The 57671-nt window shown below is 54.5% G+C and carries 52 protein-coding genes and 1 tRNA gene (1 of these 53 running past the window's edge); 25 read left to right on the top strand and 28 right to left on the bottom strand.

What is annotated here, in order from left to right; translation table 11 throughout:
* On the bottom strand, positions 1-1335 hold the 5' portion of the coding sequence (locus tag VMS83_RS09340) for a DNA-directed DNA polymerase (protein WP_325412113.1). Its footprint begins 1131 nt before the window's first position; 1335 of the gene's 2466 nt are visible here — the first part of the coding sequence; the start codon lies at positions 1333-1335; its stop codon lies beyond the left edge, outside the window.
* Between the two features lie 3 nt (positions 1336-1338).
* Positions 1339-2205 carry a malate dehydrogenase gene (locus tag VMS83_RS09335; protein WP_325412111.1) on the bottom strand — a complete coding sequence of 289 codons (867 nt, stop codon included), beginning with the start codon at positions 2203-2205 and terminating at the stop codon, positions 1339-1341.
* A gap of 117 nt (positions 2206-2322) precedes the next feature.
* On the opposite strand from VMS83_RS09335, the gene VMS83_RS09330 reads away from it, so the two are divergent.
* Together VMS83_RS09330 and VMS83_RS09325 are read left to right on the top strand one after the other, a co-directional pair.
* Positions 2323-3210: a dihydroorotate dehydrogenase gene (locus VMS83_RS09330; protein ID WP_325412109.1), complete on the top strand. Its 888-nt coding sequence runs from the start codon at positions 2323-2325 to the stop codon at positions 3208-3210.
* A complete protein-coding gene (locus VMS83_RS09325; protein ID WP_325412107.1) occupies positions 3203-3967 on the top strand; it encodes a dihydroorotate dehydrogenase electron transfer subunit in 765 nt (254 codons plus the stop codon). Before VMS83_RS09330 ends, VMS83_RS09325 begins: the two co-directional genes overlap by 8 nt.
* Positions 3968-4064: 97 nt before the next feature.
* Here the strand turns inward: VMS83_RS09325 and VMS83_RS09320 are convergent, their stop codons facing one another.
* The 6 genes from VMS83_RS09320 to VMS83_RS09295 form a co-directional block, all read right to left on the bottom strand.
* Positions 4065-5546 (bottom strand): ATP-binding protein, encoded by a 1482-nt coding sequence (locus VMS83_RS09320; RefSeq protein WP_325412106.1) that lies wholly within the window; start codon positions 5544-5546, stop codon positions 4065-4067.
* Positions 5543-6400, bottom strand: a complete 858-nt coding sequence (locus VMS83_RS09315) for a PAS domain-containing protein (RefSeq protein ID WP_325412105.1) — start codon at positions 6398-6400, stop codon at positions 5543-5545. The genes VMS83_RS09320 and VMS83_RS09315 overlap by 4 nt, the downstream gene beginning before the upstream one ends.
* A gap of 151 nt (positions 6401-6551) precedes the next feature.
* Positions 6552-7169, bottom strand: a complete 618-nt coding sequence (gene mobA / locus VMS83_RS09310; protein WP_325412103.1) for a molybdenum cofactor guanylyltransferase — start codon at positions 7167-7169, stop codon at positions 6552-6554.
* On the bottom strand, positions 7166-8095 hold the full coding sequence (locus VMS83_RS09305) for a ketopantoate reductase family protein (protein ID WP_325412101.1): 930 nt from the start codon (positions 8093-8095) through the stop codon (positions 7166-7168). The genes mobA and VMS83_RS09305 overlap by 4 nt, the downstream gene beginning before the upstream one ends.
* Before the next feature lie 86 nt (positions 8096-8181).
* Positions 8182-8631 carry an MGMT family protein gene (locus VMS83_RS09300; protein ID WP_325412099.1) on the bottom strand — a complete coding sequence of 150 codons (450 nt, stop codon included), beginning with the start codon at positions 8629-8631 and terminating at the stop codon, positions 8182-8184.
* Entirely contained in the window at positions 8622-10628 is a 2007-nt protein-coding gene (locus tag VMS83_RS09295; RefSeq protein WP_325412097.1) for an ATP-dependent DNA helicase, read from the bottom strand. Before VMS83_RS09295 ends, VMS83_RS09300 begins: the two co-directional genes overlap by 10 nt.
* 107 nt (positions 10629-10735) lie before the next feature.
* Between VMS83_RS09295 and purB the strand changes: the two genes are divergently transcribed.
* The 4 genes from purB to VMS83_RS09275 all read left to right on the top strand — a co-directional run bounded on the left by purB (position 10736) and on the right by VMS83_RS09275 (position 19481).
* Complete coding sequence (gene purB, locus VMS83_RS09290) at positions 10736-12076, top strand: adenylosuccinate lyase (RefSeq protein ID WP_325412095.1); 1341 nt, start codon at positions 10736-10738, stop codon at positions 12074-12076.
* Between the two features lie 147 nt (positions 12077-12223).
* On the top strand, positions 12224-14026 hold the full coding sequence (locus VMS83_RS09285) for a PAS domain-containing sensor histidine kinase (protein WP_325412093.1): 1803 nt from the start codon (positions 12224-12226) through the stop codon (positions 14024-14026).
* Positions 14016-14381 carry a response regulator gene (locus VMS83_RS09280; RefSeq protein ID WP_325412091.1) on the top strand — a complete coding sequence of 122 codons (366 nt, stop codon included), beginning with the start codon at positions 14016-14018 and terminating at the stop codon, positions 14379-14381. The genes VMS83_RS09285 and VMS83_RS09280 overlap by 11 nt, the downstream gene beginning before the upstream one ends.
* Positions 14382-14564: 183 nt before the next feature.
* Complete coding sequence (locus VMS83_RS09275) at positions 14565-19481, top strand: PAS domain S-box protein (RefSeq protein WP_325412089.1); 4917 nt, start codon at positions 14565-14567, stop codon at positions 19479-19481.
* A 228-nt stretch (positions 19482-19709) separates the two neighbouring features.
* Here the strand turns inward: VMS83_RS09275 and VMS83_RS09270 are convergent, their stop codons facing one another.
* The gene (locus VMS83_RS09270) at positions 19710-21554 is read right to left on the bottom strand and encodes a threonine--tRNA ligase (protein ID WP_325412087.1); all 1845 of its coding nucleotides are present in this window, start codon (positions 21552-21554) and stop codon (positions 19710-19712) included.
* Between the two features lie 60 nt (positions 21555-21614).
* Positions 21615-22214 carry a dCTP deaminase gene (gene dcd, locus VMS83_RS09265; protein WP_325412085.1) on the bottom strand — a complete coding sequence of 200 codons (600 nt, stop codon included), beginning with the start codon at positions 22212-22214 and terminating at the stop codon, positions 21615-21617.
* Positions 22215-22661: 447 nt separating this feature from the next.
* On the opposite strand from dcd, the gene VMS83_RS09260 reads away from it, so the two are divergent.
* The 7 genes from VMS83_RS09260 (at position 22662) to VMS83_RS09230 (ending at position 29597) form a co-directional block, all read left to right on the top strand.
* Positions 22662-23678, top strand: coding sequence for a DsrE family protein (locus VMS83_RS09260; protein WP_325412083.1), 1017 nt, complete (start codon positions 22662-22664; stop codon positions 23676-23678).
* A gap of 60 nt (positions 23679-23738) precedes the next feature.
* Positions 23739-24674 (top strand): MBL fold metallo-hydrolase, encoded by a 936-nt coding sequence (locus VMS83_RS09255; RefSeq protein ID WP_325412081.1) that lies wholly within the window; start codon positions 23739-23741, stop codon positions 24672-24674.
* A gap of 370 nt (positions 24675-25044) precedes the next feature.
* On the top strand, positions 25045-25308 hold the full coding sequence (locus VMS83_RS09250) for a 4Fe-4S binding protein (protein WP_325412079.1): 264 nt from the start codon (positions 25045-25047) through the stop codon (positions 25306-25308).
* A 24-nt stretch (positions 25309-25332) separates the two neighbouring features.
* Entirely contained in the window at positions 25333-25743 is a 411-nt protein-coding gene (locus VMS83_RS09245) for a molybdopterin dinucleotide binding domain-containing protein (RefSeq protein WP_325412077.1), read from the top strand.
* A gap of 6 nt (positions 25744-25749) precedes the next feature.
* Positions 25750-27075 carry a formylmethanofuran dehydrogenase subunit B gene (locus VMS83_RS09240; RefSeq protein ID WP_325412075.1) on the top strand — a complete coding sequence of 442 codons (1326 nt, stop codon included), beginning with the start codon at positions 25750-25752 and terminating at the stop codon, positions 27073-27075.
* Positions 27076-28785: a formylmethanofuran dehydrogenase subunit A gene (locus VMS83_RS09235; protein ID WP_325412073.1), complete on the top strand. Its 1710-nt coding sequence runs from the start codon at positions 27076-27078 to the stop codon at positions 28783-28785.
* Between the two features lie 11 nt (positions 28786-28796).
* Positions 28797-29597 (top strand): formylmethanofuran dehydrogenase subunit C, encoded by an 801-nt coding sequence (locus tag VMS83_RS09230; protein ID WP_325412071.1) that lies wholly within the window; start codon positions 28797-28799, stop codon positions 29595-29597.
* A gap of 77 nt (positions 29598-29674) precedes the next feature.
* Here VMS83_RS09230 and VMS83_RS09225 read toward each other — a convergent pair whose 3' ends face one another.
* Genes VMS83_RS09225 through VMS83_RS09215 form a run of 3 tightly spaced genes read right to left on the bottom strand, consistent with a single transcriptional unit; the run spans position 29675 to position 31783 of the window.
* Positions 29675-30250, bottom strand: coding sequence for a class I SAM-dependent methyltransferase (locus tag VMS83_RS09225; RefSeq protein ID WP_325412069.1), 576 nt, complete (start codon positions 30248-30250; stop codon positions 29675-29677).
* 8 nt (positions 30251-30258) lie between these two features.
* Positions 30259-30627, bottom strand: a complete 369-nt coding sequence (locus tag VMS83_RS09220; RefSeq protein WP_325412068.1) for a hypothetical protein — start codon at positions 30625-30627, stop codon at positions 30259-30261.
* Entirely contained in the window at positions 30614-31783 is a 1170-nt protein-coding gene (locus VMS83_RS09215) for an aminotransferase class V-fold PLP-dependent enzyme (RefSeq protein WP_325412066.1), read from the bottom strand. Before VMS83_RS09215 ends, VMS83_RS09220 begins: the two co-directional genes overlap by 14 nt.
* 155 nt (positions 31784-31938) lie before the next feature.
* On the opposite strand from VMS83_RS09215, the gene VMS83_RS09210 reads away from it, so the two are divergent.
* Positions 31939-32205, top strand: a complete 267-nt coding sequence (locus tag VMS83_RS09210) for a rubredoxin (protein ID WP_325412064.1) — start codon at positions 31939-31941, stop codon at positions 32203-32205.
* Positions 32206-32337: 132 nt separating this feature from the next.
* Here the strand turns inward: VMS83_RS09210 and VMS83_RS09205 are convergent, their stop codons facing one another.
* Positions 32338-32565, bottom strand: coding sequence for a KTSC domain-containing protein (locus tag VMS83_RS09205; protein ID WP_325412061.1), 228 nt, complete (start codon positions 32563-32565; stop codon positions 32338-32340).
* Positions 32566-32677: 112 nt separating this feature from the next.
* Entirely contained in the window at positions 32678-33553 is an 876-nt protein-coding gene (locus VMS83_RS09200) for a 4Fe-4S binding protein (protein ID WP_325412059.1), read from the bottom strand.
* 89 nt (positions 33554-33642) lie between these two features.
* Between VMS83_RS09200 and VMS83_RS09195 the strand changes: the two genes are divergently transcribed.
* Entirely contained in the window at positions 33643-34215 is a 573-nt protein-coding gene (locus VMS83_RS09195) for a hypothetical protein (protein WP_325412057.1), read from the top strand.
* 205 nt (positions 34216-34420) lie between these two features.
* A complete protein-coding gene (locus VMS83_RS09190) occupies positions 34421-35644 on the top strand; it encodes a DsrE family protein (RefSeq protein WP_325412055.1) in 1224 nt (407 codons plus the stop codon).
* A gap of 128 nt (positions 35645-35772) precedes the next feature.
* Here the strand turns inward: VMS83_RS09190 and VMS83_RS09185 are convergent, their stop codons facing one another.
* The 5 genes from VMS83_RS09185 to VMS83_RS09165 all read right to left on the bottom strand — a co-directional run bounded on the left by VMS83_RS09185 (position 35773) and on the right by VMS83_RS09165 (position 40076).
* Positions 35773-36522 (bottom strand): acyl-CoA dehydratase activase, encoded by a 750-nt coding sequence (locus tag VMS83_RS09185; protein ID WP_325412054.1) that lies wholly within the window; start codon positions 36520-36522, stop codon positions 35773-35775.
* Positions 36519-37799 (bottom strand): double-cubane-cluster-containing anaerobic reductase, encoded by a 1281-nt coding sequence (locus tag VMS83_RS09180; protein WP_325412052.1) that lies wholly within the window; start codon positions 37797-37799, stop codon positions 36519-36521. Before VMS83_RS09180 ends, VMS83_RS09185 begins: the two co-directional genes overlap by 4 nt.
* 24 nt (positions 37800-37823) lie before the next feature.
* A complete protein-coding gene (locus VMS83_RS09175) occupies positions 37824-38345 on the bottom strand; it encodes an OsmC family protein (protein ID WP_325412050.1) in 522 nt (173 codons plus the stop codon).
* A gap of 264 nt (positions 38346-38609) precedes the next feature.
* A complete protein-coding gene (locus VMS83_RS09170; RefSeq protein WP_325412048.1) occupies positions 38610-39383 on the bottom strand; it encodes an RNA methyltransferase in 774 nt (257 codons plus the stop codon).
* Positions 39384-39389: 6 nt separating this feature from the next.
* Complete coding sequence (locus VMS83_RS09165) at positions 39390-40076, bottom strand: phosphoglycerol geranylgeranyltransferase (protein ID WP_325412046.1); 687 nt, start codon at positions 40074-40076, stop codon at positions 39390-39392.
* A 172-nt stretch (positions 40077-40248) separates the two neighbouring features.
* Here VMS83_RS09165 and VMS83_RS09160 point away from each other — a divergent pair, with 172 nt between their 5' ends.
* A complete protein-coding gene (locus VMS83_RS09160; protein WP_325412044.1) occupies positions 40249-40614 on the top strand; it encodes a response regulator in 366 nt (121 codons plus the stop codon).
* 9 nt (positions 40615-40623) lie between these two features.
* Here VMS83_RS09160 and VMS83_RS09155 read toward each other — a convergent pair whose 3' ends face one another.
* From VMS83_RS09155 to VMS83_RS09135, 5 genes are read right to left on the bottom strand one after another with little or no spacing between them, the layout of a single operon-like run.
* Positions 40624-43452, bottom strand: a complete 2829-nt coding sequence (locus VMS83_RS09155; RefSeq protein ID WP_325412042.1) for a DNA topoisomerase I — start codon at positions 43450-43452, stop codon at positions 40624-40626.
* A 6-nt stretch (positions 43453-43458) separates the two neighbouring features.
* A complete protein-coding gene (gene gatB / locus VMS83_RS09150) occupies positions 43459-44907 on the bottom strand; it encodes an Asp-tRNA(Asn)/Glu-tRNA(Gln) amidotransferase subunit GatB (RefSeq protein ID WP_325412040.1) in 1449 nt (482 codons plus the stop codon).
* On the bottom strand, positions 44904-46208 hold the full coding sequence (gatA, locus tag VMS83_RS09145; protein WP_325412038.1) for an Asp-tRNA(Asn)/Glu-tRNA(Gln) amidotransferase subunit GatA: 1305 nt from the start codon (positions 46206-46208) through the stop codon (positions 44904-44906). Before gatA ends, gatB begins: the two co-directional genes overlap by 4 nt.
* A complete protein-coding gene (gatC, locus tag VMS83_RS09140) occupies positions 46208-46477 on the bottom strand; it encodes an Asp-tRNA(Asn)/Glu-tRNA(Gln) amidotransferase subunit GatC (RefSeq protein WP_325412037.1) in 270 nt (89 codons plus the stop codon). Before gatC ends, gatA begins: the two co-directional genes overlap by 1 nt.
* Positions 46467-47471, bottom strand: coding sequence for an asparagine synthase C-terminal domain-containing protein (locus tag VMS83_RS09135; protein ID WP_325412035.1), 1005 nt, complete (start codon positions 47469-47471; stop codon positions 46467-46469). The genes gatC and VMS83_RS09135 overlap by 11 nt, the downstream gene beginning before the upstream one ends.
* Positions 47472-47668: 197 nt before the next feature.
* On the opposite strand from VMS83_RS09135, the gene VMS83_RS09130 reads away from it, so the two are divergent.
* The 3 genes from VMS83_RS09130 to VMS83_RS09120 all read left to right on the top strand — a co-directional run bounded on the left by VMS83_RS09130 (position 47669) and on the right by VMS83_RS09120 (position 49767).
* Positions 47669-47751, top strand: a tRNA-Leu gene (locus VMS83_RS09130).
* 162 nt (positions 47752-47913) lie between these two features.
* On the top strand, positions 47914-48648 hold the full coding sequence (locus tag VMS83_RS09125) for a hypothetical protein (protein ID WP_325412034.1): 735 nt from the start codon (positions 47914-47916) through the stop codon (positions 48646-48648).
* Positions 48649-49512: 864 nt separating this feature from the next.
* On the top strand, positions 49513-49767 hold the full coding sequence (locus VMS83_RS09120; RefSeq protein WP_325412032.1) for a hypothetical protein: 255 nt from the start codon (positions 49513-49515) through the stop codon (positions 49765-49767).
* 37 nt (positions 49768-49804) lie between these two features.
* On the opposite strand, the gene VMS83_RS09115 is transcribed toward VMS83_RS09120, so the two are convergent.
* Positions 49805-50029, bottom strand: a complete 225-nt coding sequence (locus VMS83_RS09115; RefSeq protein ID WP_325412030.1) for a YwbE family protein — start codon at positions 50027-50029, stop codon at positions 49805-49807.
* A 92-nt stretch (positions 50030-50121) separates the two neighbouring features.
* Positions 50122-50862 (bottom strand): hypothetical protein, encoded by a 741-nt coding sequence (locus VMS83_RS09110; protein WP_325412028.1) that lies wholly within the window; start codon positions 50860-50862, stop codon positions 50122-50124.
* A gap of 183 nt (positions 50863-51045) precedes the next feature.
* Between VMS83_RS09110 and pyrC the strand changes: the two genes are divergently transcribed.
* The 5 genes from pyrC to VMS83_RS09085 all read left to right on the top strand — a co-directional run bounded on the left by pyrC (position 51046) and on the right by VMS83_RS09085 (position 55748).
* Entirely contained in the window at positions 51046-52311 is a 1266-nt protein-coding gene (gene pyrC, locus VMS83_RS09105) for a dihydroorotase (RefSeq protein WP_325412026.1), read from the top strand.
* A gap of 274 nt (positions 52312-52585) precedes the next feature.
* Positions 52586-52900: a DUF167 domain-containing protein gene (locus VMS83_RS09100; RefSeq protein WP_325412024.1), complete on the top strand. Its 315-nt coding sequence runs from the start codon at positions 52586-52588 to the stop codon at positions 52898-52900.
* Between the two features lie 170 nt (positions 52901-53070).
* The gene (gene dnaG / locus VMS83_RS09095; RefSeq protein ID WP_325412022.1) at positions 53071-54306 is read left to right on the top strand and encodes a DNA primase DnaG; all 1236 of its coding nucleotides are present in this window, start codon (positions 53071-53073) and stop codon (positions 54304-54306) included.
* A 63-nt stretch (positions 54307-54369) separates the two neighbouring features.
* Positions 54370-54651, top strand: a complete 282-nt coding sequence (locus VMS83_RS09090; RefSeq protein WP_325412020.1) for a UPF0058 family protein — start codon at positions 54370-54372, stop codon at positions 54649-54651.
* A gap of 161 nt (positions 54652-54812) precedes the next feature.
* Positions 54813-55748 (top strand): ornithine cyclodeaminase family protein, encoded by a 936-nt coding sequence (locus VMS83_RS09085; RefSeq protein WP_325412018.1) that lies wholly within the window; start codon positions 54813-54815, stop codon positions 55746-55748.
* 292 nt (positions 55749-56040) lie between these two features.
* On the opposite strand, the gene tes is transcribed toward VMS83_RS09085, so the two are convergent.
* The gene (tes, locus tag VMS83_RS09080; protein ID WP_325412016.1) at positions 56041-57504 is read right to left on the bottom strand and encodes a tetraether lipid synthase Tes; all 1464 of its coding nucleotides are present in this window, start codon (positions 57502-57504) and stop codon (positions 56041-56043) included.
* Positions 57505-57671: the final 167 nt, after the last annotated feature.

Genomic DNA, 57671 nt, shown 5'->3' with positions numbered 1-57671 from the left:
CATCGGGTAGAGGGACTTGAGATCCAGCACCACCACATTTTCCCGCACGCCCTTACTGGGCTCAAAGACCGTGGCCCCTTCAAACTCCTCGGCATTCGCAAAGCCTTTCGAAGGCAGGATATATTTCCCATGGGCCCTGCGCAGGATATAGACATCAATCACGCTCGATGAGTTCAGGGTCTTGTCAAGAGGACAGCCGACGTAACGTGCGATCTCCCGGTAAAAGCCGACGATCGAATCCTTCCGGTCGATCGCGACACAGAGCTCAACATCCTTGTAGTTATACTCGACCAGGAGTGCCGGCTGTTTCTTCCAGAGATCGGAGATCGTGCCGGTATACCGCACCTTGCGTTCACCGATCTCTTCCTCCGCAACGGCATCGAGACGATAGGACTCTTTGAGGGTCGAATGCATCTTCTTGTAACCGGTAAGGAGATCGAAAAGCGCTCTGCCACGAAGCGCGTTTCTCTCGGTCATGCCGGGGAGACGGGCGAGCATGACGGGCGAGAGCCCCAGTTTCTCCATCCTGCCCGTGATATAGGGCATATCGAAATCGACAAAGTTCCAGCCCGTAAGGATGTCGGGATCCCGCTCGGCAATGTATCCCCCGAATGCCCGGAGCATGGACACTTCATCCGCATAGGTGCAGATCGTATGGGTGCCCTTCCGGAAGCAGCCGTTCTTTAAACCCCCGTCCTCAACTCTGGCGGTGATCTCGGCCGGCATCGCGGTCCCCGCGTACAGGAAGGTCGTATAATCGTTATCGAACGAATCATAGCAGGTGATGCAGATAATTGCATCCCTCTGGGGATCCGGAAATCCCCTCTCGTCCTCGCATTCGATATCGATCACACAGACACGGGCCGGTGCATCGGATTCTGCGGGAGCAAGAGCCTGGTACTCCACGGTGGCTGAAGGTGCGGTGACAGCGCCGGTCAACCCGCAGTCGATCATAAATCGTGTTGCAAACGGGATGTCTGCCTCAAAATGCCGGTAGCGCTCCCGTACCTCGCGAACATCCCCCGGGCGGACCGTGTAGAGCCGTTTCAGTTTTTCGCCCCGTATCGACCGGTACAGCGTATCCGGTTCCACCGTGACCTGCGGGGCATGAGACTGTCCGACCTGCTCCTCGGGGACGTAGAAGTACGGCAGGAACCCGGTAACATCGATCCGGTGGGCTGTTCCCCCGGAATCCCTCCCGAAGACGTGGATGATTGGCCCATCGGGTGTATTGCTGTACTCCACCTGGTTTATTGCGATCGTAAGGGGACCGGCCTCTTCACCCGTATGAGGGACCGTCAGTGTTTCTGATGACCTCATGACCTGTGTCGGCATACGCTAGGCCACTCCCGACTGGCAGAGGGTCCGGACAAATTCCCCGGCCTGCATCATCCCCGCAGTTTCCCATTCATCGAGGTTCCAGGTGACGATCTCCCGGATACCTTCCCTTCTGATCCGGACAGGGACCCCCAGCGAACATCCTGAGAGATTGTACTCACCGTCCAGCACCGCAGAACAGGGAACGGTGTCCCGGGTGCCCGATAAAAGCATCCGTACAAGAGAGACGATATGGAATGCCGGGCCGTAGACGGTCCCGCCTTTTCCCTGTATCACTTCCATGCTTGCACCTTGGAGATCCCTGAGGATTTCCAAACGCAGGTTTTTCTCAACAGGTTGTGCAAGCCGGGAAAAAACCGGCACCTGGTGCTCCCCATGTTCTCCGAGAACAGTTGCAGGACCCTCCATCCTTCTCCGGCGAAGGGCAAGCGCGAAACGGGCACTGTCGAGCTGGCCGCCAAAACCGATGCACCGTTCCCGGGGAAGACCGGAAAAACGGTGCAGGAGGTAGTTATTGACATCCATGGGGTTGGTGACGGTAATGAGGAGGCCGGAAAAACCTTCAAGGAACCGGCCGCATTTCCTCGCGACGGGGAGGTTTGCCGCGAGAAGATCTGCACGGGCCCGGATCTCCGGCGAACGGGGGATCCCCGCAGCAAAGATGCAGATATCGGCCTCCTTTATGGCACGGGTATCGGTGGAGATCGTGACCGGGAGCCCGGTATGGCGGATATCAAGTACCTGGGCCGAAAGAAAAGCCTTGTTCAGATCATACAGGACGAGTTCGTCCGCAAGCCCCAGAACGGCGGCAAGAGAGGCGACCTCTCCCCCGATCCTCCCGACGCCCATCACCGCGAGCTTCGTCATGATCTTTGTCCTGTATTAGGTATGGACATCCTGAATTTAAGTGACTGCCTACCGCAGAACCAGGAGAATCTTAAAAAAAGATGTCTTTTATAAGACATCACGTCCATCTTGTGATGGATGGTCGTTCTCAGGACAGGCCCGGTGACGGTCGGCGGTGTGAGCCTCGACAACCACCTCCTTCTTGCTGCCGGGGTTCTCGGCACCACCGGCGCATCACTTTCGCGGATGCTTGCCACGGGTGCCGGTGGCGTGGTAACAAAATCGATCGGGCCCGCACCAAAGGACGGACACGCCGGTCCCTGTGTTGCCCTGCTCGATTGCGGTATCCTGAATGCCATGGGACTCCCCAACCCGTCACGCGAATTTACCGGTGAGCTTGAGACACTCAAAAACAGGCCGGTGATTGTCAGCATTTTTGGCGGAAATCCAGAGGAATTTGCCGAGGTTGCCGGCTGGTTTAAGGGCCTTGCGGCGGGGATCGAAATGAACCTCTCCTGCCCCCATGCAGAAGGGTACGGGGCAGCGATCGGGGTTGATCCTGTCCTTGTGGAAAAATGCACACGGGCGGCGAGTGCGCTCGGGATGCCCACGTGGGTGAAGCTGACCCCGAACGTGACCGACATCACGGCGATAGGAAAAGCGGCAGAACGAGGGGGGGCCACTGCAATTGTTGCCATTAACACGGTAAAAGCGATGCGCATCTCAACCGGCCTCAGGCGGCCGGTACTCGGTAACCGGTACGGCGGACTTTCCGGCGATGCAATCTTTCCGGTAGCGGTCCGGTGCGTCTATGAGCTGTACGAGGCATGTTCTCTTCCCATCATCGGGTGCGGAGGGGTGTCAACAGCCGACAATGTGATCGAGATGATGATGGCAGGTGCACAGGCAGTCGAGATTGGCAGCGCGGTACAGCGGGACATCCACATCTTCGAGTCCATAAAACGTGATCTGTATGCAAAGAAAGGCGCTGATCCCAAGGAGATCGTGGGGTGTGCCCATGGATGACCAGCTACCGGTGCCGGTCACCGTGACCGAGATCCATACCGAGACTCCTTCTGTCAGAACATTTTCCTTTGACCGCAGTTTTTCCTTTGAACCCGGCCAGTTCGTGATGGTATGGATCCCGGGCATCGATGAGATCCCCATGGCCCTCTCTTCGGCAAACAGTATCACCGTCCAGAAAGCCGGTGATGCAACCGGTGCGATGTTTGAGATTGAGGCAGGGGCATCGCTGGGGATCCGGGGGCCGTTCGGGAACGGGTTTACCCGGGGCGAGAAGATGCTTGCCATTGCCGGAGGTGTCGGAGCGGCCCCTCTCCTGCCTCTTGCCCGGTCTGACTGCGTGATGACCATGCTCCTTGGCGCACGGACCGAGAAAGAGCTGCTTTTCGTTGACCAGCTCGATGAGAGCACGGATGTCATTATCGCCACTGATGACGGGTCGCTGGGACAGCACGGATTTGTAACCGATCTCATGAAGGACATCGGCCTTGCCGCGTACGACAGGATTGCTGTATGCGGGCCGGAACCAATGATGCGGGCTGTGTTCTCCCTGGTTGACGGCCAGGGACTGGCAGCAAAGGCCGAGTTCTCGCTGCACCGGTACATGAAATGCGGTGTGGGGATCTGCGGTTCCTGCTGCATTGACCCGGATGGCCTGAGGGTCTGCCGGGACGGCCCGGTCTTTTCCGGCGAATTCCTCAAAAAAAGCGAGTTCGGGCATTATTGCCGGGACGCAAGCGGCAGAAAGAAAAATATCTGATTCGATGCCCGGTGGCACGTACAAAACATATTTTTATCGTTCGCCAGCAGAGCCCATGTCCTGACGATTGCCACCCGGGCTGGGCACGGCTCCCGCTTTACTGCCAGAGATCGTTCTTGCGGGAGTGGGAGGGAAACCGATAGCTCCCTTTCGGGACGTGGATCTCAAACCGGGCCCCTTTTCCGGGGGTGCCGGTCTCTTTGATGGAGAGGCCGGTGATACTGAGGATCTCAACGATCAAAAACAGCCCGTATCCCGTGTTGCGGAAATATTCGCGCCTGAAGATCCGTTCTTTTGAATCTTCGGGGATACCAACGCCATTATCCTCACAACAGAGGACAAGGCCGCTGTCCGTTTCATACATAGAGAACCGGATAAGGGTCACATGACCACCGTGGATCAGCGCGTTCTCGATCAGGTTGACAAATACTTTGGGGAATCCTGCATCGGCAAAAATTTCCAGATCGCTGACCTGCTGGTCGATCAGTACCTCTTTCTGTTCGACACCGGCCACTGCCTCCCCAATGACTGCACTGATATTGTGCCACCGGGGTTCGCCCGAGCCGATATTCTGGTAATCGCGGGTAAACCGGATCTGCTTCTGGATCATGTCGGTGACATCCCCGATCTTGTCAAGATAGCCGGCCACAACGGGATCCGTCTCCGTCTCCCGGATAAGGGAGAGGTACATCACGATTGCGGTGATCTGGTTGAGGATATCGTGACGGGTGATACCGGAGAGGGTGTTGATCTTGTGGTTGGCGAGGCGGATGGCGTTCTCGAACCGCTTGCGTTCCTCGATCTCGGCCGAGAGTTCCTTGTTCACGCGCAGGAGTTCCTCGGTCCGCTCGTTCACCCGCCGCTCGAGATCGTCCCGTGCCCGTTCGATCACCTGTTCAGCCAGTTTACGGGCAGTGATATCCACTGCAGAGCAGATCACAATATTGCCCGGGGTGACCGAAGCGGAGAGAAGGACCTGCCGGACCGTGCCGTCACGTGCGGTAAAGAGCAGCTCAAGGTCCCCGGACTCCCATGCGGTCTTTACCTGCCGGATAAACCGTTCGCGGTTTCCTTCGTCGGTGATGATGCGCGACAAGTCAGCACCGACAAGCTCGGGGCGGCTGTACCGGAGCATCTGCGCGCATTTCATGTTCAGTTCAGTGATGCGGAGGGTGGTTAAATCGAAGGTAAAGATACCCGCCTGCGAATTCTCGAAGATCCCCCGGTATTTCCGTTCTTCCTCACGTAATCCTTCCGCAAACGAAGAGGTTACCACACCGATGGTGACAAAGACGACAAACCACGCAGTGGAGATGGCAACATCCTGCGGGTTGAACCCGCTGTAGAAGTAGACCAGCAGGATATAGACCGTGCTGATGCCAAGAGAGAAATACACCCCCTTGCTCGGGTAGAGATAGACGAAGAGGATGATGGGAAGGAAGTAGATGAAGGGGAACGCCTCGTAAATACCGAGGGAGAGGGAATAGATTGTCGAGGTCAGCGTGATCAGGAGGGCAATGACAATCGTGATCGTCCAGAATATCTGATGTCGTTTTTCCGGAGTGAGGTGAGCGATCATGGCTCTTCCTCCTCATCCCGTTTAGGAGTGTCTTCAATCGGCCCGGACAGGAGGGTCTGTTCGAGGCGGCGGCGCTCCAGGATCTCGGTCCGCAGCTCGTCGTTTATCCGTTCGAGATGGGCAGTACGTTCCCGGACCTGGCGTTCCAGATCCTCCAGAGTCTGGCGAATCTCTTCATCGGCCACCCGTGCATCGGTCATATTGACCACCGAGCAGAGCACCATCTCCTTTGTCACATAGAGCGGGGAAACCACCACCCGGATAACCCCCCCGTTTTTCCCGCGGAAGAGTGCATCGAACGCAACACCGGTATTCCCTGCCTTTACCTCATTCATGAAGCGGTGGTGGGCGGCGGTGTCTGTCCAGACGGTACTGACAGGAGCCCCTTTGAGGTCAGTGCGGGAATACAACAGCCATTGTGCACATTTCTGGTTGACCTCGCGTATCTTCCAGCTGCCGGGATCGAAACAGAAGATCCCTTCAAGGGTATTCTCCATGATATGCCGGATCCGGGACTTTTCTTCGAGGATCCCGTTTGCATAGGAAGACGCAACCACGGCAAGGGTGATAAAGATGGCAAACCAGGCCGTGGAAATGGCGATAAGAGCCGGGTTGAACCCCCCGAGGAGATAGACCAGTCCGATGTAAACGATGCTGATGCCGAGGGTAAAAAGGACTGCCCTTTTGGGAGAGAAATAGACGACACAGATAATGGGAAGGATATAGAGGAAGGGGAAAACGACGGAGATCCCATGCATGAGGGAGAAGACAGTACCGAGAATCGCAACAACTGATGCAAATGCTATGATAAAGAGACGAAGGACAACCTCCCTCTCCAGCGTCTGCGATCCCATGTTTTTACATTCTCCCGACGCGCAGGACCGGGCAGGTCCTGCCACGGCATCCCTTATCTTACAGTTGATTTTAATGCATATAAGTTAGAGGGAGATACTCTGTTTCGTGAATGGAAAATGGAAGGCCGCAGGAGACTGCCTTTGCCCGGGTTCACGGGGACGGTTCCCCCGGCTCTTTTCCGGAACAGAGGTTGATACGATCCAGTTCTTCCAGCTTGTTGATGTTGGTAAAGGTCATTAGGCCGGGATCAATGACCCGCAATTCATTTACCGGCACATACCGGGTGTTGAGGGTCTGGATCATGGTCCGCAGTGAAAGGGAGGTGTGACTTTCAAGGTAGGCAAGGAGGGCGGTCCTCCGATAGACCGCGTGGAGTGGTTCGACCATCTGCTCGTTCCACCGGGGTATCGCTGCGTCGTATGCACCGACCGCGTTAAAGAGATATGAGACCACTTCGGGATCAATGCAGGGCATATCGCAGGCAGATACAAAGACCAGATCACCCCGGGCCGCAAGTGATCCGGCATGAAGCCCCCCGATGGGACCAAGACCCTGCCGTATATCACTGATACAGGTGACGCTTTGCAGTGTCAGAAAGCGGGCACACTGGGCAGGGCTGCGGGCAACGATGATGATCTCATCGACAACCCCGGACAACGAATCGATAAGGCGCTCGATGAACGTTTTGCCTTCGTAAGTAAAGAAATATTTTTCCTGGCCGTTCGCCCTCCTGGCCTCACCCCCGGCAAGTACCACCGCAGATCTCATGGATGTGCTCCTTTGGAGGCGAGTGCCTCCCGGAATTTTACCAGATCGCTGATGCAGGCATTCACCGGAGTGGGGATACCATGCGCAGCCCCTTTTGCCACAACGGCGCCATTCAGGAAATCGATCTCTGTGCGACGGCCCCGGGAGAGGTCCTGAAGCATGGATGAGTGATGTTGAGCCGTTGCCGGGAGCTGGACATCGTGGAGGTACTGCAGATATTCGTCCGCTGTTGCCCAGGGAAGACGGATACCTTCTGCATGGATAACAGCAAATCCCTCGCTCACAATCCGGGTGATAATCCTCCAGGCCGCGGGCCGGGCGAGTTCCCCGTATGGCACCCCCATGACTGCACCAAGCGGGTTTAAAGCACAGTTATAGAGGGTCTTCCCCCAGAGTTCGGAGCGGATCTCCGATGTTCCCTCAACACGAATCCCTGCCTGTGCCATAAGAGAGACGAGCCTGCGTACCGGTTCGTCAAACCCTTCGGGGAACCTGCCCAGTTTTGCCGGCCCGGCCTCGACAGAGACGTGAACCTTGTTGTCGGCCCGCCATTCGAAACCGGTGATTATCATACCGCCGATAACCCGGTCTGTGTAGCGGGCGATGATCTCCTCGTTTCCGATCCCGTTCTGGAGGCTGACCGTTTCTGTGTCCCGGATGATGGCAGCATATTCCCGGCAAAGGGATTCAGTATCCTGAGATTTGGCGGTGATGATGATGTAGTCATACCGGGCATCCCGTGGAACGCAGTCAGAGATGCTGAACCGGAAGGTTTCCGTCCCCCAGATGCCGGAAAGGGAAAAGCCGGCGGCACGAACAGAATCGGCATTCTTTTTCCGGGAGACTGCATGGACCTCGCAGGCCGTCGAAAGTTTTGCCGCAACCGATAAACCTACCGCCCCTGCACCCAGAACGAGTATTTTCATGCTCTATCCTTTCAATTCCTATTTTATTTTCCCCGGGGGGCAATTAGATATTCCGAACAGGTATCGCTGGCAGGAGGATCACCCGTTCACTTGCCTTTTCTGCTTTTTGCCTTCTTTTCGAGCGCCAGAAGCTGTTCCTTGATCTCCAGTGCCGGTGTAAAACCGCCAATCCCGCTGGCGGCTACAACCCGGTGGCAGGGCACAACCAGCGGGGTAGGATTATGGGCCATAGCGCGCCCCACGGCCCGGGGTGAGGTCCCCACCTGTTGCGCAATCTCCCCATACGTTGCGGTACTGCCATACGGGATCTTCCGGACAGCACTGTAGATGCGGGAGGAAACCAAATCCCCTTCACAGGCAACAGTATCTAATCCCGACAGATCCACGGGATGGCCGCCACAGTATTCCTGGATCATGGCCGGAACCGGGCCGGGGATCCCGGTTGATGCGAACCGGACGCGGTAGATCCTGTTATTGCTCCACCAGACATGGACATACCACAGCCCCAGCCTGCACGAGCCCCCCGTTATTTCCATTGTCCGATCATCTCGCGGAATTTTTTGACATCGCATTCGATCATCTCATCACGAATCCATACCGGGAGCGTCGAATGAACCCGTTTTTCGAGGAAGCGGCGTTCAGCAAAGACAAGGACGCCCCGATCCTCGGGAGTGCGCAGCACCCGGCCGAGTGCCTGGAGTGCCCGGTTGATCGCGGGGAGCGTATAACAGAGAAATTCGCCCTCATCACCGTACTTGTGCCGGAAATACTCGATGATCATCTTTCTTACCCGGGTAAAGGGTGCCAGTGGCAGGCCCACCACCATTGCCCCGGAGAGCATCTCTCCCCGGTAATCGAGGCCCTCGCTCCATTTCCCCCCGCAAACCGCAAACATGATCCCGGAATCTCCCTGTGCGGGAAGCGAGAGGAATTCATTGAGTGCGGCACCAGCACCTGCGGCGTCCCGCGGTTCGATGTACACCTTTCTCCTGCTGATATGCGATGCGGCAAGATCCGCATAGGTTTCCAGGATCTGATAGCTGGGAAAATAAATGGCCCGGTTCTTTTTGAGCGCCGAAAAGGCGGTGATATAATGAACAATCTTCTCGGTGTTCTCCCTGCTCTGACGAAGGGAGTAGGCTGTTGTGATATCGGTGGCGCAGCAGATGAGCCGGTTCTCCTTGGGAAATGAATTGGGAAGTGCGAGAGTGGCTACCGGAGCATCGTTGAAATAGAGTTTCCGGAAACTATCGACGGGTGAGAGTGTCCCGGAGATCAGGATGCAGCAGGCATGCGTTGAACAGATCTCTGTGAGGGGGGCAGAGGGATCGATATTCCTGACCTCAAGGATAATACCCTCCTCTGTTTTTTTATAAACCGTGAGATAGGCAGGGTTATGTGCGGATTCTGACAGCCGGTACATAAATGCGGTCAGGCGTTCGATCGCGGTCTCGCGGAATTCACCGGATTTCTGGTTCTTCTCTTTTATAGTCCCGGCAAGCCCCATGAGCTCGTCAACAATATCGCCCATATCCTTCCAGAGAGAACCCCTGACAATCGCCCGGTCAAAAATCCCGGGATCAAACCAGTCCTCGGGTTCTACAGAGTTTGCAAGTCCCGCCATAAACTCTGAAAGGCGGGGAAGGACATGCTGAACTGCCTCCGCTCCCTTATGCAGGCGCCGCATTCCCGACAGCTCACGGGTGGCCTGCTCCAGGTCTTTCTGGGCAAGGGCTACGCTTTCGACGGACTGGATCACATCCCCGCAGTTATGTGCTTCGTCGACGAGAAGCATCACATCCTGCTCTTCAACGTTAAGGTTTGCGTACAGCTGACTCCGGATCTCGCGGTTGAAAAGATGGTGATAGTTCAGGATCACGACATCTGCATTCTTTGCAGCCTGTAACGTAAGTTCGTACGGACAGACCTCTCCTGCAAAACCGCCGAGCTCCTGTGGACGGACCGGTTCGGCGAGCACGCGTTCCGCTTTGGACCGGACCGCGGTGGAGGGGACCATTTTGACACCACCGCTTTCTCCGGGAACAAACTGCCGGCTTGCAATAAAGAAGGGACAGAGAAGGGGGTGGTCACGGTCCATTCTCCGTATCTGCTGAACGATAAACGGATCCTTGATGGGGATCAGCGCCCCGCGCTCGGCCCGCTCGCGCATGAGGGCGGAAGAGAAGGTCTTCACTCCCTCGCAGCGCCGGTACACATCGCCCTCCCCCCCAAGGGGACAGATACTCTTTTTCCCGACGAGGTAGACGGTCTTGATCTCGGGTCGTTTCTTCCTGATGAGCGCGAGCTCACGGACAAATGTGGAGAGTTGGCTGACCGTGCGGACAGCAATGAGGATCTTCCGGCCCCTGCGTTCAGAGAGGAGTGAGGCAACCACACTCGATTTTCCGCTGCCGGTCGGTGCATCAATCATCCCGATTCCGCCGTCCCGGGCGACGGTTGCAGCAAACTCAAGCATCTGCCGCTGGTGAGGACGGTACTCGCTGTACGGGAAGAATGCATCGAACGTATCCATTCATCCTACCTGTTTGCGCGGGAAGATATTATGGGCGTCGGATAGGGATACTGACATTCAGCCCGGTAGGCTCAACCCTAATATTCCCGTAAGACACATCTGTTCTCATGGCAGTCCACCCCATCGAATACCGATACGGCACAGCGGAGATGCGGGCCGTCTGGAGCGAGGAAAACCGGTTTGCCTGCGTGGTTGCGGTTGAAGCAGCGCTCGCACAGGCAGAGGCGACACAGGGTATAATTCCCGCAGATGCGGCAGCGGAAATCGCAAAGAACGCATCACGGGTATCCCTTTCCCGAGCAAAGGAGATCGAAGAAGAGATCAACCACGATATGATGGCGATCGTAAAAGCGATCTCTGAGGTCTGCGGTGAATCGGGTCGGTGGGTACACTACGGAGCTACGTCAAACGATATTCTCGATACAGCAACCGGACTCCAGCTGTCACAGGCAATGGACCTTATCGATGCAAAACTGCGCAGGCTGCTTGGGGTACTTGTGCACAGGGCTGAGGAGACCATCACCCTCGTTGCCGTAGGACGGACGCACGGACAACAGGGCGTACCCACAACCTACGGCCTCCGGTTTGCCATCTGGGCAAGTGAGGTTGGAAGGCACATCGAACGTCTCGAACAGCTCCGTCCCCGGGTGGCAGTCGGGCAGATGACCGGTGCAGTGGGAACTCAGGCTGCACTCGGGCCCAAGGGCATGGAGGTTCAGGCAGCAATGATGGAGATCCTGCACCTCTCATCGGTGGACGTCTCAAACCAGGTGATCTCCCGGGACCGGTACGCGGAATACTTCATGTTCCTTGCCGGGGTTGCAACTACGCTGGACAAGATCGGTACCGAGATCCGCTCGCTCCAGCGGACCGAGATCGGCGAGGTGGAGGAGGCGTTCGGTGCCAAACAGGTGGGCTCCTCGACCATGCCGCATAAACGCAACCCCATCAAATCCGAACAGGTCTGCGGTCTCGCCCGCATCGTAAGGGCCTCAGTTGAACCTGCACTTCTCAACAATACCCTCTGGGATGAGCGGGACCTTACTAACTCTTCCTGCGAACGCGTTCTTTTTCCCGAAGCATCCATCCTTACCGATCACTGCCTCCGTCTCATGACCGTGGTGCTCGACAAGCTGGAGATCAACCGTGCGGCAATCCGGCGGAACCTCGGGTTCCTCCACGGCATCAATATGGCGGAATCGGTCATGATCGAACTTACCCGGCGCGGGATGAACCGGCAGGACGCCCATGAGCGGATCCGGCTTGCAAGCATGCAGGCACTTGCAGAAAACCGCCCGCTTGCAGACGTGCTGAGTGAGGATGGTGAAGTGGTACGGTATTGTTCACGGAAGGATCTTGCAGATCTCCTTGCACCGGATGCCTACATCGGCACCTCGGTAGCCCAGGTCAACCGGGTCATTGGAAAACTCAAGCCCCTGATACAATGAGCCACTCCTGCGGAGCAGTATACCGACAGTACCAGATATCAGATAAAGACACAAAAACCACCGCCTTTTTCGGGATACACTCCGATCTGTAACCGTATACACGACAATGACAGGTTTATAGGGTAGCAGTGTTAATGCAAGGTACGCATGGAGCGGCCGATCACTATCTGGAGAGTTTCAATCTCTCATACGGATTTTGTCCGCACCATAGTTATCGCCTCGCTGACCCTCTCCTCCATCCTGATCACGACGATTGCCCTTGCCAAGAATGCCGGCGCCATCTACCCCCAGCTCTTCTATTTTCCCATTCTCTACGCAACCTATTTTTACCCTAAGCGCGGCATCATTCTCGCCGGTCTTTGTGGCGTTGTCTATGAATGCCTGGTCTATTTCTCGCTTTTTCCGGATATGCTCGCACTCTGGGGATCCACCGGCCAGGCAATCCTTTTCATCTGCGTGGCACTCGCTGTAGCCTACTTTACCAATTTGCTCCGGGTCTCTGAGGCACGGTACCGAAGTATCTTCGAAAACTCATTGCTCGGGATCATTCTCTTTGATAAAAACCAGTTCATGATCCGCCTGGCCAACCACCAGATCGCAGCCATGCTAGGATACAGCGTGGAAGAGATCAGCCAACGGACATTCTCGGATCTCTTTTTCACGCATGAGCTCCGTCGCCGGTTTTTTGAGCATCTGGGATCCGGGGAGGAGATACGAAATTTCGAGACCTGCTTTACCACGAAAAACGGGGAACCACACTGGGTCAATCTTTCCTGGAGCCGCATTGATGATACCATCGTGAGCTGTTCCATCACTGACATCAACGCAGAAAAACTTGCTCGGGAGCTTGCAGCTGACAGCTCGACCCAGTATCAGCAGGTGACCGAGAGCTCCCCTACCGGCATGGTGATCACCGATCATACAAAAATTCTTTTTGCAAATCCTGCCTTTTCCCTGTTCTCAGGATATGGACCGGAAGAGTGCATCAACAGGGACATTACCGATATCGTTACCGATGAGGATAAGGATCGGTTCCTGAAATTTGCCCATCGGTGGAATATACCCTCCCCGGTTCCGGATCGTTCGGAGTTCCGTTTTGTTACCAAGAGAGGGGAGATCAGGCGGGCGGTGCTTTACTTTACCCCCATAATCCGGAACAACCGGCCGGCATGTCTGGTGAATATTGTAGATAATACCGAGTGGGAGGAATACCGGGAGCGGGTAGAACAGACACGGGAACGGCGGAGGGAAATGATGAGGGCAGTTGCCCATGAACTCAGGACACCCCTCCAGCCGGTGCTGGGTTACCTCAACCTCCTCCTTCAGGATCCCCAGTCGTTTGGGGTAACTGAGGAAACCAGGCAAATCCTTGACCGCTGTGCAAAGAGCGTGGACCGTGAACGGCAGATCATTAACCAGATGCTGGAGCTCTCCGTGCTTGAGGGTGAGGAGACCAGCCTTGATTATTCTGTCTTCTCTGTAGGCGGCATGGTCAACGCCGTAATCGCGGGAGGGGGATATGCCCTCAAGGCCGAAATCGCCATCGACATTCCCCAGGATCTCCTCTTTGAAGCAGACCGTCAGAAACTGTCCTATGTTATTGATGTCCTTGTGGCAAACGGGGTGAGTTATTCCAAGCCCCCAAAGAAGATCTGGATCACGTACCGCGGCTCACCGTCACACCCGTTCCATCGCCTCGCAGTACAGGACAACGGGATAGGTATAACCGAGGCCCAGCTCGATGCGATCTTCAAACCCGAAGAAGAGGGTAGTCCTCATCCTTCCGGGCAGGCATTAGGGGGGTCCGGACTCTCTCTTGCCATAGCCAAGAAGTATGTCCAGCTCCACGGAGGATACATCAGCGTGGACAGTATTGTGAATATCGGGAGTACCTTTACCATCCATATTCCGAAAAAACGACCAGACACGGTTGATCACCATGAAACGTAAGATTGTAGTCATCGAGGATGACCAGCCAATCCTCGACCTTATGGGCATCCTGTTACAGAAACTGGGATACGAGCCGGTCCTTATCGCAAACGGTCTCGATGCACTGACCTCGGTGCGGGCGGATCCCCCGGCCCTGATCCTGCTCGATATCATGATGTCACCCCTCTCGGGGTGGGAGTTCCTGGAACGGTTGAGAACGGAGTACAACCAAAGGGAAATTCCGGTGATCCTCTTTACGGCATCGCCAACGGTACCGGAAAAGATGAAAAAACTCAACGATCCCAAGGTCGGTATTCTCCAGAAACCGGTTACCTTTGATGAGCTCAGAGCTGCGATTGCACAGTTTCTCGAATAACGTTCCGGCCAAGAGACAGGATGCCGATACAATCTGATGACGCTGTGCACCATCCACTCTTTTTCCTTTGCACTCCGGAGCGCAGTGACCATAGTGGGCGGGAAAGCTGGTATGCACGCTTAAGTATGTTGAAAAACGATGGGAATATGTGTAAAGTTTGACCCGGCCCTGCCGGAGGCAGTCATGATCTCGGTCCTGTATGTTGACGATGAATCTGCACTCCTTGAAGTAACAAAAAATTTTATGGAGCGGGGCGGTGAGTTCAGGGTCGATACTGCCACCTCGGCCCGCGAGGCCATTGAGAAGCTGAAGGCAGGACGGTACGATGCCCTGGTTGCAGACTATCTGATGCAGGATATGGATGGGCTGGACCTCCTCAGGTATCTCCGCCCGCGCTGTAACGGGATGCCGTTCATCCTCTTTACCGGGAAAGGCGGTGAAGAGGTAGCCATTGAAGCGCTCAATGCAGGTGCTGATTTCTATCTCCAGAAAAAAGGTTCACCCCGGACCCAGTTTGCGGAACTGGAGACAAAAATCCGTTCTGCTGTTGCACGGCGGCAGAACGATCTTACCCTCCGGACTTCCGAAGAGAATCTGCGGTTCCTCATGGAGGGGGTTCCGGAGATTGTCTATTCTCTTAATCATGAAGGTCTGATCACCTACATCAGCCCCCGTATCAGCCAGTTTGGTTATGATCCCAAGGATCTGATGGGCAGGGACTTTGCAGTGCTCATCAGTGCAGAAGATATTCCGGGCATCGGCCGCCAGCTGGCTGAAGTACAGCAGGGAAAATCCGTATCCTTCGAGTTCAGGATCATGGATGCAGGCAGGCAGACCCATCTGATGCGAGCTTTCTGCACCCCCCGGACCGAGAGAGGCCGGTTCACGGGAGCGTCTGGGGTGCTCGCGGATGTCTCCGAATCAGCCTCTGCGGTTGAAGAAAGCCGCAGACAGGCGGATCTGTTCCGGGCACTCATGGATCTCTCTTTTGAGGGAACACTGATTATCAATGCGACAACCGGCACCTATCTTGAGTTCAATGATGAGGCATGCCGGCAACTGGGCTATACCCGCGAAGAGATGAGCGCACAAAACCTGATGGCCCCGGAGGAAGGGAGCATATCGGACAAAATCCGGGAAAAGATCCCGGAAATTCTCCGGCAGGGAACAACTACCTTTGACATCCAGTATCGGACCAAAGATGGCCGGCCGCGGGAGGTGCGCGTGAAGGCGCGTGTCCTTGTGGATGATGACGCCACCCGGACCATCGGAGTTATCCTCCACGACAGTACCGAAGAGCATGGGCAGATGCAGATCCTTGCAGGGCAGGTGCATGACCTGGACGAGAATTTTGAACAGGCACCCCTTGCTCACGCTGTACTCTCCCCGGAAGGTACATTGACCCGTATCAACCGGAGTGGTGCGGAGCTGCTGGACCGTCCCGCACAGGAAATAACCGGGCAGCCCCTTACCGGATTCTTTGATGAGAGCGAACAGTTACGGCTCTCTGAAAAACTCAGGGAACTGAAGCAGGCCGGCAGGATTCATGCAGCCCCGTTTTCCCTTCATTCACGTGAGGGAAGAAAGGTAATGGTCTCAATTGACGGGAATGTTCTCCCGGATAATGACGGAAAGATCCGCCGGCTGCTAATTACCCTCACAGATATCACCGAACAGGAAAAAAAGACCGCAGACCTTGAAACGGTAGCCACTGCAGCCGGCGGAATACTCGCCGGCGCCCGGGTTGGCATCTTTGTCTGCAGCCCGGACCGTCAGGTTACCGGCTGGAACCCTGCCATGGAAGATATCACCGGCATATCCACGCAGGAAGCCTGTGGCCAGGACTATACCAAGGTGCTCCCGTTCCTGAACCTGCCCGGGGCAGACGCCTTGGCTGCACGCACCCTTGCCGGGGAGATCATTGCAACCCCGGATGTACGGTATGAGTATCCTGCTACAGGGAAATGCGGATGGGTGCGATCGATCGTATCCCCCTTACGGGATACCTCCGGAAAAATTACCGGGATCATCTGTGTCGTTCAGGAAATTACCCCCCGGATAAAGGCTCTCCTGAAGCTGAAAGCTGAACACCGGCTCTATGCCATCGGCGCATATATCAATACCGCTGCCTCAACCTTCCGCGATCTGGAAACACTGCTGGACGAAACATGCAGGATCGCTGTCGATGGCGATATCGTTGCCATGGCATGGATCGGACTTTTCGATCATACGGAGGGAATCCTCCGTCCCGTGGCTCAGGCTGGAACCGGCAGAGAAGTGCAAAAGGAAGGTTACCCGGTTTCCGGAACCGGCGGGGAGCACTCCCTTTCAGTACAGGCCCTGACAAGCGGTCTCGCCTGCATATCCGGAGACAGCGGAAGCGATACCCCTGTGCAGCCCGAAAACGAAGGTGCGTGCAGCAACGGATACCCGTCATCAGTTGCTATTCCCTTCCGGCTGAAGCGGGAAGTCGTAGGTGTAATAACCCTGTATTCCGGCCAACCCTCCATATTCTCACTGGAAGAAAGCGATGCAGTCACGATAGTTGGATCTGCCCTCTCTTCAGCGCTTGATCTCCTCGACAAAAAAACCCTCCAGCGCCAGGCCGGCAAAGGCGGGCACGGGAGCTGGGAGCGCTCCAGGTTCCTTGCCGAAGGAATTGAGGCAGGAGCCGTCCCGTTCGCTGCAGTATATGAAGACGGGAGTACCGGGGCGGTGAACATGGCACTCTGCTCACTGCTGGGCTATAGTGAGGAGGAACTGCTCTCTCTTCGACTGGACGGTTTACTTGGAAGGTCAGAAAAAGGAGCAGAGCGGTTCAGGCAGGTGATCATGACAAAAACGCCGGACCGTTTTGAGGAACGGGTCAGGAAAAAAGACGGGGGGCAGATATATGCCGATATCTTCCTCCAGGCCATCTCGGACGAGACCAGCGGCCAGACATGTGCCGGTGTATTTATTATTGACAGCACTGAACGGAAACAACATCTGGATGCGCTGGAAAAGGACAGGGAGCGGTACCGCGCATTCTTTGAAACAATGTGCGCAGCGGTTGTGATAGCGACACCGGATGGTACCATCCTTGCCGCAAGCCCGGCCGCGTGCAGGCTGCTTGGCCAGACAGAGGGTGTACTTTGCCAAACCAATAGCCCGTGGTTCGCCAGAGATGGTGACCCGAGGTTTGTTGAACTTGCGCGGAGGTGCGAAGAGAGCGGCCATGCCGAAGGCGAGCTGAGACTGGTCACGGGAACCGGGGCGGGACTGGATGTGCATGTTGAAGCGGCCAGGTTTCTGGATCAGGAACATGGGGCGGTTCTGACTCTGCTGCTTTCACCGGGTTTTGGGTCACATCAGGCAGATGCGGAGGCCAAAGAAGAGTGGATCGCCGCTTTCCTCGATACCCTTCCAGAACCGGCAAGGAGGCACGACGCCGAGGGCGACCGCTGTATTTTCAACCGCGCATGGGGTGTATTTACCGGCAGGACCGCGGAAGATCTGGAGGGGGACGGATGGATGGCCGGTGTTCATCCCGATGATCGCGCGCAGGTCCGTAAAAGCCTGCAGAGTGCGGCAGACCACAGGGAGCCCTTTGTTACGGAATACCGGCTCATGCATCATTCCGGTGAATACCGGTGGATCCGCGAGACCTGTCTGCCCGACAGTACCGGGAGCAGGATCACCTGTGTCTGTTCGGACATTCATGCCTGCCGGCAGGCTGAAGTAAGGTACAAGGAAGAAAAGGGACTGTACCGGGCCCTGCTGGATATGATATCCGATGCCGCGATTATCGGTGTCGACACGATTCTGGATTGTAATGCTGCGGCAGCCCGGCTCTTTGCCTGTACCCGGGAAGACCTGATCGGGCAGTACCTGTTCGTACATGTCCCCTCCCGTCAGCCGGATGGACGGCAGTCCGTGGATGCAGCCCGGCATTACCTTGATGCAGCCATCACCGGAACGCCTCAGGTATTTCCCTGGACATTTACCCGGGACGACGGTTCAGAGATCGAGACCCGGGTAACCCTGATCCCATCCGTTTCTCTTGGGGAACAACGGGTACTTGCGATCATCACCGATAGTACCCGGCAGAATGCTGCGGAACGCAAGATTCTGAGACTTGAGTCTTATCCGGAGATGAACCCCAACCCGGTCATGGAGGTCGGGAAGGACAGGACCGTCAGATTTGCCAATCCGGCATCTTTCTCAGTGCTGTCGGATCTTGGTTTGTCCGGGGATCTCACTGCATTCCTGCCGGCAGATTTTGATTCAATCGTTACCGTATTTGCGCGAGGGCCGGCACCCGCCGTCACCCGCGTGGTGCACCTCAAAGAACGCTCGTTCCAGGAAACACTCTGTCCCTCACCCGAACCAAATACTGTCCGTATTTATGCCTACGATATCACTGACAGGGAACAGGCAGCGGATGCTCTTGCATATGCCAACCACAAAATGGGTATCCTTACCAGCATCACCCGGCATGACATCCAGAACAAGCTGACCGGTGTGATGGGATATCTCGATCTCCTCCGGGTCTCCCTGCGGGATCCCCTGTTGACAGAATACCTGGATAAGGCCGAATCATCAGCCGATGCAATCAGGCACCATATTGAGTTTACCAGGGATTATGAGTCTCTCGGGGGAACAGTTCCTGTGTGGCAGGAGATATCCCCCATCATGGCCGAGATCAGATCACATTTTGATCTGAGTGCAATCACTCTCGAAGAACCATCTCCCGGTTTTGCGGTCTTTGCGGATCCCATGTTTGCCAAGGTTCTGTACAACCTTGTCGACAATTCATTACGCCACGGGGTACATGTCCGGCACATCCGCATTTCCGGTTCCCCGTTCGAAAGTGCTTATATGCTCACCTATGAGGACGACGGGATGGGGATACCGGAAGATAAAAAGGCCCTGATCTTCGAACGGGGATTTACCACCTCTTCCGGCCCGGAAAAATCGTCGGGGCTCGGCCTCTTCCTTGCCCGTGATATCCTTGCCATCACCGGCATCACCATAAAAGAAACCGGTATGCCCGGGAAAGGTTCCCGATTTGAGATGCTCATCCCACCCGGTAAATGGCGGATCGGACAGAAAGAATAATCCCGGGACACTGCAGAAATATCTCCCGAATAATAACCCGAAACGATCTCATCATACACTGAACTGCATCTGTACCTGAGTGTTTTTGAAAAAGTACAGTGACAGGGGCAAACCTTTTAAAAAAAGTACTCTGGTAATCCCGGACTTTTTTGCAATTTTCAGATGCAATGCCGGAGGTTTCTGAAGACAAAGGCACGCGTTCCTGTCAAACCGGCCGAAAAAAAGAGATCAGATATACCGTGCCTTCAGCGAGAGCTTTCGTGGCGTATAAAGCGGACGGAAAGGTTTGTCCGCAGTCTCGTTCTTTATCGTAGCGGTGAGTGAATCTGCGGTCATCTGCTCCTTGTAGGGCTTGTTTGGTTCGGATTTCTTCCGGATTGTGACCGTGAGTTTTTTACTTGCCATCTCGTCATCGCCAATGACGATGACATAGGGCACCCAGTCCATACCGGCTTCCCTGATCTTCTTACCCACGCTTTCGTCACGGTCATCGAGATCGCACCGGATGTTCTGTGCATTGAAAGCGTCACAGACTTCCTGCGCATAGGACGTGTGGCGCTCAGCGACCGGCACAATACGTGCCTGGACCGGCGAGAGCCATGTCGGAAGTGCCGGCACTTTCTGGGTGGAGATATTCTCGAGGATCGCACAGATTACCCGCTCAACGCTGCCGGTCGGGGAGCAGTGGAGGATGGGGGGATACACCGGGGTTCCGTCATCCTTGAAGTACTTGATATTGAACCGGGTTGAACTCTCTACGTCGATCTGGACAGTCGGGTTCTCGATGGGGCGGTTCTGGCCGTCAATAGCTGCAAGGTCGATCTTTGCCTCCCAGTAGTGGACACGCTCGGAGAGGATCTCGATAAGCATCGGGCAGCCGGAGTCCTTTACAATCTTTTTCACCCAGGCCTCGTTCTCCTCATAGAACTTCCTTGTGCACCGGAATGCAGCGACAAGCCGGGTCTCGAAATCTCTGCCGGTCTGCCAGCCGATAGCCAACTGCTCCTCGAAGCACTTCATTGCCTCAGGCATATCGGTACAGAGCGAGTGCATGTCGGGCATGGTAAATGCACGCAGGCGTTTGAGACCGATAACTTCACCCTTCTGCTCGTGCCGGAAGGAGTAGGTGGAGAGTTCGTACATTTTCAGGGGGAGGGTATTTTTCGATATGTGCATGTCCCGCATGATCGAGAACATGCCAAAGCAGGCAGCAAACCGGAGCATCATGTTCCGGTTGTTGCTCTTGAACCGGTACTGCCGCTCGCCGAATTTGTCTGCATGCTCATAGATCGCCTTGTCACCCAGGTCGTACATGACCGGGGTCTCGACAGGCGTTGCACCGTACGGCAGCAGGATGGCAAGTACGTAATCAGCCAGGAGATCGCGGATGAGTTTTCCCTTCGGCATCCAGCGCAGGCAGCCGACATCACTGGCCGGTTCATAATCGACAAGCTCTTTTGAGCGCATCAAGTCCACATGGGCCGGCTCGCCACCGGTAGGTTCAGCCACGCCCAGTTCCTTTTTGACCAGGCAGCCAAACGATGTGTTGTCAAGATACTTGTGGTAGTCGTGGGTCTGCCCGTCCGGAGTCATGACAAACCAGTCATGGGTGGCCTCTTTCTTGCCCAGCTTCTTTGAGACTGCTTCCCCTTCCTCACCGGGAACGATGGTCTTGGAGAGCTCGGAAAGCGGGTGGCCCTTGCAAGAGATCTTGAAGGACTTGTACCAGCCAAACGGAGCGCGCTTGACCGCAAAGCCTTCTGCGGCAAGGCCATCCTTGAGGGCATTGAGGACCGGGACCGCCACCTCGGGCCGGGCAAGGTCGCTGGACAGGTGGGCATATGGGTAAATGACAATTTTGTCCGTGTGCACCTGGCCGGAAGTCTTTTTTACCTCTTCGATAGCCTGGAGGATGACACCATCCAGGTCCTCTTCATCGACAGACTCAACTGCGGCAAAGACTGTCAGCGCATCTTCCTCGCGATCGGAGAGGACTGCCCCCTCCTCTGCCATCTTTGTCTTCTTTTTGGCTTCGTATTCAATGTAATCTGAATGTATCAGAAGAAGTCGCATTGCTTCATCTCCCTTCCGGAACGGTTATCCGTATAAAATGAGTTCTTAAGGTATATACCCTCATTGCCCCCGGTTGTCCGGCAGGTGGGGGGATTTTTGCCCGCAGGTCTTATTTTTGTTCCCGGGGTACCGGGAGAGCGTGGCCTGGCGCTGGTCGAGATACTTGGCATCGGTCTTTTTGTCGTACGGGCTCTCCGCCCGTTCGGTCGTGTAGAAAACGAGCTGGCCGACCGGCATACCTGCGTAGACCCTGACAGGCCGTGCATTGACATTGGCCATCTCAAGGGTAATAGTACCCCGGAAACCAGCGTCGATCCAGCCGCCGGTCTGGTGGAGGGTAACACCAAGCCGGGCAATACTCGATTTGCCTTCGATAGTGGCAACAATGTTATCAGGCAGACCGATACATTCCAGGGTCTCGGCAAGCACGAACTGGCCGGGGTTTAAGGTAAATGCGTCAGCATGGGTTTCACCCACATCGGCAGTTACGCTCGCCTTGTCGTACGGGTCAATAACCTGAGGACCCGGGTTATACCAGACAAAATGGTTGCCGAGCCGGATATCGATCGAGTTGGGCTGCACAAGCGCAGGATCATAGGGATCGATCCTGATATGGCCCCGGGTGATCCGGTCCCGGAGCTGCCAGTCAACGAGAATCATGAGATACCCGGTTGGTGGTAATCGGTGATAAGGACTCCCGGTAAAGTCCAAGAAAACCGCACCCCGGACACTTTCAGGAGATCCTGACAATTGTGAAAATGGCAGGTGCAACAGAGTCCCCGGTATTTCAACCGGGACCGGGCCATGGAGGTCGGGCTTTATAAGTAAAACAGGATAATATCCCGGACGAACATACACCCCGGGGATAGTTCATCGATGACCACGAATGTATTTTTCTTCAGTACGGTTCTTGCACAGGAGCGGTTATCATGGATCGATCACGCGTTCAAATTTTATTATCAAAAAAAACAGGGTGAACGCCCATCTGATACCCCGGAATCTGAAAAACGATCAGACAGTACGATTTTTCTTACCGGGGATGCCCTTTACAGCCTCAATGAGGCTGAATCCAGGAACATATGGGCATCAGTGTTGTCGTTACCCCAGGTGAAGATTATCTGCGACCGCGATGCGCTGGAGCACCGGGGCATCTCCCTGGAACCGCTCCCGGAGCGGTTCATGGATCAGATATCCACTCTTCCGGGGGATGACCAAAAAGGGAGCCCTTCATTCTGGACTGCTCTCATATCAGCAGCACGGGACCGGTGCCGGCAACATCCTCCACAGATCGGATGGCTGCAGATTTCATCACCCTATATGTTTCCTTCATCGGAATATGGAATCCGTTGTCTTACGACAGCGCTCAATCTCGGCTGCGGGGTGAGCCTGTATGCTTGTCTTGATGGGTGCCATATCTTTCATACCGGCCAGAACCCGGAAAACAGGGAGAACCTTGGTGAGGCTACCGAAAGGCTGGCAAAACAAGCAGCAGAAAAAAACATTCCCTGTACTGTGACAAGCAGCAGATATTCTGCCAGCGCACGGGGATACCAGTCCTGGGATGACGGCATGGGAACGATCGGTTCATCGTTTGCCATCAAGTCTTCGCACATCAGGGATGTGGGTGTCCTGATTCGTCAGAGCAGGGATGTCCATCTCCTGCTCTCAGAGAACGCCGGCATCATCTATAACGCATCCCATGATGAAGTCAAAGATCCGTATCCAGGTTCTCCATTACTTCACGACCCGGCGGTCGTTATCCTGATTACCCACAGCCCGTACAGTACGGAATATGCGTATGGAGCGATCTCTCTTGCTGTTGCCTGCGCCCACGAGGGAATCCCGGCCCACGTGATCTTTCTGGAAGAAGGAATTTTTGTTCTGACCGGGGAACACCGGGCACCAGGAGAATCCGGGGCCATTACGCTGCCCGAGCTGATCTCCCGCCTTTCCGGAAGCGAGAACCTGCAGTTCTTTGTTCTGGCCTCCTCACTCCATAAAAGGGGGATGGTAAAGAATGGAACTCTTGCAGCAGTGACCGAGATTGGTTTCGATGAACTCGGAGCCCTGCTGTTTGCCCCATCTGACACAGGAGAAAGCAGCCGGAGGATCCTGTTTTTCTGACCCGGTAGAGTCATCTTTCGGGAAAACCTCTTCTGGCCGTCCGCAATATAGTACATCGTTATGACTGATGAGGCTCCCCGTCTCCGTGAAGCAGAACGTGCAGAGATCACCGTGCTGGTCGACAACTATACGGATATCTTTGTTCCTTCGCAGAAGTCTGTTGACCACAGGCCTCCGTTTGCGCTGGACAGGCCCCTCCTGGCAGAACATGGCCTGTCCTGCTTTATCAAAGTCGTCGCAAACGGGAAGGAACATACTATTCTGATGGATACCAGTCTTTCGTGCGGGTGCATGCTTCATAACGCGTGCCAGCTGGGAATGGATCCTGCACAGACCGAAGCAATCGTTCTGAGTCACGGCCATTTCGATCATACCGGAGGACTGTCCGCAGTTCTCCACAGGGTAGGGCACCAGATGCCGCTCATCGTCCATCCGGATGCATTCCTTTCCCGCAGGCTTAAAAGTCAGGGTAAAATTGTCGATCTCCCCCGGCTCGATCCCGTCAGCCTGAAAAAAGACGGGGCTGCCATTCTTGAACGTCCCGGGCCCTCGCTTCTTGCATCCGGTCACCTGCTTGTTACCGGTGCGATTGAACGGACGGTGGAATTTGAAAAGGGTTTCCCGGGTATGGAGGCACACGTAGGGGGGAAATGGATACCGGATCAGATACTGGACGACCAGGGTCTGGTTATCAATATCAAGGGTAAGGGCCTTGTTGTCATCAGCGGGTGTGCCCATGCCGGGATAATCAACACAATCCGGTATGCACAGAAGGTTACTGGTGTTGATTGCGTTTATGCGGTGCTGGGCGGGTTCCATCTGACCGGGCCGCTCTTCGAACCGGTCATTGCACCCACCGTTGAAGCCATGAAACAGATAAATCCGGAATACCTCGTTCCTATGCACTGCACCGGGTGGGAAGCAATCAACCGGTTCTTCTCTGCATTTCCCAAAGCAGGTATCCTGAATACGGTGGGGACAACATATATCTTTTAACTATTTATTGAAATTAACTTGCGGCAAACGAAAGGTAAGAAATCTGATTGCCGTAATGGAATCCGAACCAGATTCGCGCGTTGGCGTGATTTTTACCGTTCCGGCAGGTATGACAGATCCAATAATTATTTTACAAGAAAAATATTGGAAAATAATTCGGGGAGAACGCCCAAAAAACCGGATCCTGCTCTCATCGTAGGTCAATATTGAAAGAAAAATTATCTCGTGAGTTAAACATCCATATAAAAAATAAAATATCGTTAAAATATTACGGTTTACCAACTGCAAACATAACAACGTTTAATTACTGTTTCCGGGCAACCGTTGGATTAGGAACTTTGATTCCATCAATTGTTTGTGTGTGATAAGTATGGCGTTTTCAGTTCATGTCAACGTAAACCGGTGTACCGGCTGTGGTAACTGCGTTACTGCATGCCCGGTGAATGCACTGGAACTGTTCACACTTGATCCCGTGACCAGAGAAAAGATCTACCAGGTCCAGGACGGTGTTTCAGTGAGTCTTGATGTCAAGACTGAACTATGTGCCGGTTGTGGCGTATGCGTAGAAGCATGCCCATATGATGTAATCCAGTTATCCGGAAAGGGTGAAGGAGGATCACTGGTCAACGGTTGACCGCAAGACCAGTGAGATGATATCATGGCCGAGAAAAAGATTACCCTCAATATTATCACATGCCGCACCATTCAGCAGGGTGTGGGCATGGAGGCTGGCAAGACTTCCCAGAAGTACTTTGATGCCTGCACGATCATCCAGATGCACCCGGAGGATTTCAAGAGACTGGGCGCCTGGAGGAATACCAATGTGCGTGTCACCAGCTCTGTCGGGAGTGTTATATTAAAGGCAGTCGAAACACGCGAGGACCTCGTTCCGGGCTTGGCCCATATCCCAATGGGCCCCTGGGCAAACCGGATAGTTCCGGCATACACATTCTCCACGGGAGAACCCTGTTTCAAGGGATTCCCTGCTGATGTCGAGGTTGCTGCAAACGAACGGATTTTTGGTGCGATTGAAGTATTGCAGGACGCCTGCGGACTTATCAGGAAGTGATGAAGGATGCCAAAAGAAGTAACTGATGTTATCTGCCCGTTCTGCGGTACCCTGTGCGATGATCTCGTCGTCACTGTATCCGATGACAACAAGACGATCCTTGGTGTCAAGAACGCGTGTGCAATTGGTTCAGAAAAATTCAACCACCAGCGCCTCCCGGGTCGTGTCAAGCGCCCGCGGATGAGACAGGCTGACGGGACATACAAGGAGATCACCTACGACGAGGCAATCGACTGGACAGCAAAGATGCTCGTCAAGTCACGAAAGACTCTGATGTATGGCTGGGCATCCACCAGTTGTCAGGCAATGAATATCGGCCACGAAATTGCAGAAAAGACCGGTTGTATCGTGGACAACTGCGCAACCGTCTGCCACGGCTCCTCGCTTATTGCCATCGAAGATGTCGGTGTCCCGAGTTGTACCCTTGGTGAAGTCAAGAACCGTGCCGACCGTGTTATCTTCTGGGGCTGCAACCCGGCACACGCCCACCCCCGCCACATGTCCCGGTACTCGATCTTCCCGCGTGGATTCTTCACGGTCAAAGGCCACAAGGGCCGGAAGATCTACTGCGTTGACTGCCGGTACACCGATACCGCAAAATGTGCTGACGAGTTCATCCAGGTCCAGCAGGGCTTTGACTACGAACTTCTTAACGCCTTCAGGACCGCAGCCCGCGGCGAAGTACTCCCTGACACTGTCGGCGGTGTACCCAAAGAGAAGATCTACGAAATTGTAGAGGATCTCAAACAGGGCCGGTTCGTTATCATCTTCTTCGGTATGGGCCTTACCCACACCATGGGCAGGAACCACAACATCGATATCGCCATCAACCTGACCCGTGACTTAAACGACTTTACAAAAGCTGCGATCATGGCCATGAGGGGTCACTGGAACGTTACCGGTTCCGGCCAGGTGCTCGGCTGGCAGTACGGGTTCCCGTATGCAGTTGATCTCTCACGGAGGGACCAGGCACGTCACCAGACCGGAGAGACGACCTCTGTTGATCTCCTGAACAGAAACGAAGTTGAAGCCTGCTTCTATATTGCGACCGACCCCGGCGCACACTTCCCGGTCAATGCAATGATCAGCAGTTCAAGAAAACCGACCGTCACCATCGACCCGCATATCAACTGCACGACCGAGATCTCGGATCTCCATATCCCGGTTGCCCTTGTCGGTGTCGAAGTCGGCGGTTGCGCCTATCGTATGGACAACGTTCCGATCGAGACCCGTAAGGTTGTCGACCCGCCAGAGGGCGTGCTCACGGACGAAGAACTCTTGACGAAGATCAACAACCGTGTTGACGAACTTCTCGCACAGGGAGGCGCGTAAATGTCTGAATATCTCATCAAGAACGGCCACGTCTTTGACCCGACCCAAGGAATCAAGGGCGACAAGAAGGACATTGCCGTCAAGGATGGCAAGATCGTCGACAATGTCAGCTCCGGCGCAAAAATTATTGATGCCAAGGGCAAGACCGTCATGGCAGGTGCCATCGAGGTTCACGCCCACGTGGCAGGCCCCAAGGTCAACGCAGGCCGCTGGTACCGCCCCGAAGACAAGCATTTTGACTCCCATAAGACACCCGGCATTACAAGAATTGAGGGAGGCAAGTCCATTCCGACGGTCTTCAAGACCGGCTACGAGTACGCCCGCATGGGATTCACGTTTGCCATGGAAGCCGCCATGCCCCCGCTCTACGCAAGGCATGTCCACGAGGAGATCCACGACACCCCCATCATCGATGAGGCGGCACTCCCGGTCTTCGGGAACAACTGGTTCATCCTTGAGTACCTCAAGAACCATGAGGTCGAGAACACCGCGGCCTACATTGCATGGATCCTACGCCAGACCAAGGGCTATGGGGTCAAGTGTGTCAATCCCGGCGGCACGGAAGCCTGGGCATGGGGACTGAACTGCCTCACCATCCGCGACCCGGTCCCGTATTTTGACATCACACCGGCAGAGATCATCAAGGGCCTGATCGAGGCAAACGAGTACCTCGGTCTCCCGCACTCGATGCACCTCCACCAGAATGACCTCGGCAATCCCGGTAACTACAAGACCACGATCGAATCACTGGCACTTGCAGAAGGGATGAAGGCCACGAACAACTTCGGCCGCGAGCAGGTCCTGCACTCCACGCACCTCCAGTTCCATTCTTATAAGGGTACGAATTGGGGCGACTTTGAGTCCGGTGCAAAGGAGGTCATGGACTACGTCAACAAGCAGAAGAACCTGACCATCGATACCGGTAACGTCACCCTTGACGAGACCACCACAATGACTGCGGATGGTCCGTTCGAGCACCACCTTCACAGCATCAACCACTTAAAGTGGTTTAACGTGGACGTGGAGCTTGAAACCGCAGCGGGTATCGTGCCGTTCATCTACGACCCAAGCAACGCCGTCTTCTGCTCCCAGTGGGCAGTCGGGCTTGAAATTCCACTCTATGCAAAGGACCCGATGCGCTGTTTCATCACCACTGACCACCCGAATGCAGGACCGTTCACCCGCTACCCGCGTGTTTACTCATGGCTCATGAGCAAGAAGGTCCGTGACGATTTGCTCAACTCCTTCAAAAAAGCCGACAAGGTCATCGGTGCCACAAACATCGCAAACATCGACCGCGAGATCACGCTCTACGAGCTGGCAGCCATGACCCGCGCTGGGCCGGCAAAATGCCTGGGCCTTTCCAAGGACTACGGCGGCTTAAAGCCCGGCATGAACGCAGACATCGCCATCTACAACATCAACCCGGACAAATTCCCGTCGACCGGACCCGAGATCGAGAAGGCATTTGCCCAGGTCGCCTACCTCTTCAAGGATGGGAAGATCTGCGTTGAAGGCGGCAAAGTCGTCGACATGGGTCACAAGCAGACCTTCTGGGTGGACGCCAAGGTCAACGAAAACAAGCAGGTCATGCATGATATCAGGGAGAAGTTCCTCCGCTACTACAGCGTGAACGAGAACAACTACCCGGTTCCCGAAAGCTATGCACCGCACCAGCACATCATCAGCGTGGATGCAACCCAGGCGTGAGGTGAAAAGACATGAACACGGTTACACTCACAATAAAAAAGCAACCGGAACTCTACCTGGAATGCGAGAAGGTCATCCCTGACGTTTTTGCCGGCAAGACTGTCGACGAGATCGCAAAACTTCCTGCATACCAGGGAAAGGAGATCGAGACGCTCGGTGACTTCTTTACCATCACCGGAGAAGCCGGGGCAACGGCGGCAGACACGAAAATCGTCGTGAACGGCGACTGCACGAAGATGAAGTATCTCGGTGCGAAGATGACCGCCGGCGAGATGGTTGTCAACTCTGCCTGCGATATGTATACCGGCAGCTGGATGAAGGGAGGGAAACTCACCGTCAATGGTGATGTCCATTCCTTCTGCGGCCTTGCAATGGCGGGCGGCGAGTTCACCATCAACGGCAACGCCGGAAACTACCTTGGCGCAGCCTACCGTGGCGACTGGAGAGGTATGAGCGGTGGCGTCCTCCGCGTGAAGGGCAATGCCGGCTCGGATGTTGCCAGTTTCATGACCGGTGGCACACTCATCATCGAGGGAAGTGTCGACATCCACCTCGGTACCCACATGGAAGGAGGCAAGATCATACTCAAGGGCAATGCAAACCGCCGTGTCGGCGGACAGCTGGTCAAGGGTGAGATCTATGTCTTTGGCACCGTCAACGTCATGATGCCCGGCTACAAGCCTGCCGGGGAAGTTGAACTCGAAGTTGACGGCACCAAGGCGAAATTTGTCGATTATATCGGCGATCTTGGGGAACGCCACCCCAAGCGAAAGGGCGAGACCGTTTACGGCCACCTTTACATGAAAAAATAATTTTTAAACAACCGTCACACACGAGGGGGGATTATTTCCCCTCACCACTTTTTTTTAGATTCGGCGTTCCTGTCTAGTTATTTCTGTGCGATCAGGATACAGAGACCCTGCAGGTCCCGTTCAGGGGAAACCCGGGAAAAACCTGCAGCAGCAAGCATCCCGGTCACATCATCAACCGTAAAGAACGTTGCAAACTTCAGGAACCGGCCCTGATGCTCCGGCACTCCTTCCCTTTTTGCGATCCCGCCTCCCTTTTCCAGGAACGCAGTCACAAGAATTCCTCCCTGCCGTATCACCCGGAAGGCTTCGCTGAACGAACGGGCAGGATCGTCCATGAAACAGATGACCGTCATCATGAGAATGCAGTCGAAGGTGTTGGCCCGGTAGGGCAAAAATTCCCCCACGCCCTGCACTGTTTCGATTCCCCGCTTATTTGCAAGGGCGCTGAGGGAGGGCGAAGGATCGAGCCCGTGCCGGATGCCAAGACGGGAAGCAAACCTCCCGGAGCCAACGCCAACCTCGAGCTTCATCCTCCCTTCAGGCAGAACGCGCATCAGGAGCGCGAGCTGCTCCTGGTAGATTGCCGGGTGTGTTTCAAACCAGTGATCGTACTCCCCCGCGTACCGTTTGAAGACAAAACGAGAGGCATCCATCCCGCCTGTCACCCCTTGGGTTGCCGGATATTCATCCTCTCCCGGATGGAGTCTGTGATTCCGTGCATCTTCCGGATACCCTGTTCACCATCACGGGAGTAGAAGAGAAGGAGGTGGAAGTAGTCCGAGATCAGATCGATGGATTCTTTCCGGTACCGTACTTCGACACTGGTGTCTCCGGCAAATCCCTTGATGGAGATAAAATACTCCTGCTCGAAGGAGAAGTACGGCCGCTTCATGTGGGGATATTCTTTGACGGTCCCGAATGACCGGAGAAATGCCAGGAATGCAGGGGTGAGAGGTTCATCGAGGATATATTCTTTCATCAGGGAGCCATCGACGCAGACCTTGGTCTGGACGGATTTAACGATCCGCACCCTCGGCCACCTCCCGCACTGCACCTGCTGCCACAAGGCACTCCTCCGGTGTTGTAAGGTGGGAGAAACTCACCCGCACGCAGCCTTTGCCGGAATCGATCCGGTCGTGAACGAGCGGGGCACAGTGGAGGCCGGTCCTTGTCACGATGTTGTACGCCTTTCCGAGGATGTAACCGGTCTCATCGTTATTCAGGTTCCGTATGTTAAAGGAGACCACCGGGAGGTCAGGAGCCGGGGTGTAAAGGAGAATATCCGGGTTTCTTTTGATCTCCTTAATGAAGAGGAATAAGAGATCTTTGCACTTTCGGGCGATTGTATCCACGCCTTCCCGCTCGATATACCGGATGCCGGCAAGGAGTGATGCAATACCGGGATAATTCGGCGTGCCGGTCTCAAACTTCTGCGGCATATCCACCGGCTGGGAAAGCAGATGCGAATCCGTGCCGGTCCCGCCCTGCCGTACCGGCGCGATCGCTTCCGGGTCATTGAGGTAAAACCCGCCAATGCCGGGAATCCCGAAGAGTGCTTTATGTCCGGTAAAGACAAATGCACCGGCGGGAATTGCTGACAGGTTGATGGGAACCTGCCCCGCAGTCTGGGCGCCGTCAACAACAAGGAAAATATCATTGGCCCTGCAGTATTCCGCAATGGGCCGGATATCCTGCAGGGAGCCAAGCACATTGCTCCCGTGTGTCATGACCACGAGCCGGGTCTCGGGCCGGATTGCCTTTTTGATCTCATGGAGCGTGACATGCCCCTCCTGGAACGGCACCACGGAAAGCGAGAGGTGCCCTTCTCCGGCAAGGGAATGCAGGGGGCGGAGAACGGAGTTGTGCTCCAGTTCTGTTGTGATCGCATGGAACGGTTTTTTCTCTTTTTTCACAAACCCGTGGATGAGCAGGTTAAGGGAATCCGTTGCGCTCCCGGTGAAGATGAAATGACCGGGCTCCCCTGCATGGAGAAGACCGGCAAGGGCATCCCGGGTTGCCGAGGGATAATCCGTGATTCCCCCGGCCGTTGATCGCCCGAGCTCGAAAAAGGGTGTCTGCAGGCATCGGGCAACTTCCTCAAGGACTTCGTGCGGTTTTGGCCAGCTCGTTGCCGCATTGTTGAGGTAGATGAGAGGGGGTCCGCCTGCTTCCGTGTTCCCTGCCATTGCTACCAATTAGGTCATGGTCCGATTTGGTTCTTTTGCCATGAATCTAGGGGGTAGGAGCATTCGTGGTCTGTAATATTTCAATACGCTAATATGGTGGTGAATGACAATAGTGTACATACCTGAGTGCAGGCGAATAACACGAGGTTATCACGATGGATAAGTATGTGTGTATGATGTGCGGTCATATCTATGACCCGGCAATCGGTGAGACCAAGGCATTCAACAACACGATCCTGGTCAACACGGACAGGATGGAAGAGTATGAGGGTAAGGTTATGGCGGCCCAGCCGATCAAGGCCGGCACGGACTTTGCCAACCTTCCTGCTGACTGGAAGTGCCCCTCCTGCGGTCACCCCAAGTCCTACTTCCGCAAGATGGAGCCCGACACCCTCCGTGCCATGCGGACGATCAGCTACTGAAGTACTTTTTGTTTCCCTTTTTTTCTGTTTGAAGGTTCATACCGGTGGTTCTCCAAAAACCGGTTCCTGTCAACCGGCGCCAGTGCTAGGACGGGCTTAGCCGATCACACGAACGGGCCGGGAGTGCAGGATTTACTGGTATCCTGCCACTTCTATACGGGGGATCTTCCCTTCAATGGTCTCCTGGTACAGCCGCTCAGGGAAGGTAGCATGAAAAAGGGCACTGTACACGTCATAGGGCACCGGCGCATAATATCTCCGCACCCCGCCCGGCAAGACCACAACCAGTTGCTTGTTCTGTATGTCATACCCCAGTTCACGGATCCCGTTCGAAACATGTCTGTCCCATACGATACTCATTGCACACATCCTCCATGCACAACCGGGAAGGTTGTGAATGCCGACCTTTTTTCCTGCGGGACGATAAATGTTTGCCGAAGTATGAAAACAGGAATAAGAAATGAAAAAAGGATTATCCTTCAATCATTTTCACAATGGTCTTCTTGAACTCATCGAACTCAAGCTCGTCCAGCTGCTCGGGCAGCAGCGAGCCTGACGAAGCCTGCCGGTAAATCCAGTAGATAATCTTGTCCACGACCCGGATCACATCCTCCTGCGTCTTCACATCGATCAAGTGCCGGCCCATCTTCGGATGCCGGCCCCGGTGGCCACCCACGGTAATGCGGTACTCCGGGTCGGTGCCCCGGATGAGGTGGAACGGGCAGGGCTTGATGCAGAACCCGCATTCCATACATAAGTTCTGCTGGAGGACAACAATCCCGTCCTGTACACTGATCGCCTTTTCACGGCAGTAGTTGGTGCAGGTGCCGCAGCCGGTGCAGAGCCCGGGGTCGCGGATCGGCCGCTGGATACCGGTGATCCCAATCTCGTTGAGCCGCTCACTCTCGCAGCCGTTCGGGCAGGAGGAGATGGCGATCCGCACCTTCACCGGCAGTTCCTTTCCGAAGAACTTCTTATCGATCTCCTCGGCAAGGCCCACACTGTCAATGATGCCAAACTTGCAGTGCCGGGTACCCAGGCACGCGGTTACGTTCACGACTTCTTCCCGTTCGGCACCAAGCGGTGTGCCATTACGGGCGAGATCATCGACAAGCGCTTCGAGTTTTGAAGTCTCCACATGCGGGAGTTCCATGGTCTGGCGGGTGGTGAGATGGATCTTCCCAATCCCGTGCCGGGTGGCTACCTCCCCGAGTCCCTTCAGCTGTTCAGGGGAGATCATACCCGCCGGCATGCGGAGCCTGACAATACAGAAGTCGGGGTCGCATTCGGTGATGATCCCTCCCCTTGTATAGAGGTCCTGGTTGACCCGTTGGCTTCGGCGTGGCATAGTATGGTCAAATGGTTAGCCGTACGAACGGATAGACATTGTCAAAGTACTAACGATTATACTATTCAGTCACCTAGTATAGTACAATTATGCCGAAGCAGTCCGAATACATGGAGGCTTTTTTCGGGGTGGAGCTCAACCAGAAATTTGAGGACATGATCAATGAGCTCAGGGACGTCGAAGATGATCTCAAGGAACTCTCCAAGGAGATCGGAACACTGAGCCAGAGCCTTACCCCGGAAGAGTTCAACGAATTCATCAAGGAGTTTCGGGCTGTTTCCTATGAGAACGCCCAGCAGATCAAGGATGTCCGGACGTTCCTTGACTTCTACCTCAAATCCGACAAGACCTCCACCCATATCATCCTTGAGCGGGATGCATACATGAAGATCTACCAGATCTTCAAGTGGGATGGTTCTGATGTGCGGGACTTAAAACGCTGGATAAAAGAACTCAGCGAACTCTGCGACAAGATCGGCCTGAATCCCCGTGATCTGATCAATTTCAAGAAACTCACGGCCCGGCCGGTACCGGACGACCTCGCAAAGTTTCCGGTTTATGCACTCGACAAACAGGGTTATTGTCTCACCGGACCGGCTTTCGATATGGTCCTCCATGTCGATGAAGTCCGTGAGCAGATGGACAGCGATTCTCACGAATAATTTTTTTTCTTTGGGATCGGGAAACGAAAGTTCCTTTCCCGGTTGTAGTTCTCCACCGTCTTTCAAGGTACGATGATTACTTTCGATTAAAAAGGAGGATTATTAATAACATTAACAAAAAATCTGGGCTCACGGCAGAACATAATAGATAAATAACGTGATTTCCAATCATCAGTATCCCTGCATGACTGTACATTTTTTTCTTTTGAGGGACACACTCACGGTGGAGCGGCTCGGCTGGATCGATGAGCTCCTGAAATTTTATTTTTTGAAACTCAATCCCCAGAGTTTCCGCCATACCACGCATGAGCGCGAGGCAGTATTCATCTTTTTTTTAACCGGTGACGCCCTGTACAGCCTCCAGATGCCGGAATCCATCGAGATCTGGGAGAGTATCTTTTCCCTGCCCTCAATAAAGATTGTCTGCGACCAGGAAGAACTCGCCCTCCGGGGTATTACGGTCGAACACCTCAAGATGAAAAACCCGGATCTTGTCATTACCCATAACAGCCTGGCGCTCAACGGGAAACCCTCGTTCTGGAAGGATGTCATGAAATATGCCCGCCAGCATGAACAACCGATCCCAAGCACCATTGGGTATCTCCACATGGCCTCCCCGTATATGTACCAGTCTTCGGGTACCCTGCTCCAGTGTCTCGGTGCGGCACTCGAATCCCATGCATCCTGGGACCTCTACTGCTACCTTGACGGGATCCATACCGGGCACCAGGGCCAGGCCCCGCTGGACGGGGAAAATGTCGGAGAGGGACTGGACAATCTTGAAGAGCGGGCGGGAAAACGCGGTCTGCACGGTCAGATCATGTCCAGTGTCCATTGTGCATCTGCACGGGGGTACTGCACGCACGAAAAGGGTAAAGAGGCGCTGGTCCCGGCCTGTACCATCAGGCCTGTCAGGATCCGGACGGCAAACGAGATCGCCGCGCATTTCAGGAGCAACCATATCATCCTTGCCGAAAACTGTGGATCCGTGGCCATAAAAAAAGAGACAATCCGGCCCGGGCTGAGCTTCGATGAGAAGTGGAGGGTTCCCCCGGTAAATATCCTCATCACCCGTCACCCGTATGGCTCAGAGTATGCTTCAGGCGCACTCTCTTTTGCCCTCGCGTGTGCAACAAAGGAGATCCAGACCCGTGTTATCTTCATCGAAGATGGTGTTTATACCCTGTCAGGTACCCACTCCTGCAATAACAGACCGCACTGCGTTAACCTGCAGGAGGTTGTTGACGCTGCATCGGGGAGTGAAAATCTTCAGTTTTTCGCCTATACGCCCTCTCTCCAGGCACGGAATATGCGTAAAAATCCCAAACTGACCGGGGTGATCCCGGTGGGAAGTTCAGATCTCGGCAACCTTCTCTTCTTCCCGCCAACCGGTATCGTGGCAAACCACCAGAGAATCCTGTTTTTTTAATAACCCGCAATTGACAGAAAGGATCCCGGGGATCGATCCGGCCTGACCCTATACCTTTCTCCTGTTCCCTTGAACATGAGCTTTATCGAGGGAGATATCCCCCTTCATGCTGAACAACCCCGCCAAAACTAACCGTTTTCCAATGCGCTCAGTGCTGCCCCGACGGCCCCGACAATCTGGGGATCGGGGGGCACAAAAACAGGCCTGCCCGTTTCATTTTCGAGGAGATTCCGTGCGCAGTTATTCAGCGCAACACCCCCGGCAAAAAAGATCCTCCCCTCAGGAGCGACACGTTTTAAGAGCCCCGCAGCACGGCTGATAATCGCCTTGTGGATCCCAAGGGCAACCTCGTTTCTGTCCGCACCCTGGGTAACAAGGGATACCACCTCGGACTCGGCAAAGACCGTGCACATGCTGTTGATCTTCTCTGCCCTTTTTGCTGAAAGGGCGGCAGCAGAGAACTCTTCCAACGTAAAACCAAGCACGGTTGCCATGACCTCAAGGAACCGGCCGGTCCCGGCTGCGCACCGGTCGTTCATCTCGAACTTGCACAGGTTACCCTCTTTGCCAAGAGAGATTGCCTTAGTATCCTGGCCACCGATATCAAGGACCGATTCGCAATCTTCAGAAAAAAAGCGGGAACCCCGGACAAACGCCGTGATCTCGCTTACCACCGGGCAGTTGAGATGCCCTTTGATCAGGTGACGCCCGTATCCGGTGGCAGTGACCCGGTCATAGTCCACACCCTCCAGGAGTTCGTGTGCGATCCCCAGAGGGTTGTGCGAGGTTACTGATTTGCGGGAGAGGACGAGCCTGCCATCTTCGATCACGGCAAGTTTTACCGTCCGTGAACCGATATCGATTCCCGCGTATCTCATTTTCGTTTCAGGCGTTCGTTAAATGCCTCGATCCGTGTCTTAAGTTGCCCAACGTCTTCCTGGCTGTAATCGGTCTCGAGACGCAGGGTCGGGATGTGCGATTTTTCCAGTTCCTTTTCTACCGGGCCACTCTCGATAATATAAGGCTGGCAGAACTGCAGGCTGTAATGGATGACACCATCAGCATGGAGTTTTTTTGTCATCTCCTTCACATAGTTAACCCGTGATGGATTCGGTGTGAAGACTGCACAGTCGACATTGAAATATCGATCAGTTATGGCATCGAGCAGTTCTTCCACGGTGTCACCCTTAACTTCGGTAAGCCACCGGGTGCCCCGTTCCCCAACACAGGACTCTTCGCCCACGATTACGGCATTGCTGGTCTCAATGAGCATCGGCAGCTTCCAGTTCGGGACAGCCATCGGGCATCCGGATATGATGACACGTGTTGTTCCCTTGGGGAAGACACCCTTGTGGTCTTTTACCCGCTGCTCCAGCTCGTCACAGAGCTTGTTGACCGAGTCGGTGAACCGGACCGGGTCGTCATGGAAGAAAACCTGATTGATCAGGAGGGCGTCAAGTCCCGAGATCGGGGCCGGGTCGGCCGCACGAAGTGTAGCAAGCCGGATCATCGCCTTCCGCTTTGCATTGACGATCTCAATGCCTTTCTTAAGTGACTGGACGGTGACTTTCTTCCCGCTCTCTTTTTCGAGTTTTGCAATAAACTTGCGGTACTCCTCTTTGAGAACCAGTCGGCCGGTCTCGCTCTTTGTCTGCGGAAGATCCATGACGTAGAGATCCTTTACGAGAGGTCTGAAGATCTCATAGGCCTTCTTCTTGCCGTCGCAGGTATTCTCACCCACGATCACATCGCAGGACTCCACATAGGGGCAAAGCTTCCCGAGCTTGAACCCGAACATGGACTTGATAAGCGAGCAGGTATTCCGGGGAAGCAGCGCCTCAGCCGCTTCAAAGCCCAGTTCTGCACCGGCGCACAGGCCGACTGCAACTCCATCGACTGCAAGGACGAGCTCTTCCGGGACAAAGACGCAGTAGGATCCGATCACTTTCCGGCCCTGTGCCTTTGCGTCAACAAGCTCCTTGATCCGGAGCCCATGAACCTCGCTCATCACAAAATCGAAGTACTTCATCCCTTCGGGGCGGTTTTCCTGGGAAAGGAAGATATCCGTGTATGCCTGACCCAGACCTGCGAGAAGTGCATCGTGGTTTTTTAAATCAATACCCAGTGATTTCCACATTTCCGTATAATCTGCCATGATATACAACCTGCCTTTTTAATGTTAGATCTTTTTTACTTCGGCTTTCAGGGGGATGGCATGCTGAATGGTGAACATGCCCATGCAGTGCGTAAGGGAGTAATCCTTGAGATCCTTGAGCTGGGCCTCGGTAACATCACCTTTGACATCCATAAAGACACGGAATCCATTCACTAATGGCTGCTTCCCGAGATCGAACTGCGCGGTGTAATCGAGATCCGCCTCGACCCGCGTCTTTACGCTGTTCAGACGGATGTTCCGCATCGAGGCTTCGGTCACAAAGGTGCTTGAGAAACATGCGGCAAACCAGAAGAGACCAAAAGCCATCGGGCCAGGACGGCTGGCCGGGCCGGCGAAGTTCGGGTGACAGGCTTCCATTGTGTAGGTGCCGTCCTTTACCTTGACCTGCGAGCGGAACTGCGGTCCACCCTCTTCAAAAAGCCAGTCCCCCTCGATCCTGGCAGTGAATGTTGCCTCTGCCGGGTTGTTCTGGATCTCTTTTTTGTATTCTGCTACTTGCTTGGTGTCGATATTATTCAGACCCACGAGTTAACACCTAATGAAATTATGATTGGATAGGTTAAAAACTTTTAGTAAATACGGAGATAAAATGAGAGATTAGACTTTACATTCATCTGAAAACCTAAGGATACACGGAGTAGCCAGAGTATAAAGAGGAAGACCAAAGATCGAGGTGAACCGAGTACCCCCACCAGAAGATCAGATCTCAGGAAACGTTATGGATCGAACCGATCCGGATAATAAGAAGTTCCGGAAAATGACCTAAATTTCCCGAATTATGATGTCCAGTCAATCTTCGCCCGGCTTATTTTCGGGATCGGGGTACCGGTCCTTATGCTGACGCTGCGCCTCTTTTTCCCGATCGAGCGCATCGGGATCCACATGCCACTCGGTCCGGCGCAGGAGGCCGTGGACCGTGCTTGCCTCCCGGGTTGTCAGGCCGGCCCTCCCTAAAATGCGCCGGATCATGATCATCGTGTTCTCGCGCTTGAAGGGCGGGTGGTGCACCGAATCCAGGAACCGGTCTATGTGGCGGTAAAGATGCCCCATCTCATAGGGGGTGGCAAGCCGGTACTGCGGAAGAGGGAGACTGGCAAGCTCATAGCAGACAATACCGACTGCATGGGAGAGGTTCATGATAGGGTATTCATCAGAAGTCGGGATCGTGCAGATCATATCGCTGCGTTTCACTTCGTCATTATTGAGCCCCCAGTTCTCCCGCCCAAAGAGAATGGAAACCCTCCCTTCACCAGCGCCGATCCGTTCGCGCAGTTCGCGGGGAGAATAAAACGGCATCCTCATCGGCGTGCAGACAGATTTGCTCACCTGTCCCGTGGTGGCTACCACGATGCTGCTCCGGGCAAAAACATCCTCGATCGTGCAGATCTCCGCATTTTTCAGGACATCCTGCGCGTGGGAGGCCCGGCCTTTGGCTTCCTCACCAAGTGGGCAGGGATCGACAAGCACCAGCCGGGCAAACCCGAAGTTCTTCATCACCCGTGCGGCAAAACCCACGTTTCCCTCGTAGAGAGGAGCCACGAGCACGATGTCGATCTCAGGCATAACAATTTACTGGACTGCGTCTACCGTCGCTTTCAGGACAGAAGCGCCCTGGTCGTATACCGCGTTTCCCACAACGATGGTATCGGCATACTTACCCATTTCAGCTGCTTTCTCTGCTGAGTTGATCCCTCCGCCATAGTAGAGGATCGCCCGGTCAGTCGCCCCGGCTGCTGCTTTCACGACCGCTGGATCGCCATACGTGCCGGAATATTCAACATACACGATCGGGAAATGGAAATACCGGTCAGCAACAGCGGCGTATGCAGCCACCTCAGGGGGCCTGAGGTCGCAGATGGATTTTGTCACTTTTCCCACAGATGAGGCGGGGTTAAGGACGATATAAGCCTCGGGAACCACCCGGTCCCAAGGGATCCTGCCATCCTGCTGCTGAACCCAGAACCGGTGCTTGCCGACAATCCACTGCACGTCGGTTGTATTCATCACGCTCGGAACAAAGAGATATTCAATACCTTCAACGAGCACTGCCTCAGGACCTGCGGGTTCCATAACAAGGGGCAGGTCATACTGCGCGATCTGCTTCTGAAGGGTGAGTAGGTTCTCTTTTGTCACGTTCAGGGTTCCAGAGAGCATCAGGGCATCAGTGCCGCTCGCAGCAATGGCATCAATATCCCCGGGCCTGAGCTGCTTATCCGGGTCGAGTTTGGTCACATGCACCCAGTCTTTCCACTTCATGTCAGTATCAGAAACAGATAGGTCGTGGATCCCAATAAACCGGCGTACTGCAAGGAAAAACGCCGGCAACAGCAATCTCACTTGTGGGATCGATTTCACCCAAAGGCGGGTGAATGGATAACCATATGTCATGATCCGCTCATAGTGATACATAACGAGGGAAGAAAAAACCATGAGCGGAAAACCGGTTCTTCTCGTAGAAGATGACGATATTATCGCAAAGATCGCTGAATGGCGCTTAAACAACCTGGGTTACCAGGTCTGCGGCCGGGCTGTCTCCGGTGCTGAAGCCATGGAGATGGTGGTAAAGTTCAAACCGTCAGTTGTTCTGATGGACATCAACCTGAAAGGGGAACTCGATGGTATTGAGACCGCAAAGATGATTAAAAAAGGGTTCAACATCCCGGTGATCTATGTAACATCCCATTCTGACGGTCCCACCGTAGAGAGGGCGCGCGAAACCAAGCCTGACGGATTTATCATAAAACCCTTCGATGATAACGATCTCAGGGTGGCTATCGAGCTCGTCCTGAAATAATGGTTTTTCTCATATCCGGATAACAGCATTCTCCTTTTTTTTCCGCATCTGTGCCTGATAACCCCGGATCTTCTCTTCATCGAGGTCTGTAGCAGCAGCAATTTTATGCGCATCCGCTGCGATCAGGGCCTCACCGTTGAAGACACCTGTCCCGATAAGTTTGTCCGCCACAGCTGCTGTCAGTCCTTTGACCGAGAGCAGCTCCTTTCTTCCTTTCTCAAGCCGGGCTTTGGGGATGGCAACCGGTACGGGCCGGTGCAGGTATTCGCAGACAAGTGTCAGGTGACGGTTTACGGTACCGCTGCTCATACCGGTCAGTTGTGCAAGCTTCTCCGGGCCCAGCGCCACAAAATCCTCCGGGCCTGCAACACCTGCCGCCATGTACTTTTTCAGGCTCACCGGAGGGATGCCGGTCTCCTTGAGGAGCTGGCCATTATAGGTAATCCGGGCCTCTGCAAGGAGGTCGCGGGCTTCGCTCTCGCTGATACCAGCCTGCTGGAGTGTCACGGGATTTGCCCGGGCAAGACTTGCAAGATCAGTCACCCCGGCCTTTCCAAGCGCTTCCATGATCTTTGCGTAACTGCGCCCCTTACGCGGGATCAGGTGATTCCGCATAAACTTGCGGCACTCGGAACGCCGGCGCAGTTTTTCCAGAACCTCTCCGGCTTCTTTTTTGAGTTTCTGCGCTGTCTCCAGGGGCAGGTCGAGTTTTTTTGCCAGGGAGTCAGATTCGCTTCGCGCGATCTCAGCCACCGTGTAGATATGGAGGGCCCGGGCCTTTTCAAGCAGAACCTCGTTCATGGACGGGATCTCGGTAAGGGACTCTGCGTTGGAACTGATGTGGTGGCAGAGCGGGCACCCGATGTCCCAGGGTCGGGCACCTTTCCTGACGAGGCGGACAAAATGGAGGTGGTGCTTGTCGCAGACATCGTCGGTGCGGACCGCCCAGCCCCACTGGGTAACCGGGAGACCGATATTGAACGTACATTCCGGGTACCGCGAACAGCCGATAAACTGGGTTGATCCCCGCATGTGCTTGATCGCAAGCGTCCCGCCACAGGCAGGGCAACGGCCAAGGTTGAGTTCCTCTGCTGTGCGATCCCGGATATCGTTACCGATCACCTGCTCGTTTGCCTCGAGCTGGTCAAATGCTTTATGCAGCATGCTGCGCGATTCCGCAATCACATCGTCGCGGGTCCGCTTGCTCTCTTTTATCTGCTGCATGTGCGACTCAATGGTCTGGGTCATTTCGGGTTTGGTGATCGTATCGGCGTTCTGTTCCAGCGCCTCGGTCACTACCCGGCCCACAAGGGTCGGCCGCAGGGGATTGCCTTCGATATATTTGCGGGAGACGAGCCTTGCGATCACTTCATGCCGCGTACTCTTGGTACCAAGGCCAAGTTCTTCCATTCTCTGGATGAGCTTGCTCTGTGTGTACCGGGCAGGAGGAAGGGTCTCCTTCTCATCGAGATTGACCTTCCGGATCGGCAGTCTCTCGCCGGTGACAAAGACCGGGAGGATCATCTCCTTTGCCTCGGAGAACGGATAAACTGTGTGCCAGCCCGGTTCGAGCAGTCGACCGCCGGTTGTTGTGTACGATTCCCCGCCGGCATCGAAGTTCACTTTCATGGTCTGCCAGAGCGCATCCGGGGCAAGGGTCGCCAGGAACCGGCGGAGCACCAGCTCGTAAATCCGGAATGCGTCGTCCCCGATCCCTTCACGAGTTGCAACTCCTGTCGGATAGATTGGAGGGTGGTCTGTGGATGACTTCTTTCCCCGGGTTGGCTCAGCCCGCCGGTGTGCGATGATCCATTCCACATCTTTTTTGAACGGGGAATTCCGGATTGTGGCAAGCACGCCATTGAGATCCAAGGATGCCGGATAGACGGTATTGTCCGTCCTCGGGTACGAGATGTACCCATTCATGTACAGTTCTTCGGCGATCCGCATCGCATTTGCTGCAGAAAAACCCAGTCGCGCGGCCGCGACAATGTACGTGGTGGTGTCGAACGGGGAGGGAGATCGGTCCTGCTTGGTCCCTTCCTTAACCTCGGTCACAACAAGCGGTTCCTTCGTGTGATCACGGGCAAGTTCTGCTGCTTTCTGGTCCTTGAACCGGCCGTTCGTGTGCCGGGCCTCGATCGGTTCGCCCGCCTTTTCCGTGAGCAGGCCCAGCTGCCAGTACTTCTCCGGGACGAATTTCTCGATCTCTTTTTCCCGGTCAACGATCATGGAGAGTGTGGGACTTTGCACCCGGCCCACCGAGAGGATATTGTTGCCCCCGCGGCGTGCGGCAAGCGAGATGAACCGTGTCAGGGACGCTCCCCACATGAGATCTATGGACTGTCGTGCCTCTCCTGCCGCTGCAAGCGCGAAGTCGAGGTCCGTTGTATGGGTGAAGGCAGTCTTTAATTCCTGCGGCGTGATCGCGGAGAACCGGGCCCGGTCAATTTTTACGTCACGGTTGACGGCACGGACCAGCTCGTACGCCTCTTTTCCGATCAATTCCCCCTCGGTATCAAAATCGGTGGCAATGGTGACCCGGTCGGCATGACGGGCCAGTTTCTGGAGGAGGGAGACTATCCGTTTTTCAGTGGGCACCTTGATGGTCTTTGCATCGATCAGGCTGCGGGGGGTGTACTCCTCACTCCGCCAGTTTTCGTAACCGGGTTCGAAATCGACCTCGACCACGTGGCCGCGCAGCCCTACTGTGGTTGTATCGCCGAAACTGTAGGTCGAGACCCCTGCATCTTTTTTCTCGGCAATCCTGTGGCCCCCGGCAAGGATCTCGGCGATCCTGTGGGCCGAGATGTTCTTTTCTGCAACGATCAGGTGCACGTCGGATCACTGCTCCGCGTCCCTGAGTGCCGCAACCATCATCCGGTTCAGCTCGCCCGGATCGGCGCGACCTCTCGTCTTTTTCATGACCTGCCCGACGAGGAAATTCAACGCCCCGTTCTTTCCGGCTTTATAGTCATCGATAGCCTTTGGGTTTTCTGTGATCACTTCTTTGACCGCCGCAACCAGAGCCCCGTCATCGCCGGTAGTCTTTGCAAGGTGGAGCCGCGCAACAATCGCCTCCGGAGTCTCCACAGTCTCGCCCTTCAGCTGCTCATCGAGCATGACCCGGAGGACCTCAATGCCGCTTTTATCTGTTATAGTCCCGATTTTGAGAAGGGCAAGCAGGCTGCCGAATCGGTGCGGATCCACGCTCTCTATTCCCATATCCCGGTAATTGAGCTCCCCGGTAAGCGTATCGGCAATCCAAGTATCTGCGAAGCCGCAGAGGTCCGCCCGATCCCCGGCAACTACTGCCTCGAAAAAGTTAGCCATCTTCAATTCGCCGGTCAGGGTCCGGGCATGGTTGAGTGAACACCCGTACTGGGTAACGAACCTCTCGCGCCGCACATCGGGAAGTTCGGGGAGCACGATATCCTTTACCCAGGACTGGACACGAAGGGGGCGGAGATCCGGCTCGGGGAAGTACCGGTAATCATGCTCCATCTCCTTTGAACGGGCAGACTGGGTGATCCCCCGGGCCTCGAGATAGTGCCGGGTCTCGCGTTCAACGGGAAGGCCGCGCCGGATCATGTTTTTCTGTCGGGTAACTTCGAAGGTGAGCGCCTTTTCAACCCCTTTATAGGATGTGATATTCTTGATCTCCACGCGTTCACTGCCCCGGAGCGAGATGTTTGCATCAACACGCAGCGATCCCTCTTTTTCCGAATCAAAGACACCAAGGTATTCGAGCGTGGCTCGGAGCTTGTTGAGGAATTTACGCGCTTCTTTGGGTGAGCCCATGTCCGGCTCGGAGACAATCTCAATAAGCGGAATACCGGCGCGGTTGTAGTCAACGAGGGAGTACCGGCCACGCTCGGCGTTCCCCATATGGACAAGCCGGCCCGGGTCCTCCTCAACGTGGATGCGGGTGAGCTGGATCTTGCGCTCCTTCCCGTCATCCCCTTCGATCTCGATGTAGCCACCCTGTGCGAGAGGCTTGTCGTACTGCGTGATCTGGTAGGCCTTATCGAGGTCAGGGTAGAAGTAATTCTTCCGTGAGAACTCGGATTCGTGGATAACCGTGCAGTTGAGCGCCTTTGCCACTTTCATTGCATATTCTATGGCGCGCTTGTTCAGGGCCGGCATCGTGCCGGGGAGGCCGAGGCAGATCGGGCAGACGTGGGTGTTGGGGCCGTCGTCCCGGTAATCGGTGGAACAGCCGCAGAAAAGCTTGCTCTTTGTATTGAGCTGGCAGTGGACCTCAAGGCCTACGATCACATCTGCATCGATCATGCCTTCACCGCCTGCTCGTACGCATAGGCAACGTCCACCACGCGCTCGTCCTCGAATTGTCTGCCCATGATCTGGAAGCCGACCGGCATCCCCTGGACTTTCCCGCAGGGTACCGAAATCGCCGGTATCCCGGCAAGGTTTACGGGCACCGTGAGGATATCGGAGAGATACATGGAGAGCGGGTCGCTCTTTTCGCCCAGTTTAAAGGCGATGGTGGGCATCGTGGGACCGCAGAGCACGTCCACATTAGTAAAGAGCCGGGCAAAGTCCTTCCGGACATTCTCGCGTGCCACCTGCGCCTTTGCATAATACTTCCCGTAATATCCCGAGGAAAGGGCAAAGGTGCCGAGCATGATCCGGCGCCGGACCTCGGGGCCGAACCCCTGCTTTCGCACGTCCTGGTACGCCGCATGCCACGATTTTTTGGTATCGGCGGCCGGGCCGTACCGTACGCCATCGAACCGGGCGAGATTGGAACTGGCCTCGCTCGTGCAGATTACATAGTAAGCGGCGAGTGCGTACTCCATCGAGGGAATGCTGCAGGGAACTGTGGTGGCGCCAAGCTCTTCGAGTCGCCCTATCGCGCGCCGGACGGTGGCGGCAATCTCCGGATCCACACCCGCCCCGAAATACTCTTTGGGGATACCGATCCGCAGGCCTTTTATCTCAGCGGACGGGGTGTGGTGATACGGTCGGTCGTAGGACGTGGAATCCCGCCGGTCATGACCTGCAATAATGGACATCAGGAGCGAGACATCCGCGACATTTGTTGCCATCGGTCCGATGGTTTCCAGGGAGTTTGCGTACGCGATCAGGCCATACCGGGAGACACGGCCGTACGTTGGCTTAAGCCCGACAATCCCGCAGAATGCCGCCGGGCAACGAATCGATCCCCCGGTGTCGGTACCAAGCGCCATCCGGACCATCCCCGCCGCAACGGCTGCCGCACTCCCTCCCGAGGATCCACCGGGCACTCTTTTGGTATCGCAGGGATTAAGCGTGGGGCCGAATGCCGAGTTTTCGGTACTCGTACCCATCCCGAACTCGTCCATATTTGTCTTGCCGGCGATTGCTGCGCCTGCGTTCCTGATAAGGGTCACCGCATGCGCATCGTAAGGAGGGACATATCCTTTGAGGATCTTGGATGCACAGGTAGTCTCGATACCCCGGGTGGAGATATTGTCCTTGACCGCAACTGCGATCCCGGAGAGTTTGCCCCCGGCATACTCAGGCTGTGGGCAAACAGTCAGGAACGCATTATACCGGTCATCTGGTTCAAAACGGATCGTATTCTCTGCCACTACATCACCCGTGGGGCCTTGATAAAACCGTCTTCCTGTGCCCCGGCATTCTTTAATGCCTCTTCCTGTGGAAGGGAGGGCTCAACTTTGTCCTCCCTGAGGATATTATAAAGATCCCGGGTGACCACTGCATCACCCTGGACCCGGTCGAGCACGTCAAAATATTCCACAATGGCATTGAACTGGCCGGTAAAAGTGGCGAGTTCTGCGGTGTCAATGCCGATATCGGCAAGTTCTCCGATATGTTCCACGTCTTTTTCAGTGACCATGTTCCACCCGTCCGATGTGGTCTATGTAATCTTGCACGGACGTTTTATAACCATTTTTACGGGCAAGCTTCTTTAGTTCTCCCCAAACCCCGCTCCCGTACTGCATGGCCTTCTTCTCATATCCGGCCAGTTCCTGCGGGATATAGTGCGCTGCGACTTCCCGGAGCGGGATTTTGCGTTGACCATTACGTACCTTCTCGCGGGCGGGGATTTTACCTGCAGCGCGCACAACCCGGATATCCAGGTAGGGCATGGAAAGGTAGGTACCGGAAAGAGCGGCAACAGCCTGATCACGTGCGGCTTGAAACTCAAGTCCCGCAATATCCCGCGCAAGATCGTCTTCCAGGTTCGGAGAGGAGAGATACCGGGCATACCCGCCGAAGAGCTCATCTGCCCCCTGCCCGGCAAGGATGCGCCGGTACCCGTGAGCACCCGCCCACCGGGTAACAAAATACATCGTAACGGCAATACTGGTATTTACCGGATCTTTTTTCGGGATTGCAGCGATTACCGCAGGAAGAACAGATTCGATCTCGGCCGGAGTGATCTCGACTTCGGTACAGGACAGGCCAAGAAGCCTGGCGGCATGCCTGGCCCGGGTGAGATCGTGAGAACCGGCAAGACCGACAGCCACGCACTCCCGTTGCGCGAGCGCTGCCACAAGACTCGAATCCACCCCGCCCGAAAGTGCCATGATACCTTCGTCGCTGCGGAGCCTGACTGCTGTCACGATCGCATCCTCAAGGGTACACGGGGCAGGATCCGGTTCGATCAGGCACCGTACTTTCCCTTCGCAGAAGAGCGTGCCCTTGGGGCCCGGTCCGGGGAGAATACCAAAATGATCGCGTGCCTGGCATGCTCCCCACGAGAGGGAGAACTCACCACCAAACATCCTGATTCGGTCGGGTTCAGTCAGTACGATCTTCTCAACCTCAGCGGGGGAGAGCCTGACCCCATCCTGCTCGACCCAGCCGGTATATACAAAGGAGGTCATGCACTTGCTGGATACAGTATGGTAATGACAAGGGATATAATGCGTGGAGATTGTGCAGGAACCGGGTCGACCCGGTAATACTGGCGCCGTTTCCGTGGCTGCCGGCCGACGCCCGGGTATGTTCCAATCGGTTGTCTTTTTATTTTTGTTCTCCGGAGCCATGATTCTTTTATGATACAGGCGAAATACTATAGGGCGCGAGGGTACGAAAGTGGCCAACTCGGCTGGACTTAAGATCCAGTTCCGCAGGGATTCATGGGTTCGACTCCCATCCCTCGCACTTTTCTTGTGGGTTATAGATATCTCGCATTTTGCAACCCATCACATGCGGCATCTATTCTGATATCACTGTTCTGAAAGTGAGGCATGGGCTTGCACGGGCACTATAACCAAGGATAAAAATTAATTGTTATATCCAACCATATTCAAGTTGGATTTTGTAATGGAATTGAAAGGTACAGGTAATGTAAAACTGACCGGTTCCGTGTCAATTGGGATAAGAACAATACTCTCCAATCGACATATTCAATGTGCATTAATTTGTGCTAAAAAAAGTAATGAAATTGAGAGCCAATATAGTGAAGGTAGTAAATGGGAAGAGAATGCCCCATTATATCAAGAAGATCAGGCTTATTCTTGGGGCGCAATTATCTCTTCTGTTGCATATCTAGAATCACTAATAAATGAATTTTTTAATGATTGCAACTACAATGCAGAAGAAATTAAATCGATAGGTGAAGAAGAAATTAAATTGCTAAATAAACATTATGAAAAAGACTTTAAATGCCGAAGGAAGGGCCCGAAACATTTAAAAATATTTTGCAAATATCTAACGGCGTATAGTATAATAAATGGCAAAGGGATATATAAGAAATCAGATTTGTGTCAAAATTTTATTGACCTGATACAACTTCGTAATGCATTAACTCACTATCATTCTGAATTTCAGTTTGAAATGGGAGATCCATATGGTCTTAACCAACTTCAAGGACGATTTAAAGAAAATATCTTTATGAATAACGTTGGAAATTCATTTTTTCCATTTAAATGTCTCGGAGCCGGTTGTGCAGAATGGGCCGTAAATATATCAATTGACTTTACTGAATTTTTCTATTCGGAAATTGGTCTTAAAAGTAAAATGGCCGAGGTCAAGAAAATTCAATTAGGAATGAGTTGATCGACCACCAAATCACTTTGCGAATCCACATTTATTAATGGATTGATCCCATAGTTCTACCCTTTCTCTCACATGGTTATTGAGAATAAATGGCTGATCTCTCTTGGCATTTTTTTTCATATAATGCATTGTGCCTTATAAGATTCCTCGTTTCTTCCATTCGGTGTTAGGGATGCTCAATATCTTCTTTCGGACATTAACCGCATCCTGACGACTGATCGCATAATCAGGGCTAATCTAATCAAGGTAAGTGCGTAGCGCAAAACCCGACGAGGCGTTTTGCGCGTAGGGCATCGCTAATTTTTTAAGCACTCAAAAACTCCCGTCACGATTCCTCCCCCCTCCTCGCTCTGCTCGGAGTCGCTCGGGCGCCTCATCGGGCCCTCGCTGGGCGAATGCGGTTGATCCTATTTCAATGCCGCCGCGGGGGCTTCCTGCCGGGGGCGGCGGCTTTTCTGGCCAGTGGGGGTGTGGGGGCGACAGCCCCCACGATATCCCCGCAATGTTTCCATGTACAACCCGGATCCTCCGGTCTGGCCGAAGGGATGTCCGGAAAAGTCCGGGTCATGAGTGATAGATTTTACAAAAATGTTCCGGTTGTGATCTGCGAATGCCGGAAATTCTCTCACTCGGCTGCTGAGGATTCCGAAAAATCTCTCACTCGGCTGCTGAGGATTCCGAAAAATCTCTCACTCAGCTGCGGAGAATTTCAAAAAATGTGCGGACCCCAGGCAGAGGATTCCGGAAATAATGACACTGTCTGCCCCAGGGAGCAGGGTTCTCCCGCGTGTTTCACCTCCGGACCTCCCTGCATGGATGGAAAGCAGGAGAGACCTTATTGGCTCACAGGGATAATACACCGGCATGACCTTAATCAAAAAGCACCGGGTACGAACGAAAAAAACCCTGGTTGATACCCTGCCGGAGATGCTGCTTGCCGCACTTGCCAACCATGAGGATTTTATTGTGACCTATGAGACGGATGAGGAAACAAAGAAGCGGTCCCTGTACGTTATGAGCGGGCAGTTAATCACTCCGGAGATGCTTACCACCATAAAACAGGCAATCCAGCGCAGGAAGGAAGAGGGAGATATCATCGTCACCAGGGACTGGAAATAAAAAGAAATCTCGTTTTTAGCGAAAAACCTGCCCTGAATCATTCTCTTTGATCAGTACCAGTACCATCAGTCCCGATAATACGGGCCACTCGTCCGATACGGCCGTCTTTGAGCCTGACCTTGATGCCATGCGGGTGAACCGGGGAATTGGTCAGGATATCCTGGACAATGCCCCGGCTCACTTTCCCGCTCTGCTGGTCCTGCTTGAGAATAATATCAACAGTGCAGCCGGGGCGTATCGTGTCACGGCGCGTTCCATTCATCTTACGGTCAGGTCGGTTTTCTATGAGAATCACCATCACAGGAAGGGTCAGGCCATTTCATAAAGGAAACGAGTTCAGAGGCTAAAAAAGGATTATAACGAAGGGACATTGTACGACCCGATGCCGGATTCAATCCACCCCAGGGAAGTCACCCACCCGTGATTACTCCCGTGCAGTGTCAGTACGCTGATATTGTTCTGGTACATATTTGACGCCGGAGAGAAGATATTCCAGGAATTTATGCCGGTAACACTCGCGCTGACCGACAGTGATGCCGCGGGGTTTGCGGTATAATCCGCATACATGCTCGTCAGGTACTGATAACATACGGGAGTGCTTGCCGATGTTGCATTCATCGAAGGACAGGCAGCCGTGTGGAGGTTCTGGACCGGCCGGAATACTGCCGCATTTTCAACCGGTGCAGAGGTATCGATAACAGAGGATGACGAGGCGTTCACGATCAGGGTGATTGTAGTGGGCTGCGCTACCCCGTTTGCCGGACGCTGTCCGATCATCGGGGCTGATACCTGCAAAAGTGTCGCCTTGCCGGTACCATAGAGTGTCAGGTTCCAGTCTGCGGGGGCCCCGGAGATCTCATGGCTGCTGATCTGCGCGACCACCGGAGAATCCCCATGACTGTCTGCGGGAACAGGTAAGAATAGGGTGACATTCGACAATACATCATTCGTCGAGATCGTGCAGATGTACTGATAATTACTCGTCAGTGAATTCCGGTACATTGTATCGACGGACGTAGTATACGTAGCAATGGCCACGAACAGAACCAGGATTACAATAAAGAGCCCAAGCGCAATCTTGATGATCTTATCCATAGGAGCCCCCCCTTGGTAACGGAAAGAAGACATGAGACCCGTTTCCGGGTCTCCTCATGCTCTCCGGCCACCAGATCTCTATTCCGGGAGACAGCTAAAAAAAGCATTGTATTTCCCTTTGAGCGGGAACGCTTTGGCCCTGCAAAACGGTACGACTATATGATCCGGAGCCGATCATACTTCATGGAGCGCCGCCCCGACCTTATCCTTGCCAATGTCCAGCTCCCTGAAGGGCGCAGGGCGGATATAACAATCCATGACGGCCGCGTCATCCATGCTGGTGCCAGCACAGCAGCGGAAAGAAGAATTGACTGCACAGGCTTTTTTATCCTCCCGGCAGCGGTGGATATGCATGTCCACATGAGGGGAGGAATCCAGTCGGCAAAAGAGGATTGGGAGTCGGGAAGCAAAAGTGCTATTGCCGGGGGAGTTACAGTCGTTGTCGACCAGCCCAACACGATCCCTCCCCTCACTACACCGGAGACATTTGCCGCAAGAGTGAAGGAGGCCCGGGAACATTCCTCCTGCAGTTTTGCAATTAACAGTGGAGTCACTCCTGGTACCCCTATCGAGGCAATGTGGGAGGCCGGAACCATGGCCTTTGGGGAGATCTTCTTTGCCCCCTCCAGTTATGGCGAGGCACTGGGTAAGGCAGAATTCTCCCACGCGCTCGAGCGTATCCAGGCGCTGGGGGGGTTAGCCACCGTTCATGCCGAAGGAATCGGATCAGGCAAGGATACCGGCCTCGCTGCCCATGATACCTTGCGCTCACCCGAACGGGAACAGGAGGCAGTGATCGCTGTTCAGTCAGCGAACCGGAAAGGCTGCCGGCTTCACTTTTGTCACCTGAGTGCAGCGGAGTCTGTAGATGCTGCACAGGGATCTGTGGAGGTGACGCCCCACCACCTCTTCCTCTCCCGGGAGATGACCGGTGACGCCGATTGCCGGTTCAAGGTAAATCCCCCGGTCAGGAGTGAGCGCGAGCGAACCGGTCTCTGGGAGCGGTGGAACCGCATTGATGTCATCGCATCCGACCATGCCCCCCATACAAACGAGGAAAAGACACTTCCCTTCCCGGATGCACCCTCAGGTATACCAGGTGTGGAGACCATGGTACCCCTGCTCATGGCAAAGGTGCTGGAGAAGCAAATCTCCCTTTCTGATGTGATCCAAAAGACTTCCTCTGCGCCTGCCGCGCTTATCGGTATTCCGCCATCCGGTTTTGCCCCCGGCAGCCGTGCAGATTTTGCCCTTTATCCCAGGTCTGTAACCAGGGTGAACCCGGATCTCCTGCACAGCAGATGTGGCTGGTCACCATTTGAGGGGTTCCATGCCATCTTCCCCCGGACCGTGATCCTTGGAGGTTCTATGGCATATCATGACGGGGAATTTTTCCGCTCAACTCCGGTGTGGTACCCCGGGAAAGGGCTGTCCCTCCACCCACACTAGACACACCTAGGACCGCGGACGAGAGAAATCCTGCACGAAATGCTAAAGACTCCGGACAACAGATGTGAAAAGGTGCCGATATATGCACACCCATAGGTCCCCGGGTGATCGATTGGCAAGTGCCTGGATATGATCCACGGGACAACCCGGGTGTGCGACAGGCATCGCCCGGCCGAGGGTTTTATACACCGGTGAAGAACGGCAGCAGCCACTGATGATCCACGTGTGTTTAAGCCGGGCGACACTTCCTTCTTACCGAGGCAGAATGTCCGCAATGGATGATGCAGTGCTCGAGGATCGCGATGGCGTTCTCCTGAGTATCGAGGTCACTGCCAGCGCAAAATCCAGTCTCTTTCCTGCAGGATTTAATGAATGGCGGAAGGCCATCGGTTGCCGCGTCACGGCCCCTGCCGTTGACGGGAAAGCAAACAAAGCGGTGATCGGGTTGATCAGCACGACCGCTTCTGTACCAACCGCTTCGGTCTCTATCGTTGCTGGGCTCACCTCGTCGCAGAAAGAGGTGAGGATCGCCGGTGTCACAAAAGCCCGGATCTCCGAACTTCTCTTTTCAGAAGCCGAGAGGACATAACCCATCTGATTTCTCGCAAAATGGGGGACATAAAAAGGGACAGTCCCGCCCGGCGCATGGCGAAAAAAGTGGCTTCTAACCTACACTTTAAGTAATTCCACGCGATATATATAATTTATACCTATGATCAGGCAATCCATTCATCGCATGATACATGGGGGTGCGTTTACGTGTATTCACCGGATACTACCAAGTACCTTATTCACATCAGCCTCACCGCAGAGGGGGTGGTCGAGAAACCTGACGTAGTCGGAGCTATTTTCGGACAGACGGAAGGTTTACTCGGCGAAGACCTGGATTTGCGGGATCTCCAGAGGACAGGACGTGTTGGCAGGATAGACGTCCAGATTGCAAGCAAGAAAGGGGAGACCACCGGAGAGATCCTGATCTCCACTTCCCTTGACAGGGCAGAAACTGCCATCCTTGCTGCATCGCTTGAGACCATCGACCGCGTGGGCCCCTGCGTGGCGCACGTTTCGGTAAAGATGGTGGAGGATATTCGTGTCAGCAAGAGGAAAAAGATCGTTGAGCGTGCCAAGGAGATCTTAATAGAACGTTTCGATGACGGGACGATCGACAGTGATGAGCTGCTCGACGACGTCCGCCAGACGATGCGGGTAGAAAAGATCGGGACAATCGGAGAGGAAAAACTGCCGGCAGGCCCCAATGTCCTTGAATCGGATGCCATCATTATTGTGGAAGGACGGGCCGACGTGATTAACCTGCTCCGGTACGGCATCAAGAATGCCGTGGCTGTTGAAGGAACCAATATCCCCAAATCCATTGTTGAACTCACCGAGAAGAAGACCACGACCGCATTCTTCGATGGTGACCGGGGTGGTGAGCTGATCCTTCGCGAACTGCTCCAGGTAGCCGATATCGATTACGTTGCGTTCTCCCCGCGAGGGAAGAGTGTCGAGGATATGACCAAGAAGGAGGTTATAAAGACGCTCCGGAACAAGGTGCCGGTCGAGTACGTCCGCGACCAGTATTTTGAGGACGCAGCCGAACTGCCGGCGGACCTCGTCCGCCCGGCCCGCCAGTTATCGGCTCCCGATGAGAGCGACGCAGCAGGTCGGGCCGGAACCGGACAGAAACGGACCCGGGAGAGCACGCCAAAAGTGCCGGTGACTATCCGGGATCACATGGAAGATGTAAGGGGCAAGAGCGTGGCCCGGTTCCTGAATGAGGATATGGCAGTAATCCGGGAGATCCGAACGGAGGAAATCGAGAAAGCCGTGGATATGCTGGACGAGCCTGCAGCCGGCGTTGTCATCGATCGTACGGTGGATCAGAAACTGCTCGACCGGCTTGTCTGGAAAGGACTCGAATACGTAGCAGCGAAAGATTTCAAAGGTATTATAAAAAGGCCGTTAAACATCAGGTTGATGAAAATGAGCTCGTAAAAACGAGCCCGCACAAATTTATTTATGCAAGTTACGCCCCATGTAACACTTTGGTGTGGTAATTTGCACAAGGAAGAACTGATCAGTCTTCACAAGATCCTCTTTGAGGTCAAGGACTATTTTGAAGAAACCAACCCGGACCTGAAGTTTTCCCAATACACCGCGTTAAAAATTACCCCGTCACAGATGCACAAGAGCAAACTCGAGCACAAATACGCCATCTTCGTGCTGGGCAACGAGATTGCAAACGCGATGAAGGATGTGGACTATACCTCCTCGTCGAGGATCTCGGCACGTATGAAGGACCTTGCAGAAAAAACTCTCAAGGAAATGGAATACGCCTGAGTTACTGAACACTCTTTTCTTCTGGCTGACGAATTCGGACATTGGGGCGGAACGGTGAGGCGGTGCCCTGTACAGACAGGGCCTTCTACTCTCCCGGATGCGATCGGTCGTTGTTCCAGTCGGGGAATAACGCTAAATCCGATCAGGTGAATCACACAAGTATGCGATACTTTCCTGATCCGGACAAAAATCTCGACCTTGGCGCCGTGAACAGGGTCGTCGAAGCTGCCTTTGCCGATCACGGAAAAGGGCTGGTGCAGATGCCCCCCAAGATCTACGTTACTCTTCCCGCAGGGGATTTTCGTACCATGCCCGGATTCCTTCCAACACTGGGGATTGCCGGGGTAAAGATTGTCAATGTCCATCCAGATAACCCAAAGATGGGCCTTCCCACCGTGATGGCGCTCACGATCATCCTCGACATCGCTACCGGGAAGCCTGCAGCTATCCTGAACGCAACCCGGCTTACGGATCTCCGGACCGGTGCGGCCGGGGCGATTGCCGCCAAATACCTTGCACCAAAAAAGGAGTGCGTGCTGGGGGTCATTGGCACCGGGCGACAGGCCGAGGCACAGGTGAGAGCTACCGCGCAGGAGATCTCTTTAACCGGCATCCGGGTCTGGAACCGGAATTCCGTTCATGCCAGTGCGTTTGCTGCGCGGCTTTCACCCCTGTCTGCGGAGAGCGTCTCCCTTGAACAGGCCTGCGACTGCGATGTCCTGGTTACCACTACCCCGTCCCGGGTCCCCCTGATCAAAAGCGAATGGATACACCCTGGTACACACATAAACGCCATCGGAGCCGATGCTCCCGGTAAGGAGGAGCTCGACCCGGAGATCCTGCACCGGGCCCGGGTCTTTGTGGACGATCCTGCCCAGGCATTCCACTCAGGGGAGATCAATGTCCCGATCAGTACCGGGAACTATCAGCCATGGATGATTGCAGGTACCTTAGGAGAGGTAGTGATCGGAAAAAAGAAGCGTGAAAACCCGGACGAGATTACGATATTCGATTCCACGGGTCTTGCGATTCAGGATCTTGCAATTGCATCGCTTGCTATGCGCCAGGCACCCGGAATGGAATTGCCGTTCCTGTAAGAATCGACACAATTGCCAAAGGTACAGGGTCCGCCTGCAGGCATTTGAGCGTTCATATTCTGACAGGCTTCCGCTCTCTTCCCGCCCGGATGTCCGTAGTAAACAGCCAGGATTTCCGGGCATGAATTGCCGACATCAAGGGTACATCTGACATGAGGTACACCTGCTAATCATTTCCGGGGTTGGAATACGTGAACTCCAAACAAGGGGACCGACCTTACGGCAGTCTGCCCCATTGCCAGAATGCCGTAAAAGAGAATAATATAATAGAAAGATGCAAAAAAATTGACTCTTACTGCTGCTGTTTAGCGTGCTTCTTCCAGACCTGCTCGCGGTACACCGGGCCGCTGTTATAGGTACAGAAGGGGATAAGTTTCCCGTCCGGGGTTGCATAATGGATGCAGCAGCGCTGGACGCGTTCGATATCATAGTTGTACTTGTCCATGAAATGCATCGTCCCGATGAAGAGGGCGTTCCAGTGGAACTCCCGCAACGCATCGAAGTTCTGGCCAATCAGGGTTTTGCCAATCAGTTTCCAGAATTCTGCTGTGCTCCCCTTTTCCCCCTTCTTAAATGAAGTATGAAGCTCCTTTACACCTTCAAGGAGGGTGGCGTATTTGTTGATGGTCCCGCCCTTTTTGAGCTTGTTTGCCATCAGCTCGATCGCGGCAAAGAGACTCTCCACGTCAACCATCCGGGTGACCGGGGTCATACCGTCTTTTGTCACAAAGACATAGGTAGCCGCACCACAGTGCTCATGGGCGGTAAAGCGCACCTGAGGCCGGCCGGTGTAGGCCTCAACAAGGTCGGAGAAGGGCAGAACGCAGGGGACAGGGTAAAAATCGTTCTTCTTCAGGATACCATCCGTCTGTGCCTCGATATCGTCAATGAGCTCGGGGATCGTGATCCGTTCCTTATCGATATCCTCATCATTTTTTGCCCCGGTAAAGGATACCGGCTGGAAGTTTACTCCCCGGACAATCGAGATGTGGTCAGCAGCGAATCTGATGATATCGCCAACCTCGTTATCATTCCGTCCTTTGATAATGGTCGGGACGAGCACAACGCCGAGACCGGCCTTGTTAAGGTTCTCCAGCGCTTTCGTGTGGATCTTCAGAAACGGGTTGGTTGCGGGTTTAACACCGTCGAAATGAAGGTAGACCGTGGAGAGTCCGGCATCCTTGAGCTGCTGTGCAAGTGCCGGATTGTTTGCCAGTTTTACACCATTGGTTGCGATCTGAACCTGGGGGAACCCCAGTTCTTTTGCCTTTTTGACAAGGGGGACCAGATCGTCCCGCATTGTCGGTTCCCCTCCCGAGAACTGTACCGCAGGTGCAGGTACCGGTTTCTCATTCCGGAGCAGCTGCATCATGCCCACAATCTCATCGAACGTGGGTTCATATACAAACCCGCAGGCACGGGCGTTGGCAAAACAGAAGTCGCAGTCAAGATTGCAACGGTTGGTCAGATCGATATTGGCAAGGAGCGTACCGGAATGATGGTTGCTGCAGAGACCACAGGCGGTCGGGCATGTATCCGAGGTTACGGGGTTCTGCGGATTGGCAACACCCCGACCGATCGCATCATAATGTGCAAACCGGTGGTACATTTCCGAGTCGGACCAGTAAAGGTGCCGGAATTTCCCATGCTCAGGACAGGTCCGCACAAGCCAGATCTTTCCATCATCTTCTTCGATCTCTGCTTCGAGAACCGATCCACAGACAGGACAAAGGCTGCGTGTTTTTTTGATTGCCATTTTTCCACCCGATGCACCAAAGGACACGACACTCTTTGGCATTTTGAGTAACCTTAATCTTTTTCGCTGCTCTTTATTAGAGGTATTGGAGTGCTACATTATTAGTGCTGAGTCATTCATAATACCATTGCTCTCGACACTGCTCGCCGCATTCTGGATCATGGTTC

The sequence above is a fragment of the Methanoregula sp. genome (assembly GCF_035543475.1).
Lineage (GTDB): Archaea > Halobacteriota > Methanomicrobia > Methanomicrobiales > Methanospirillaceae > Methanoregula.
This window is presented reverse-complemented; position numbering and strand designations above follow the sequence as displayed.

Coding starts and splice junctions, on each gene's coding strand:
- VMS83_RS09230 (WP_325412071.1), top strand. CDS start 28,797: ATGAACACGGTTACACTCACAATAAAAAAGCAACCGGAACTCTACCTG.
- VMS83_RS09205 (WP_325412061.1), bottom strand. CDS start 32,565: ATGAGTATCGTATGGGACAGACATGTTTCGAACGGGATCCGTGAACTG.
- VMS83_RS09200 (WP_325412059.1), bottom strand. CDS start 33,553: ATGCCACGCCGAAGCCAACGGGTCAACCAGGACCTCTATACAAGGGGA.
- VMS83_RS09330 (WP_325412109.1), top strand. CDS start 2,323: ATGGTCGTTCTCAGGACAGGCCCGGTGACGGTCGGCGGTGTGAGCCTC.
- dcd (WP_325412085.1), bottom strand. CDS start 22,214: ATGATTCTCGTTGACTGGCAGCTCCGGGACCGGATCACCCGGGGCCAT.
- VMS83_RS09100 (WP_325412024.1), top strand. CDS start 52,586: ATGGATGATGCAGTGCTCGAGGATCGCGATGGCGTTCTCCTGAGTATC.
- VMS83_RS09245 (WP_325412077.1), top strand. CDS start 25,333: ATGGCCGAGAAAAAGATTACCCTCAATATTATCACATGCCGCACCATT.
- VMS83_RS09285 (WP_325412093.1), top strand. CDS start 12,224: ATGGAGCGGCCGATCACTATCTGGAGAGTTTCAATCTCTCATACGGAT.
- VMS83_RS09275 (WP_325412089.1), top strand. CDS start 14,565: ATGATCTCGGTCCTGTATGTTGACGATGAATCTGCACTCCTTGAAGTA.
- VMS83_RS09115 (WP_325412030.1), bottom strand. CDS start 50,029: ATGAATGGAACGCGCCGTGACACGATACGCCCCGGCTGCACTGTTGAT.
- VMS83_RS09280 (WP_325412091.1), top strand. CDS start 14,016: ATGAAACGTAAGATTGTAGTCATCGAGGATGACCAGCCAATCCTCGAC.
- VMS83_RS09085 (WP_325412018.1), top strand. CDS start 54,813: ATGCGATACTTTCCTGATCCGGACAAAAATCTCGACCTTGGCGCCGTG.
- VMS83_RS09180 (WP_325412052.1), bottom strand. CDS start 37,799: ATGGCAGATTATACGGAAATGTGGAAATCACTGGGTATTGATTTAAAA.
- VMS83_RS09335 (WP_325412111.1), bottom strand. CDS start 2,205: ATGACGAAGCTCGCGGTGATGGGCGTCGGGAGGATCGGGGGAGAGGTC.
- VMS83_RS09300 (WP_325412099.1), bottom strand. CDS start 8,631: ATGGAAATAACGGGGGGCTCGTGCAGGCTGGGGCTGTGGTATGTCCAT.
- VMS83_RS09320 (WP_325412106.1), bottom strand. CDS start 5,546: ATGATCGCTCACCTCACTCCGGAAAAACGACATCAGATATTCTGGACG.
- VMS83_RS09305 (WP_325412101.1), bottom strand. CDS start 8,095: ATGAAAATACTCGTTCTGGGTGCAGGGGCGGTAGGTTTATCGGTTGCG.
- VMS83_RS09325 (WP_325412107.1), top strand. CDS start 3,203: ATGGATGACCAGCTACCGGTGCCGGTCACCGTGACCGAGATCCATACC.
- VMS83_RS09250 (WP_325412079.1), top strand. CDS start 25,045: ATGGCGTTTTCAGTTCATGTCAACGTAAACCGGTGTACCGGCTGTGGT.
- VMS83_RS09170 (WP_325412048.1), bottom strand. CDS start 39,383: ATGCCTGAGATCGACATCGTGCTCGTGGCTCCTCTCTACGAGGGAAAC.
- VMS83_RS09240 (WP_325412075.1), top strand. CDS start 25,750: ATGCCAAAAGAAGTAACTGATGTTATCTGCCCGTTCTGCGGTACCCTG.
- VMS83_RS09270 (WP_325412087.1), bottom strand. CDS start 21,554: ATGCGACTTCTTCTGATACATTCAGATTACATTGAATACGAAGCCAAA.
- VMS83_RS09110 (WP_325412028.1), bottom strand. CDS start 50,862: ATGGATAAGATCATCAAGATTGCGCTTGGGCTCTTTATTGTAATCCTG.
- VMS83_RS09295 (WP_325412097.1), bottom strand. CDS start 10,628: ATGGATACGTTCGATGCATTCTTCCCGTACAGCGAGTACCGTCCTCAC.
- VMS83_RS09215 (WP_325412066.1), bottom strand. CDS start 31,783: ATGGCAGGGAACACGGAAGCAGGCGGACCCCCTCTCATCTACCTCAAC.
- VMS83_RS09185 (WP_325412054.1), bottom strand. CDS start 36,522: ATGAGATACGCGGGAATCGATATCGGTTCACGGACGGTAAAACTTGCC.
- VMS83_RS09125 (WP_325412034.1), top strand. CDS start 47,914: ATGGAATTGAAAGGTACAGGTAATGTAAAACTGACCGGTTCCGTGTCA.
- VMS83_RS09225 (WP_325412069.1), bottom strand. CDS start 30,250: ATGGATGCCTCTCGTTTTGTCTTCAAACGGTACGCGGGGGAGTACGAT.
- mobA (WP_325412103.1), bottom strand. CDS start 7,169: ATGAGATCTGCGGTGGTACTTGCCGGGGGTGAGGCCAGGAGGGCGAAC.
- gatC (WP_325412037.1), bottom strand. CDS start 46,477: ATGGTCACTGAAAAAGACGTGGAACATATCGGAGAACTTGCCGATATC.
- VMS83_RS09195 (WP_325412057.1), top strand. CDS start 33,643: ATGCCGAAGCAGTCCGAATACATGGAGGCTTTTTTCGGGGTGGAGCTC.
- VMS83_RS09135 (WP_325412035.1), bottom strand. CDS start 47,471: ATGACCTCCTTTGTATATACCGGCTGGGTCGAGCAGGATGGGGTCAGG.
- VMS83_RS09210 (WP_325412064.1), top strand. CDS start 31,939: ATGGATAAGTATGTGTGTATGATGTGCGGTCATATCTATGACCCGGCA.
- VMS83_RS09160 (WP_325412044.1), top strand. CDS start 40,249: ATGAGCGGAAAACCGGTTCTTCTCGTAGAAGATGACGATATTATCGCA.
- VMS83_RS09235 (WP_325412073.1), top strand. CDS start 27,076: ATGTCTGAATATCTCATCAAGAACGGCCACGTCTTTGACCCGACCCAA.
- VMS83_RS09315 (WP_325412105.1), bottom strand. CDS start 6,400: ATGGGATCGCAGACGCTGGAGAGGGAGGTTGTCCTTCGTCTCTTTATC.
- purB (WP_325412095.1), top strand. CDS start 10,736: ATGGCAGTCCACCCCATCGAATACCGATACGGCACAGCGGAGATGCGG.
- pyrC (WP_325412026.1), top strand. CDS start 51,046: ATGGAGCGCCGCCCCGACCTTATCCTTGCCAATGTCCAGCTCCCTGAA.
- VMS83_RS09255 (WP_325412081.1), top strand. CDS start 23,739: ATGACTGATGAGGCTCCCCGTCTCCGTGAAGCAGAACGTGCAGAGATC.
- tes (WP_325412016.1), bottom strand. CDS start 57,504: ATGGCAATCAAAAAAACACGCAGCCTTTGTCCTGTCTGTGGATCGGTT.
- gatB (WP_325412040.1), bottom strand. CDS start 44,907: ATGATCGATGCAGATGTGATCGTAGGCCTTGAGGTCCACTGCCAGCTC.
- VMS83_RS09165 (WP_325412046.1), bottom strand. CDS start 40,076: ATGAAGTGGAAAGACTGGGTGCATGTGACCAAACTCGACCCGGATAAG.
- VMS83_RS09120 (WP_325412032.1), top strand. CDS start 49,513: ATGACCTTAATCAAAAAGCACCGGGTACGAACGAAAAAAACCCTGGTT.